Genomic DNA, 55,788 nt, shown 5'->3' on the forward strand with positions numbered 1-55,788 from the left:
TCACCAGCCGCGTTCGGCGAGCCGGTGCGGGACGGGGATGTCGTCGACGTTGATCCCGACCATCGCCTCACCCAGCCCACGGGAGACCTTCGCCAGCACGTCCGGGTCGTCGAAGAACGTGGTCGCCTTCACGATCGCCGCGGCCCGCTCCGCCGGGTTACCCGACTTGAAGATCCCCGACCCGACGAACACACCCTCCGCACCGAGCTGCATCATCATCGCCGCATCCGCCGGGGTGGCGATGCCACCGGCGGTGAACATCGTGACCGGCAACTTCCCGGCCTTGGCGACCTCGACGACCAGATCGTACGGGGCCTGCAACTCCTTCGCCGCCACATACAGCTCGTCCTCGCTCAGCGAGGTCAACCGGCGGATCTCCCCACCGATCGTCCGCATGTGCGTGGTCGCGTTCGACACGTCACCGGTACCGGCCTCACCCTTGGACCGGATCATCGCCGCACCCTCGGTGATCCGCCGCAGCGCCTCACCCAGATTGGTGGCACCACACACGAACGGGACGGTGAACTGCCACTTGTCGATGTGATTGGCGTAGTCGGCCGGGGTCAGCACCTCCGACTCGTCGACGTAGTCGACCCCGAGGGACTGCAGGATCTGCGCCTCCACGAAGTGCCCGATCCGGGCCTTGGCCATCACCGGGATCGACACCGCGGAGATGATGCCGTCGATCATGTCCGGATCACTCATCCGGGACACCCCACCCTGCGCCCGGATGTCCGCGGGCACCCGCTCGAGCGCCATCACCGCGACCGCACCGGCGTCCTCGGCGATCTTCGCCTGATCGGGGGTGACGACGTCCATGATGACCCCGCCCTTCAACATCTCGGCCATGCCACGCTTGACGCGCGCCGTACCGACGGCGGAATTGTTCACGACTGTCTCCTCTGATGACGATGGGTATGCGGCTTCTGTTGCGCAGCCGCCAGCAGTTCGATGTCCGAGCCGCCGAGCGTCTCCACGGACTCGATGCGCTTCTCGGCCTCCGCGACCGACTCGTCCGCGGAACCGATCGGGGGAGCAGCGGACAGTGATTCGTCGTCGCGACCGCCCTTGCCGAGCAACTTCCGTACCTCGTAGCTGATCAGGATGACGATCAACGTCAGACCGCTCATGAGGAACTGGGAACGGGTGGTCGGCAGGAACGCCATCGCGAGGATGACGGTGGCCATCAGGGCGATGGTGGCGTAGCTCAGCCACGGGAACAACCACATCCGCAGTTGCAGTGCGGCCGGGTCTTCGCGCTCGAGTCGACGCCGGAGCACCACCTGGGAGATGGCGATGAGGAGGTAGACGAAGAGCGCGACGGCGCCGTACGAGTTGACGAGGAAGCCGAAGACGACGTCGCCCCACACGTAGGTGCAGGCGACGGAGACGTATCCGACGGTGGTGCCGAGCAGGATCGCACGACGGGGCACGCCGTTGCGGGACAGCGTCGTGAAGAACTTCGGGGCGTCGCCGTTGCGGGTGAGCGCGAACAGCATTCGGGACGTGGTGTACAGCGCCGAGTTCAGGCAGGACAGGACCGCGGTGAGGACGATGAAGTTCATGATCGTCGCGACACCGGGAATTCCGAGGACCTCGAGCACCGCGGCGTACGGACTCACCCCGACGCTCTCGGTGTTCCACGGCTGGATCGTGACGACCACGAGAATCGAACCGACGTAGAACGTCACGATCCGCACCACGATCGACCGCATGGCGTGGGCGACAGCACGCTTCGGCTCCTCCGACTCGGCGGCCGCGATCGTCACGATCTCAGCTCCGGTGTAGAAGGCGACGCAGGGGACGACCGCGGCGAGCACCGCGCCCCAGCCGAGCGGGGTGAAGCCGCCGTGGTTCACGAGGTTGCCGAGCCCGGGCGTCGAATCGGGCCACAGTCCGGTGATCCAGAGGGCGCCCATCCCGAGGAACAGAACGATCGCCACGACCTTGATCGACGAGAACCAGTACTCGAACTCGCCGTAGGAGCGGGCAGACACCATGTTGGTGGCCGTGAGCAGGAGCATCAGCCCCAGACTGAGGAGCCACAGCGGGATCATCGGCAGCCAGAGCTGCAGGATCCGGCCACCGGCGATCGCCTCGACGGCGACCACGATCACGAAGAAGTACCAGTACATCCACCCCGTCGCGAACCCGGCGCGACGCCCCAGGGCCTGGCGGGCGTAGACGTAGAACGATCCGACCACCGGCCGGGCCACCGCCATCTCCGCGAGCATCCGCATGATCAGCAACGTGATGATGCCGGCGATGAGGAAGGAGATGATCGCGCCGGGGCCGGCCCCGCCGATGACGACACCGCTGCCCACGAAGAGACCGGCGCCGATCACCCCGCCCAGGGCGATGAGGTTCATGTGCCTGCGTTTCAGGCCCTTGCCGAGACCTGAACTGTCGGTGTGTCCGGGAACGGTACTGTCCACATTTCCTCCAGAAGGCGCTGCCGGGACCCTCGACCGACACGACCTCGTCGGTCGTACGTCGATGCGGGCACCCACCGGTTCAGCGACCCAATCGTATGTGTGATCCACATCACTTATTTCAGTGTTCACCTCACACTACGACTGGCGCCAGAACTCGCCCAGAGCCAGTTGCCACGCAAGCGATGGGACCAGTTCGACCGCGGAACCGCCGATCGAGAACGCCCCTGAACTGGGCGGACAGCGATCGCCACCGGGAGGTGCGTGTTCACACAGCCCGGCGGCACGGGTTCCCGGCACATCTGGATCCCCCGGCGCCGGCGCTCATCCACGAGGCCGTGCAACGCCCTTACCCTGTGACCAGTGGTAACGAACTGGTCCTCAGACGTGCCGTCGAACTGGCACTGTGCTGCCCACCGGACCCTCCATACAGTGTTGTGCATCACATCAACAGTTCAGTTCGCGGTGGATCGTCTCCCGTATCTCCGCCGGCACTGTTCTCCGTTCCAACCGCCCGACGATCCGGCCCCGGATCGCGATGGCGACCTGACGATTCCGGTCAGCGCACAGTGGAGGAAAACGTGACTTCAACACCACCCCCGGTCCAATCCCAGGACTCCGGCCTCGGAAAGGGCCTGAAGAAACGGCACATGAACCTCATCGCCCTGGGCGGCGTGATCGGTGCCGGATTGTTCGTCGGCAGCGGCGTCGTCATCGAGAGCGCAGGCCCGGCGGCGATCGTGTCGTTTCTCATCGCGGGGGTCATCACACTCCTGATCATGCGGATGCTGGCCGAGATGGCGGTGGCCCGGCCGGTGGTCGGATCGTTCTACGTGTACGCCAGGGAAGCGCTCGGCAATCGCGCCGGCTTCTCCGTCGGCTGGATGTACTGGTACTTCTTCGTCATCGTCGTCGCCGTCGAAGCCATCGCCGGCGGCCGAATACTCCAGCTCTACCTCCCGTCCGCGCCGCTGTGGATCCTCAGCCTCGGCCTTCTCGTCATCCTGACCTGCACCAATCTCGTGTCAGCGCGGTCGTTCGGCGAATTCGAATACTGGTTCTCGTCGATCAAGGTGATCGCGATCGTCCTCTTCCTCGGGTTGGGCGCACTGTGGATAACCGGACTGTGGCCGGACGCGACCCCCGGAGTGGCGAACCTCGTCAGCCACGGCGGATTCGCTCCGCTCGGCTGGGGCGCGGTGCTCGCCGCGGTCGTCCCCTGCGTGGCCTTCTTCACCGGCGCCGAGATCGTGACCATCGCGGCCGCCGAGTCCGCGGAACCCAAGAAAGCGGTCGCCCGGGCGATGCGTTCCATCGTGGTCCGGATCATCACCTTCTACGTCGGTTCCATCTTCGTGGTCGTCGCGGTGGTGCCGTGGAGCACGGAGGCCGTCGGCGTCAGCCCCTACGCGGCAGCCCTCTCCGCCCTTCACATTCCCGGTGTCGCCACGATCATGAACGTCGTCATCCTCACCGCGGTGCTGTCCTGCCTGAACTCCGCGCTGTACACCTCCTCGCGGATGCTCTTCGCGCTCACCCGCAACGGCGACGCCCCGCACATGTTCACCCGCCTGTCCGGCGGCGGCGTGCCCCGGCGCGCCATCCTCGCCGGAACGGTGATCGGTTACGCGTCGGTGATCGCGGCGTTCGTCTCCCCGGACCTCGTGTTCTCGTTCCTGGTCAACTCGTACGGCGCCGTGGCGCTCTTCGTCTACCTCATGATCGCGATCTCCCAGGTCGCGCTCCGCAAGAAGCTGGAGGCTCGAGATCCCGAGGCCCTCAGCCTGAAGATGTGGCTGTTCCCCTGGCTCAGCTACGCGACCATCGTTCTGATGGGAGCCGTGATCGCCGCCATGGCCGTGCTCCCCACCACCCGTTCGCAGTTCTGGCTGAGTGTGGTGACTCTCGCCTTCATCCTGGTCGGGTACGAGTTCCGCCGACGCAGCCGGACCAACGCCGAACGCCTCGACACCGTCACACCGCCCGCGGCCTCGCCCGCCGACGGATCCGACGCGGAACAACTCGTCGGAGTCGTCACCCGCGAGCAGCCCTGACGCACCCGCCGTACCGAAGGACAGGGACCGCACCAGCGGTCCCTGTCCTTCTCTGTGCGTCCGATGCGACATCGGCTTTTCCGGCACGACCCGCCGGGAATCGGGGCACACTTGCAGAAGACCTCGGCGGAGGAGGGCACCGTGTTCCACCGCGGAGACGACGCCGTCACCGAAGAACACTCGCTGGACGAGTCCCTGCTCGTCGAGCCCGAATCCCGGAGCCGGCCGTGGCGGGAATTCCTCGTCTCGACCCCGGGACGACTGTCCGTGCTGGGGATCGCCCTCGTGACCGCCGCGCTGGCGACCGGGGCGATCACGTCGGCGGCGATCGGTGCCCGGCAACAGCGCATCGAGACCCTGCGAACGCACACCGAACCCCTCACCTACGCGGCCGAACGGCTCTACAGTTCGCTGTCCATCGCCGACGCCGCGGCCGCCACATCCTTCATCTCGGGCGGTGTCGAGCCGATCGCCGTCCGCAATCGGTACAACCAGGCGATCGGGGACGCATCGAACGCGCTGGTCACCGCGTCGAACGGCGTAGCCTCGACAGACGCCGCGGCCCTCGCGCTGCTGTCCGAAATATCGCGGGACCTCGCCGACTACACCAGCCTGATCGCCACGGCCCGCGCCAACAATCGGTCGGGCAACCCGGTCGGCGTCGCCTATCTCAGCGACGCCTCCACGATGATGCAGGACACGATCCTGCCCGCAGCCGAGAGCCTCTACTCGGAGCAGTCGAGGACCGTCGCCGACACCCAGGTCCTCACCGCGCGGCTCCCGAGAGCCGCATCCGCCGTCGCCGTCGCCCTGCTCGTCGCGCTCGTCCTCGCGCAGGTGTACCTGGCGCGCAAGAGCAAACGCCGCGTCAATCCCGGCCTCGTCCTCGCCTCCCTCCTCGCCGCCACCCTCCTGATCTGGCTGGCCGCCGCCACCCTGGTCTCCACCGCGGCCACGGACCGGGCGAGAACCGAAGGGGCGCAACCACTCGGCACGATCACCCAGGCGCGGATCCTCGCCCAGCAGGCCCGGGCGGACGAGACCCTCGCGCTGCTGCAGCGCGGCTCCGACGAACAGTCCGAGGTCGACTACGCCCGGCGGTCGGCCGAACTCGCCGACATCCTCGGGGGGCTGCAGGACGGCGATTACGGTCCGGCGACGACACCGCCGATCGACGCCGCCGTCACCGCACTCGGCGACTGGCGGCGCGCGCACACCATGCTGCAGGAGAAGCTCGACATGGGGGACTACCCGGGTGCGAAGGCCATCGCGATCGGCCCGGCGGACTCGGCGTCCCCTGCCACGTTCGCGGCGCTCGACCAGTCGTTGCAGGACGGCATCGACCGATTCCGCAGCGAGGAACTCGACGGGATGGCCGACGCATATCGCTCGTTGTCGCTCCTCGCGGTGGGTAGCATGGTGATCGGCGTCCTCTGCGGGTTCGCCGTCGGTGGGGGGATCTGGCCCAGACTGAACGAGTACCACTGATGACGCGGGTGATTCGACCGAGACGGCGGACGCGCCAACGCGCCCTCCTCCTCTCCGCTGCCGCGGTCGCCGTCCTCGCCGCCGGATGCGCCACCCCGCAACCCCTCACGCCCACCGTCAGCGGCGACTACGCACAGGTGCCGTTGACGAGTGGGGCCGAGATCCTTCTGCCCACCGGCGACGTGCCCGAGGAGCCACCCGCACCCGACTCCTGCGGTGCCCTCGCGAGTCTCCGCCCCGCCGCACCGGACGTCCGGGCGCCGGGAAGCTCCCTGGCCGAGATCACCGCCCGCGGCCGGCTGATCGTCGGAATCGATCAGAACACCAACCTCTTCAGTTTCCGGGATCCGACCACCGGGATGCTGATGGGATTCGACGTCGACGTCGCGGGAGAGATGGCGCGGGACCTGTTCGGTGACCCCTCCCGGGTCGAATTCCGCCTGCTCACGTCCGGCGACCGTTTCGACGCCCTCCAGAACGAGGACGTGGATCTCGTGGTCAAGAGCACGTCGATCACGTGCGAACGGTCCGAGCGTGTCGCCTTCTCCACCGTGTACTTCCAGGCCTATCAACGTCTGCTGGTGCCGAAGGGGTCCGGTATCTCCGGCCCGGAGGATCTGGCGGGCAAGCGCGTCTGCACCGCCGGCGACACCACCTCACTGGACACCGTTCGCCGCGTGCAGCCCGAGGCCACGATCGTGGCGGTACCCGACTGGGACGACTGCCTCGTGGTCCTCCAGCAACGGCAGGCCGACGCCGCGAGCACCGACGACTCCATCCTCGCCGGGCTCGCCGCCCAGGACCCGAATCTGGAGATCGTCGGCCCGCCGCTCGAATCGGAGCCGTACGGCATCGGGGTCAACAAGAACCACGACGATCTGGTGCGTTTCGTGAACGGCACGCTGGATCGGATGCGCGCGGACGGAACCTGGACGAGGCTCTACGACAACTGGCTGACGGTTCTCGGTCCTTCCGCCGGACCACCCGCCCCCACGTACCGGGACTGAGGTGACACCGAGTGAGCGACGAAACCAGGCGAACACCGATGGACGACCCGCAATCCACCAGGGGTGTGCGGTTCGATCCGTTCGCGGACGACGACGATGACGACGTCCCCTCCTCACGCACGGTGCCGGACGCCGCCCACACCTCCGACCTGTCGATGCTCCTGACCAATCCCGTTCTGGCGGAGCACAAACGTTACTGCGACCGATGCAAGCGTCCCGTCGGACGTTCCACCGCCGCGCGGCCGGGCGACACGGAGGGGGTGTGCACCCACTGCGGCACCGTCTTCTCGTTCGCCCCGCAACTCGAGGCGGGTGAACTGGTCGCGGGCCAGTACGAGGTCCTGGGGTGCCTCGCCCACGGCGGTGTCGGCTGGATCTACCTCGCGCTCGACCACAATGTCAGCGACCGCTGGGTGGTGCTCAAGGGCCTGCTGCACTCGGGCGATCCCGTGGCTCAGGAGGTGGCTCTCGCCGAGCGCCGGTTCCTCGCCGAGGTGACGCATCCGAGCATCGTGAAGATCTACAACTTCGTCGAACACCCCGGGATGGACGGCAATCCCATCGGGTACATCGTCATGGAGTACGTCCGGGGCAGAACCCTGCGCGACCTGCTCACCGAACTGAAGGAGGACGCCGGGCCCGACGACCCGAAGCCGATGCTGCCGGTGGAGCACGCCATCCGCTACCTCCTCGAGGTCACGCCCGCGCTCGGATACCTGCACTCGATGGGGTTGGTGTACAACGACCTCAAACCCGAGAACATCATGATCGGCGACGACTACGACCAGCTCAAGCTCATCGACATGGGCGCGGTCGCCAGGATCGGGGATCACGGATACATCTACGGCACACAGGGTTACCAAGCCCCCGAGATCGCCACCACCGGTCCGACCGTCGCCTCCGACATCTACACCGTCGGGCGGACGCTGGCCGTGCTGACCCTCGACATGCCCACCGTCGGCGGCTGTTACGTCGACGGCCTGCCGACACCCGAGGAGGCGCCGCTGCTGGCGGAGTACGAGTTCTACCACCGGCTGCTGCTCCGGGCCATCCACCCCGATCCGGCCCGCCGGTTCGCGTCGGCCGAGGAGATGTCGACGCAGCTCGAGGGTGTCCTGCGCGAGGTGCGGGCCCAGCAGACCGGCCACCCGCAGCCGGGGTTGTCCCACCGGTTCAGCCCGCAGCGCACGACGTTCGGGACCGACCTCACGATCAGCCGCACCGACGTCTACGTCGACGGGCACCGCCGGGACGAGCGGATCAGTGCGATGAGTATCGTTCGAGCACTGCCGATTCCGTTGGTGGACCCGGACGACCCGGCCGCCCCGTTGCTCTCCGTCGTCCACAGCCGACCGAGGGAGCTCCTCGATTCACTGCGCAGGGCGAAGGAGTCGGCGGACGACGGCGTGGCGTCCACGAGCATCGAGATCCCGCTCGCCGAGGTACGCGCGCACCTCGACCTGGGGCAGCCCCGTGATGCCGCCACCATTCTCGAATCCCTCGACCACCAGCGTGAGGACACGTGGCGCGTCGACTGGCACACCGGACTGTGTGCGCTGGTGGGCGGCGACTTCGAGGCGGCGTTCACCCGGTTCGATTCCGTCCTGACCGCGCTACCGGGCGAGGAGGCCCCGAAGCTCGCCCTCGCGGCGACGGCCGAGATGTGGTGCGAATACCGCTCCGGCGAGGACATCGGGCGGTGGCGGCGGACCGCCGAAAAGTACTACTGCACAGTGTGGCGCACGGATCACGGCGCGGTGAGTGCGGCGTTCGGGCTGTCGCGGCAACTGGAGCACCGCGACGACCGGGCGGCCGCGGTGGAGGCCCTCGACGAGGTGCCACCGACATCCCGGCACTATGCCGAGGCCCGGTTGACGAGTGTGCTGATGCTCGTCCACGATCGGCCGCTCGCCGAGGTGAGCGAACGGGATCTGCAGGAGGCCGCCCGGCGAGTCGAACTGCTCGCCCACGACGAGCGCCGCGCACTCCAGACCCGGGTGCTCGTCCTCGGCGTGGCCGTCGACTGGCTGCACGCCGGCGGCATTCCCGAGACGACGCGGATCCTCAGCGTGCCGTTCACCGAACGCGGTCTGCGCACCGGGGCGGAGTCGGCGCTCCGGGCCCTCGCCCGCAAGGCCCCCGAGCGCAGGCATCGGTACACCCTGGTGGATCTCGCCAACCTGATCCGCCCGACCACGTGGCTGTGACTCCCGGACTCGGGTCACCGCACCCCGAATCCGGTGTGCTCGCGTCCCCACCGGGCATTCCACGCCATCACCTGCATGCGGTCGCTCAAAGCATCACGGCTGCGGACCGTTTCGGCCAGCTGGCCCATGAGTTCGATGATGCGGCGGCGGGCGTCCTCCAGTTCCGTTGCCAGGCGCTCCTCCTCCCTCGACCTCGCGGTGCGGTTTCTGCGCGCGACCATGGTGTTCATCTCTACTCCGATCGTGACGACGTGGCGTTCGGCTCCTCGCACCGACAACTCTGGGCCGTCTGGTACGGGTCCAGAAGATCCAGAATGACAATGAGACAGGGGACCAATCTGGACCTATGACGTAGCGCACAAGTGGTTCTGACGTCGGAGACGATTCGGTCGTAGGGTTCGAGTGCTCGCCGAAATCTCGACCGGAGGTACCCATGCGCATCCACACCGACGCACTCACGATCGCGGGCCGGGACTTCTCGTCCCGCCTCCTCATGGGCACAGGCGGTGCGGCCAACCTCTCGGTACTGGAAGAGGCACTCGTCGCCTCGGGCACCGAACTGACGACGGTGGCGATGCGCCGAGTGGACGCCGCAGGGAGAACCGGGCTGCTCGAACTGCTGGATCGACTGGGTATCGCGTTGTTGCCGAACACAGCCGGCTGCCGGGGCGCCACGGAGGCGGTGCTGACTGCGCGCCTGGCTCGTGAGGCCCTGGGCACCAACTGGGTCAAGCTCGAAGTGATCGCCGACGAACGCACGCTCCTGCCCGACGGGATCGAACTCGTCGCGGCCGCAGAACAACTCGTGGACGACGGATTCGTCGTGCTGCCGTACACCAACGACGACCCCGTGCTCGCGCAGCGCCTGGTCGACGCCGGGTGCGCCGCCGTGATGCCACTCGGGTCGCCGATCGGCACCGGACTCGGTATCTCGAACCCCCGCAACATCGAGATGATCGTCGCGCGCACCGACGTCCCGGTCATTCTCGACGCCGGGATCGGCACCGCCAGCGACGCAGCACTGGCGATGGAACTCGGCTGCGACGCCGTACTGCTCGCCACGGCGGTGACGAGGGCGTCGGACCCTCCGCTGATGGCCGCGGCGATGGCCGCAGCGGTCACGGCCGGGCACCTCGCCCGGAATGCCGGACGGATACCGAAACGGTTCTGGGCGCAGGCGTCGTCACCGGTCGCGGTGTAATCGGCGCCCCGCGAACACCGACTCGGCTAGCGTGAGCCACCATGCGGGTACACCACCTCAATTGCGGCTCGTTCTCCTCGGCGCTCATCGGGCGGTTGGTGTGCCATGTGCTGGCGTGTGAAACCGACGCGGGCATTGTGCTGGTCGACTCCGGCTTCGGGCTGGCGGACGTCGCCGATCCCACCGGACGCGTCGGCCGGTACGCGAACCTGATGGGCGCCCGGTTCCGGGAGTCGGAGACGGCGGTCCGCCGGCTCGAGAAGCTGGGCCTGAATTCTGCGGACGTGACCCACATCGTCGCGACCCATCTCGACTTCGACCACATCGGCGGCGTCGCCGACTTCCCGAACGCCACTCTGCACACCACCGCCGCGGAACGAACGGCGTCAGAAGGACGTTCGTCGTTCCGGGAGAAGGTCCGCTACCGTCCCGCCCAGCTCACCCCCGAACCCACGCTGCACACCTATTCGGGGCCGGGCGAATCCGTGCTCGGGTTCTCCGACACCTACCCGATCGCCGGTGTCGGCGACCGCATCGTGCTCGTCCCGATGCCCGGCCACACCCGCGGTCACGCGGCGGTGGCCGTCGACACCGGCGAGAAGGGCTGGCTGCTACACGCGGGCGACGCGTTCTACCACCGCAGCACCGTCGCCGCCCCCGGACAGGTGTCGCCGGGAACCGAGGGTCGCGCCCTACGGGTGATGGAAGAGCTGATCGCGGTGGATCGTTCGAAGATCCGCGGCAATCATCGCCGGCTCCGGGAACTGAACAATCAGGTGGCGCCGCGGGTGCGCGTCTTCTCCGCCCACGACCCGACACTGTTCGAGGAACTGGCCGGAGAGCGGGGCTAGGCCTTCGGCCCGTGCGTGGTTGACGAGTCCCTGCACTCGTCAACCACGCACGAGCGCTACTTTGCCCATTCCAGCAGGTCGTCGGCGGACCACGTGTTCACGACCCGGTCGGCCTCGACGCCGCACCGCATCGCCCGCTCGCATCCGTACCCCTGCCAGGCGAGTTGCCCGGGGGCGTGCGCGTCGGTGTCGATCGAGAACAGGCACCCCAAATCGATGGCCAGATCGATGAGACGGCTCGGCGGGTCGCGGCGTTCGGGACGGCTGTTGATCTCGACGGCCGTGCCGTGGTCGCGGCAGGCGGTGAACACCTGCTCCGCGTCGAACGTCGACTCCGGCCTGGTCCCGCGCCCGCCTTCGACGAGGCGGCCGGTGCAGTGTCCCAGCACGTCCACCAGCGGATTCTCCACCGCCCGGACCATCCTGCGGGTCATCGCCCCGTGCTCCGCCCGCAACTTGGAGTGCACGCTGGCGACGACGATGTCGAGTTCGTCGAGCAGATCCGGATCCTGGTCGAGTGAACCGTCGTCGAGGATGTCGACCTCGATGCCGGTGAGGATGCGGAACGGTGCCAGTTCCTCGTTCAGCGCGGCGATCACCTCCAGCTGAGAACGCAGCCGCTCCGCCGACAGCCCGTTCGCGACCGTCAGGCGTGGGGAATGGTCTGTGAGAGCGCAGTATTCGTGACCCAGAGCGGCCGCGCTGCGCATCATCTCGTCGATGGGGCTGCCGCCGTCCGACCAGTCCGAGTGCGTGTGCAGGTCGCCTTTCAGCGCCTCCCGCAGCGCGCCGCCGCCGATCGGCTCCGCGTTCTCCCGTAGTTCCGCAAGATAGACGGGCACACCGTCGAGCGACTCACGGATCACGGTCGCCGTCTTGGGTCCGATGCCCGGCAGATCCTTCCAGCTGTCGGTGCGCCGGCGGACGTCCCGTTGCTCCTCGGACAGTTCGGCCACCACGTCGGCGGCACGCCGGTACGCCTTCACGCGGTGCGTCTCCGCACGCGACCGTTCGAGCCAGAACGCTGTTTCTCGCAGGGCCTGCACCGGGTCCATCGGGCTGTCGGCGTCCATGCCTCCAGTGTTGCGCCCACCCCGACGTCACCGCAACGCTTCGCGCGCCCCGTCCCGGACCGCGGTGGTGAGCGCCGCGAGGATCGGCGAATCCAGCTTCCACCGCTGCCAGTACAGCGGGACGTCGACCGGGCGGGACGGGTCGAGTTCGACGAGCCCGTGGTCGTCGCCGGTGTGTAATTCCGGCAGCAGTCCCCAGCCCAGTCCGTGGCGGACGGCGTCGGAGAACGCCGAAGACCCGGGAACGAAGTGCCGCGGCGGCTGGAGCCGGCGCCGCGTGAACCCGCGCAGGAACCGGGCCTGCAGTTCGTCCTTGCGGTCGAAGTCGAGCATCGGTGCCACCGCGAGGGCGTCCGCCGTCGGACCGTCGGGGAGCCAGCGGTCGGCGTAGTCGCGGCTGCAGAGCGCGCGGTACCGCATCGACCCCAGCTTCTCGACGGTGCAGCCCTGCACCGCCTCCGGGACGGACGTCACCGCGGCCATCACGGTGCCCTCCTTCAGCAGGGTGGTCGAGTGGAATTCGTCTTCCCGATGCAGATCGAACAGCGCCCGATGCTCCGGCGCCAGGCGGGCGAGGGCCGGAATCATCCACGTGGACAGCGAATCCGCGTTGACGACCAGCGACAGCGTGCTCGTCGTCGCCTCCTCGGGGTTGAGGGACGACATGGCCTCGCGCTCGAGGTGGGCCATCTGGCGGGCGAGCGTGAGCACGACGTGTCCGGACTCGGTGGCCCGGACCGGCTTGGCCCGCTGCACCAGGACGCGCCCGACCTGCTGCTCGAGTGCCTTGATCCGCTGGCTCACCGCGGAAGGCGTGATGTGCAGTACCCGGGCCGCGGCGTCGAAGGTGCCTTCGTCGATCACGGCCGCGAACGTGCGGAGAGAAGCAAGGTCCAGATCCATATGAAGCGATGCTAATGGCAATGAAGGATAATTAGCTGGATTGATGATCGCGGGGTTCGTAGCGTGGTTCTCATGCACTTCACCCCTGCCCTGCTCACGGCGGCCGCCGGCTTCGGTACCGGCCTGTCGCTGATCGTCGCGATCGGCGCGCAGAACGCGTTCGTCCTGCGACAGGGGATCGCGCGCAGGCACGTCCTGCCGGTGGTCGTGCTGTGCGCGGTGTCGGACGCCGTGCTCATCGCGGTCGGGATCAGCGGGATCGGCGCCGTACTCGCGCACGCTCCGGCTGCCATCACCCTGATCCGCTGGGCGGGTGCGGCATTCCTCGTCTCCTACGCGGTGCTCGCCGCTCGCCGCGCCCTCCGCCCCGGAACGCTCGACGCCACGCAGGAAATAGGATCGGCGACCCTCGCGACGTCGATCCTCACCTGCCTCGCACTCACGTGGCTCAACCCGCACGTGTACCTCGACACGGTGCTGATGCTCGGCTCGGTGGCCAACAACCAGGGCGAGTCGGGCCGATGGCTGTTCGGTCTCGGTGCCGCCACCTCGAGCGTCGTCTGGTTCCTCGCGCTCGGCTACGGCGCCCAGTTCCTGCACCGGGTGTTCGCCCGCCCCGGAGCGTGGCGCGTGCTCGACGCCGGGATCGCCGCGCTGATGCTCACCCTCGGCATCACCCTCGTCGCCAGTTAGTCGCCAGCTTGTCAACATTTTGTTGACAACGGAACTCTTGTCAACCAATACTTGACACATGCCGGATGCCGCGCTCACCCAACTGCTGTCGGACGCGATCGCCAAGGCGGACCCCGAGATCGACCCCGGACTGGACCACGACCCCGCCGCTTACCTGGCCCTCGTCCAGCTCACCTCGCAGGCACGGGAGTCGGTCGACGAACTGCTCGTCTCCGCGATCGCCGCCGCGCGCTCCGCCGGACACAGCTGGGACACGGTCGGCGCCGCACTCGGCATGTCGCGGCAGGCGGCGCAACAACGCTTCGGCAAACGGATCGGCGACGCCCCCGACACGGACCCGGACGGCCGGACCCGCCGGCTCACCCCGCTCACCGCGTTCAACGAGATGCGCATCCTCAACCACGCCGGCTCGTACGGCTGGCACTCCGTCGGATTCGGAACCCTGTTCCACACCGTTCGCAAGTCCGAGGAACAGTGGGAGCACACCCGCGTGTCGGCGCTGGCGAGCCGTCAGAAACTCGAAGCCGACGGCTGGCAGAAGGTCGGGACGTTGTGGTTCCCCTGGGCGTACTTCAAGCGCCCGTTGGGCATTCCCGCCCTCCCGGAACCGGTGAGCGGCGACTACCTGATGGAACCGTGATGGACGTCGTCGCGCGATTCGCGGCCGCCCGCATCGCGCGGCTCGCCACGGTCGGGGCGGACGGGGTGCCGCACCTCGTCCCGCTCGTCTTCGCACTCGACTCCGACACGATCTACTCCTGCGTCGACCACAAACCGAAGCGCACCACGGCCTTGCGACGCCTCACGAACATCGCGGCCAACCCCGCGGTCACCCTGCTCGTGGACCACTACGACGAGAATTGGGACCACCTGTGGTGGGTGCGGGTCGACGGTCGGGCCGAGGTGCTCGCCCCCGACTCCCCGGCGGGCGGCGCCGCGATCGACGTTCTTGCCGCGAAGTACCCGCAGTACGTCGACCGCCGACCGGACGGACCGGTGATCGCGATACACGACCTGACGTGGCACCACTGGAGTGCCCTGTGAGTACTTGTTAACCGCCCGACGTTAATAAGTACTCACGGGCGTTAGCCTCGACAGCATGCCCACAGCCCTGATCACCGGCGCGAGCCGTGGCCTCGGAGCCGCCATCGCCCGCGAACTCGCACCGACCCACGACCTCCTCCTCGGCGCCCGGTCGGCCGGGTCGCTGACCGACATCCTCGACGAACTGCAGGGCGCCACGCCCTGGCCGGTCGAGCTGACGGACTACGACGCGCTGGCGGCGGCGTGCGCCCCGATCGAGCGGCTCGACGTGCTCGTCCACAACGCCGGCGTCGCCGATCTCGCGACCGTCGCGGAGTCGGCCGTCGACCAGTGGCGGCACACGCTCGAGGCGAACGTCATCGCGGTGGCCGAACTGACACGGCTGCTGCTGCCCGCTCTCCGCGCCGCGGGTGGGCACGTCGTCCTGATCAACTCGGGCGCCGGGCTCCGCGCGAACGCCGGCTGGGCGTCGTATGCGGCGAGCAAATTCGCCCTGCGGGCGTTCGGTGACGCACTGCGCCTCGAGGAGCCGTTACTGCGCGTCACGTCAATTCACCCCGGCCGGATCGACACCGATATGCAGCGCGCGATCGTGGCCGGCGAGGGCGACGAGTACCGGCCGGAGAAGTATCTGAAGCCGTCGACCGTCGCAAAAGCCGTGCGCAACGCGGTGGAGACACCGGGTGATGCGCACCCCACAGAAATCGTGCTGAGGGTCCGCTGACAGCGAAGAAACCTGCGTGAGATAGATCACAGATTGATCTCACAGAAAGGCTTTAAGCTGCTCACAATTAGTCGCCCTACAGTTCTTCTCATCAGCAGAGGTCGCAAACGTGAGTCAGGTTCAACGAGCTGACTCCCAGGAGGTATCCCCACGATGAACACCGACCAGCGTACGTACAGCGACACCGTCGTCGCCGTCGACGGCGACGTCTTCGCGACGATGTTCACTCTCGATCTCGGTGACGGCGAGGTCGATCGCGAAGCAGTCGAGCGGATTCACGGCGGCGACTTCGACGAGTGGATCGAGGCGGCAGCGCGGTCCGGTCTGTTCACGCCCCAGGCGGTCGCGGGCCTCGTTCAGACGTGGCAGGACAACCCGAAGTCGTTGTTCGACGCCCTGCTCGTCGATGCCGACGAGATGACCCACAAGCGCTACGCGATCATCTGGGACGCGCTCGACGACGCCGACACGTTCGAGAACGTCGAGTACGCCTGACGCTCAGAACGGCCACGCGGGCACGGGCGGCAAGCCCTCCCGCGTGGGGCGCCCGATAACCCACGCCAGCAGTTCGGTGCGCGGAAGTTCCGGCACCCCGACGTCCGGATGCCTGGCCGCCAGCTCGGGCAGCTCCGATTCCAGCGTGTGCTCCACGAAGGCCGCCGGCCAGTCGGCCGCCGAGTAGCCGAGCCCCAGGTCGACGTGGTGGATCTCGAGCTCACGCCACCGCAGCACCGGCACCTGCCGCGCAGGCACCCGCTGACGCCAGTTCACCGGCGTCTCGTACAGATCTTCGGTGATCCGCCGCAGCGACTCGAGCACCCGCCGTCCCGCGAAGCGGAAATCGGCCACCAGTAGTTCGGCCGGACGCCCGGCCCCCTCCTCGATCGCCGCGGCCCGCGCGGCCGGACCGCCCGGATACATCTCGGGCGCGGCCTCCCCGGTGATCACCCCGACCGCGAACCGGTTGAGCGCGTCCGCATTCCTCGCGAGGTGCGTGACGACGTGCCCCCGGCTCCACCCCGGCAGCAACGACGGCTCCCGCGCCTGGTCGTCGGTCAATCCCTCCAGCGTCGCCTCCGCCGCCCGGTGCGATTCGGCAACCGTGTCGAGCAGTTCGGCATACGACAGTGCGGCACTCGGCGACGTCATGCTGACGATGCTAGGCGATGCCACCCACAGCCACCTCACGACGAATCCCCAGGATCCCGATAACGGAACGGTGACGATCGGCATCCGGCGGGTGCAAATCGGACAATCGTACTGATACTGAGATCGACTGTCGGACAACGTGGTTGAAGGGTGGTGTGTGATGTACAACGAATCCGCTACGTGGGGGATACCGAGCGAGACCTTTCTGGTGGTCTACGTCGCCGCCGCCGTGCTCGCGGTCGGGCTGGCGGTGTTCCTCCGGTCCCGGGGCACCGCATCCACCCCGACCTCCGGTGTCCGCCTCGATCCGGTGCAGGCCGGGATGCTGACCAGCGACGATCGCGCCATCGCCGCATCCCTGACGCTGCTACGGGGAGCTGACCTCATCTCCGCCGACGGGACGGTCCTGCGGGCGTGGGGAGTCGCCGACAACGCCCTCGGATCGTTCACGCGGGCCGTCTACGAGGAACTCGCCTCCGGGCGCAGCGCCCTCGGCAACCTGCGGCTCCCGGGCCGGTTGCAGGCCCCGCTAGACCACCTGCGGTCCACCCTGGTCGCGCAGGGGCTGCTCACGGGTCCCGCGCAGAAGGCGTGGAACCGCCGCGCGAGCCTCCCGATCCTCGTCGTCGTGGCCGTCGGCGTCGCACGCCTCGTCGCCGGGTTCGCCGGCGGCAAGCCGATCGGCTTCCTGCTGGTCGCGGTGGTTCTGCTCTCGGCCGCGCGGGAGCTCGTTCGCCGGACCGGTCGCAGGACGCCCCAGGGCACGGCGGAGCTGCAGCGCCTGCGCCGCGACCACTCGTACCTGTCGCCGCGGATGCGCCCGTCGCTCACCGCATACGGTCCGACGCCGATCGCGCTGTCGACGGCACTCTTCGGGATGGGGGCCGTCGGCCTGTTTTCCCCGGGGTTCGCGAGCGCGGCCGGTATCACCGACAGCGGCAGCGGGGACGGCGGCAGCAGCGGTGGAGGCGACAGCTCCTGCGGCGGCGGCGGAGGGTGCGGCGGCGGTGGGGGGTGCGGGGGATGACCACCCTGATCGAGCCGGGCCTCGGCATCGGCTGGCGGCCGGAGATCTGCGGGATCATCGACCGGCTCGACGGCCTGCGGTTCTGCGAGGTGATCGCCGAATCGCTGCCCGCCCGCCGGCGCGGAGTCGGGTTTCCGGACGAACTTCGGTCGCTGGGCGTTCCCGTCGTCCCGCACGGCATCTCGCTGTCGCTGGGTGGCGCGGACGGCGTCGAGCAGCACCGGATCGACCATCTCGCTCGGTGCGCCGACGCGCTCGGTGCGCCGCTCGTCAGCGAGCACGTCGCGTTCGTGCGGGCGGGCGGAATCGAGGCCGGGCACCTGCTGCCGGTGCCGCGCTCGGCGGAAGCCCTGGACGTGCTGGTGCGCAACATCCGGCGCACGCAGGAGTGCCTGCCGGTGCCCCTTGCCGTGGAGAACATCGCGGCCCTGTTCGACTGGCCGGACGACGACTACTCCGAGGGCGAGTTCCTGGCCGAACTCGTCGAACGCACCGGCGTGTACCTGCTGCTGGACGTCGCCAACGTCTACGCGAACGCCCGCAACCGCGGCCGCGACGCCGGTGAGGAACTCCGGCGGCTTCCCCTCGAACGTGTGGCGTACGGCCACGTCGCCGGGGGATCCGAACGGGACGGCGCGTACCACGACACCCACACCGACCCGGTGCCCGGCGAGGTGCTGGACCTGGTCCGGCAGTGGGCATCCGCGGGTGCCCCCGCGATGATGCTCGAGCGCGACGGGAACTACCCGCCCGCCCGGGAGTTGTTCGCCGAGCTGGATGCGATCGCGGATGCGGCCGGCGTCGACCGGGTCACCGGGGACGCCGTGTGGAGTCTGCCGTGACGAGGCTGGCGGAGCGGCAGGCGGCACTGGTCCGGGCTCTCGTCGCGGCGGGGGAGCTGCCCGCGGGATTCGACCGCGACGCGCTCGACACCGCATCGAAGGCCTTGCTCCGCAAGCGATCCTGGGAAGTCGGCGGTCACCTTCCCCACGTCCGCGCGGCCCTCGGCGACCGATTCTTCGCGCTGTTCGCCGCCTGGGCCGACGGCAGGCCGAAGGTGAGCACCCACGCGGACGCGGTGGCGTTCACCGCGCACCTCGAGTCGACCGGTCACCTGCCCGAGCCGAGTCGCCGTCGTCGCCGCCTGTACCGCCCGCGACGAACGTGAGCAGCAACTCGTTCACCTCTTCCGGTCTTTCCTGCTGGACGAAGTGCCCGGCGCCCTCGACGAGATGGAGTCCGCGCAAGTCGCGGACGGTGTCGCGCATCCGGTCGAGGGCCTGCGCACCACTCATCGTGAGGACGGGATCGTGCGCACCGGCCACGAACAGCGTCGGCACCTCGATGTCGGCTCCGGCGAGATCCCTGGAGCGTTCCCAATTGGCGTCGTACGCCCGGTACCAGTTCAGTCCGCCGGTGAATCCCGTCCGGGTGAAGACCTCCACGTAGTGGTCGAACTCGTCCTCCGTCAACCACGACCACGGTAGGGGTGGGGCTTCGGGCAACACGTCCAGGTAACCGTTGCCCTCCGAGGGGTGCTGCCAGATGTCCAGATAGCGGTAGGCGCCCGACAACGCATAGAACAGCCGCTGCAGGAAACCTCGGGGATCGGCGTCGAGTTCGCGGTCGGCGACACCGGGTTCCTGGAAGTAGTGGATGTGCAGGAAGTGCTTGCGCGCCATCGACGCATACAGCTCCGACGGTCGCAGCGGGAACCGGTCGGGTGCGTAGGGGACGGCCAGTAGCACCAGCCCGGACACGCGTGCGCGGTGACGCAGTGCGACGGTCCAGGCGACCGGCGCGCCGAAGTCGTGGCCGACGAACACGGCACGCTCGTGACCGAGACTGTCGAGCAGGCCGATCAGCGCGTCCGACACCCGCTCGTTCGTGTAATCGTCGATGTCGCGGGGCACGTCCGTGCCGCCGTAGCCGGGCATGTCCGGGGCGATCGCCCGGTACCCGGAAGCCGCGAGAGCCCGCATCTGATGGCGGTAGCTGTAGCCGAGCCCCGGGAATCCGTGGCACAGGACGACGGGCGGACCGTCACCCAGTTCGGAAATCTGCCAACGGAATCCGTCGACCGTGACCACCCGCTCCGTCGACGACGCCATGCTCCGCATCCCTCCACCGGCTGGAACGTGTTTCAGCACTGTAGCGTAGCGACGACGCCATTAGAATGCACCTGACTCGCAGTGGCGACCGTCGACCGGCGGGGAAGTGGAGTGATGCGCAATGGTGGAGGCACGCTCCCGCCATGAGTTCGTCGCACTCCAGCTCCGGCAGCGCATCATGCAGCGGCAGTACGCGGTGGGTGAGTCGCTGCCCAGCGAGAGCATGCTGTGCGCGGAGTTCGAGGTCTCGCGCGGTCCCGTGCGCCAGGCCCTGGCGACGTTGAAGAACGAGGGGCTCATCCAGCTGTCCCAGGGCAAACCGGCCGTGGTGCGCAGTCACGACATCACGCAGACCCTGGACACCTTCACCCCCTTCTCGCAGTGGGCGCGCCGCACCGGCCGCGTGGCGGGCAGCCGCACGCTCGAGATCTCACGTCGCCGGGTGTCCGAACCTGCCGCCAGCGCATTGGGATCGGCCCCGGACGACTTCGTCGTCGAGGTGCTCCGCGTCCGGCTGCTGGACGGCGAACCGACGATGATCGAGCGGAGCACGTTCACCGACCGTGTCGGCTCCCTGCTGTTCGATTTCGACATCGACACCGGATCGATCACCGATTACCTCACCTCCCGCGGCGTCCGCTTCGAATCGATGGAGCACGTGCTCGACGCCGTCGCCGCGACCGGGGTCGACGCCGAGAATCTCGGCATCGACCCCGGCAGCCCGTTGCTTCGGGAACGTCGGACGTCGCGGGATCAGAACGGCGACACGTTCGAGTACGCGGACGATCGGTACCGCCCCGACCTCGTCGCCTTCAGTATCGTGAACGCCCGCACCATCGACCCCAGGCTTCCGTCGGACGACGGCAACGGAGCCTGATCGGAAATCAGGTGTTGCGCAGTTCGGCGAGCAGACCGGGCAGGTCCGCGACGCTGTCGAGAACGTGGGTGGCCCCGGCCTCGGACAGCTGGGTGGCGTCGTGGGCGCCGGTGAGCACGCCCACGGAGGCAAGGGCTCCGGCGCGGAGGCCGGTGGTGACGTCCGACGTGGTGTCGCCGAGCACCACCATGGACTGCACGGACGGGGCGCCGGTGCGCATCAACGCGGTCAGCGCCAGGTCCGGGAAGGGGCGGCCGCGGACACCGTCTCCGGGGCACAACACGGCGTCGGCGACGTCCTGCCAGCCGAGCGCGCGGATGATCGCCATCTGCGTCTCGTGCGCGAACCCGGTGGTGAGCGCCGTCTTGATGCCCTGCTCCCGCAGGGAGCCGAAGAGTTCCTCGGCGCCGGGGATCGCGCTGCACCGCCCGTCGTCGACGAGTTGCGAGTAGCAGCGTTCGAATTCCTTGTTCGCGGCCTGCGCCTGCTCCTCGTTTCCGCCGCTGAGATGGCGGAAGACGACGATCTTGGACTGGCCCATGGTGTCGGAGACGTAGTCGAGCATCCGCCTGCGGTCCTCGTCGGTCTTCGACAGTCCGGCATGCGCGTCCGCGGCGAGGAAGGACTGCTGTACCAGCCCGCTGTCCTCCACGGTGGTGCCTGCCATGTCGAAGACGACGAGGCTGATGTCCCGGTGACGTGTTCCCATTGTCTGGTTCCTCTCGGTGTTCGGTGAATGTGGTTGTGCTGCTATGCCATTACGGGCAGGGTGTCGCGGCCGAAGACGGAGTCGATGCGGTCCTTCGCCAGACCCATGCTGGTGGTCATGCCGATCCCGGTGGTCACGGTGACGATGTGCACGCCGTCGATCGGCTCCTCGATCAGGAACTCGGAATCGGGGGCCGAGCTGTACACACCCTGCCAGCGTTCGGTGACGGTGACGTCCGAGACGCCGAAGAGGGCGGCGGCCTCACGGATCAGCACCTCGAACCCCTTCTCCGACTGGAACGGCTCCGCCGAGATCTCACGGATGTGGGTGTCGCCCAGCAGGATCGATCCGTCGGGCTGCGGTGTGTACATCTGGTGGAGGTCGAGGTCGACGTAGTCGGGGTACTCGTCACGCAGCCTCGCCGCGAGTGCCGCCGTCGCGGGAAGATTCTCGAAACCGCTGTACCGCACGAGCGACCAGCCCGTGAACAGCGGTGCGGGCAACGGCGCGGACAACGGAATCCTCGCGCGCATCATGTGGAGCCGGCACCGCAGGAGCCCCCCGCGCTCGGCCGGCCCCGGGAACAGGCGGTCGATGTCGTAGTTGACGGTGACGAACACCGTCGCCGCCTGCAGATCGCCCCGCGAGGTATGAACGACGCCGGTCTCGAATCCGGTTGCGGCGGTGCGCCAGAAGAAGTCGACACCCGACGCGTCGAGCCACTGCGCAATGGCGGGGGCCGCTTCCCGCGGGTTCACCTGGAGGTCGTCGGCCATGTACATGCCCCCGACGACGCGGTCGCCGACGATGGGTAACGCGCCGAGGATCCGGTCTCGGGACAGCAGTTCCACTTCGGCCGGTCCGCGTACGGCCGCGAACTCGGTCATGACTGCCAGCTCGTCGTCATGTCGTGCCACACAGTATGTTCCGGATTCGGCGGACCAGAACCCGGCCTTGCGTGCCAGGTCGAGCCAGTGCTCCCGGCCCGCTCGGGCGTAGTCGCGGGCGACGCCCGACTGGGCGGTGATGCAGGCGTGGCCGAAGTTCTGGACGGACGCGCCCGCAACGCGGTCGGCGTGGTCGATCACCGCCACGGACAGGCCTCGGTTGCGCGCGTGATACGCGTGCGCGAGGCCGACGATTCCGGCACCGACGACCACCACGTCGTAGCGTCGTTGAGTTGTCATGCGACTCACTGTGGACCCGCCCAGGACAACATGTCAATACAAGTACAAGAAATTTGCCGCAGGTATATATAAGTCGCTTTCCGTTAACCGTCCGTTGTGCGACCCGGCGGGCGCGTCGGGTGGTCGCGGTCGGGGGTTGCTGCGAAAATTGCCGCCCGAGTCCACCCACCTGCAGAGGGGCTGATCGATGAGTAGTGGTTCCGGCCCGAGAGCCGTTCCCGTCCACGAACCGGCGTCGTCCCACGACCGCTTCGGTCCCCTGATCGAGCGCCGTGACGACGTCGACTTCCCCTTCTACAACGGGACGCCGACCACGCTGTCGGTGCGGCAGTGGGTCCTGGCGTGGGCCTCGGTCGCAGTCGGCTTCGCAGCCTTGGTCCTCATCCCGCAGACCGACAACGTCGTTGCGCTGATTCCGCGCATCCTGTTCGTCGGTATCCCGCTCGTCGTGCTGGCGATGGTGACGCGCGAGCACTGGACAGCGTTGTTCCGGAAGGTGCACGGCCGTGACGTCCTCACGATGATCGGCTTCGCCGTGCTCAACCTCGTTGTCACGTCGGTGCTGGCGTTGATCGTGCGCGCCCTGTTCGGGGTGGCGTCCAACGAGGCCATCGACGGTGCGGGCGAGGGCGGTGCGCTCGACACGGCCGCGTTCTACGTGGGAACCGGGATCCAATTGGTCGGCGAAGAAGTCTTCACCATCGTCCCGTTTCTCGCGCTGATGTATTTCCTGTTCGCCAAGGCGAAACTGTCCCGCAAGACCGCGATCATCCTGGCCTGGCTCCTCAGTGCGGTGTGGTTCGGCGCCGCCCACCTGCAAACCTACGACTGGAACTTCGCGCAGGCCTTCATCGTGATCGGCGGGGCCCGGCTGGTGCTCACCCTCGCCTACATCCGGACCAAGAACCTGTGGGTCTCGACGGGCGCGCACATCATCAACGACTGGACGCTCTTCACCCAGGCGATCGTGATCAACGCCGCCCTCGTCACCCTGTAGCCGAGTACTCCGCGGCCGACCCTCAGTTGGGAATGGGGATGACGATGGGTGGCAGACCCGGTATCTGCACCTGAATCTGCTGTGGCGGTGCGGGCGCCGGCGCGGGGGGAGGCGGGTAGTTCACCGGCGGTTCGGGTGCGGGCGGCGGGGGAGGTGGCGGCGGTGGGGGCGGGGGCGGAGCCGCAGCGGGCGGAGGCGCAGGTTCCGGGGCGGGAGCCGGCGCGGGACGGGGAGCGGCTTGCTGCACCACCGCGGGCGGCGAATCCACTACCGGCGCCTGGGCTTCCACGGGTGCCACCGGATTCGGGCGCTCCGCCGGCTGCTGCGGGCCGGAACCGATCGGCATCGGCGTCAGTCCACCGGTCATCAGATCCACCACGGTCACTTCGGTCATCGCCAGGTTGGAGGGCTGCACGACGTACAACCTGTCCTGTTGGAAACCCGGCCACGGATCGCCCTGCACGTCCGCGTTCTCGTTCACCACCGGAGACAGCAATGGGCTTCCGCGCACACATCGGACGCGGGGAACGCCGTGGTCGTCGATCAACACGATGGTCCCCGCCTCGAGGACGGACTGGAATGCGCTCGCATGCCCGTCGTCGAAGCCGTGATTGGTGACGCGGGTGTCCGCACGGAGCAGCACAGGTGTCAGGGTCCGGACGTAATTCCGCACGTCGTCGACCTGGAACACGCTCGACCAGGCCTGCAGCATCGCGGGATCCTGCTCGAGGTCGTCGACGAGGCGTTGCCGATCGCAGAGCACCCGGTCGGGGCTTCCGCCGTAGAGACCGGCACGGTCGCCGATCACCCGGATCCCGGCGGCGCGGGGTTCGCTCGGCAGGTCGGTACCGGGCGGACCGAACGGGACCGTCGTCGGCGTCTGCGGTGGAAGCAGCACTTCCGTCCACGGAAGCTGCCCGCTGTCGGTGGCCCGGTCCAGGCCGACCGGATCGGGGTGGCCCCCGGAACCCGAGGAGCACGCCACGAGCACCGTGGCGGTCAGCGCCCCGGCGACCGACAGCCAGCTACGCGGTGCGCGCCCGGGGCGCGTACCGGCTCGAACGACTGCTCTGCGTCGGGCACGCCGTGCGGCCTGCCCGGCGACGTCGGTGGCCACCACGCCATGGTAAGCACAGTCGCTGATCAGCCGGGCCGAATTGCGGTGCGGTTGCCGGGCCCGGCCGTCGGTCAGCTCGTGATCATGTCTTCCTGCGACCAAAATGCGCGCATGGACGTGATCTTGCCGTCGTCGTCGAACGTCATGACGTCGATCGGCGCGATCTCGAGCTTCTGCTCACCCAGGTCGGTGACGAGGGAGAAGTGAAACGCGGCCGAGTTGCCGGCGATCTTCAGCGTCAGGAGCTCGCCGGTCTGCTTCAGCGGTTCGATCACCCCGTAGAACTCCCGCAGCGATTCCACCGTGGTTCGCGGCTCGGTTCCCACCGGATCCTCCACGGTGGCGCCCTCGGCGTACAGTGCGACGACGTCGTCGGCGGTCCCGGTGGCCACCGCCTCGATGTACCTCTCGACGGTCTTGCGGATGTCTTCTGCGGACGGTGCCATGATGCGAACTCCTCAGTCGAATAGAACGTGTTCTAGTGGTGAGAGTAACGCAGCACCGGCCCGGTGGGGAGCCCCTTCTCCCAGGCAGCGGGACATGTTCGCACAGGGGCCCGCCCCTGCCGACGTCGGAAGCCGGCAGGGGCGGGAGGGAACGATCCTCAGGTTCGCGGCGCGGACGCCTCCTCCAACTTCTCCAGCCGGGGAGCGCTCGTCCCCATTACCGGGGCAGCGGACACGGAGGACACCTCTTCCAGCGACTTCCCCTTCGTCTCCGGCGACATGAAGAAGCAGATCACGAACGCGACCGCCGTCAGCACCGCACCGAAGAGCATCGTGGTGCCGGTTCCCAGCGCCGAGATGCTCAGCGGCAGCAGGTACGTGCCCGTCGCGGCGCCGAACCGGCTCACCGCGGTGGCGATTCCCACCGCAGTCGCCCGGAACTCGGTGGGGAAGAGTTCGTTGGGGTAGATCCACACCAGGATGCTCGGACCGCCGGAGATGAACGCGTACGCGCAGAAGGCGGCGACGATGAACCAGAGGGGACCGTCCGCCCACAACCACAGCCCTGCCAGCGGAATCACCATCAGGGCCAACGGGACCACGGCGATCGGACGCCGGCCCCACTTCTCGACCAGGAACAGTGCGGGGATGGATCCGGCGACGATGAGCCCGATGATGACGGTTTCGACGATGAGCCCCGCGGAACCGTCACCGGAGATCGAGAAGCCCGACAGGATCGTGGGCAGGAAGGTCAGCAACGCGTAGAGCGGGGTGACGACCGCCAGATACAAAGCGCTGCACATGATCAGCCGGGCCAGGTACTGGCCGCGGAAGTAGATCCGGATGTCGGCCTTCGGCTTGTCCGCCGTGTCCTCGACGGTGACCTTGCTCAGGTCGAGTTTCTCCCCGTAGATCTTCTCGACCACGGCCTCGGCGTCGGCCACCCGGCCGTTCTTCAGGAGCCAGCGCGGCGACTCCGGGATTCCGCGGCGCACCAGGATCACGATCAGACCCAGCACCGCACTGGACGCGAGGAGCAGGCGCCAATGGTCGTTGCCACCGGAGATGCCGACGACGAGCGCACCGACCACGTACGCGGAAACCGCGCCCGCCGACCACGCGACAGCCGACATCCCGACCATGGCGCCGCGCTTCTTGGTGGGGGTGAACTCGGTGAGCAGCGAGGTGGCGATGGGGTAGTCGGCACCGATGGCCGCACCGATGACGAAGCGCAGAACGATGAGCTGCCACGGCAATTGAACGAACACCGACAGTGCACACGCGACGACCAGCACCACCAGGTCGAGGGCGTACATCTTCTCCCGGCCGATCCGGTCGGTGAGGAAGCCGAACACTGTGGCGCCGAAGAAAATACCGATCAGCGAGGCCGCGCCGATCAACCCTGCCTCGGCTGTCGTCGGGTGAAGTTGCTCGGTCACCCCGAGCAGGGCCACGCCGATGATGCTCATGACGTACCCGTCCAGGAATGGTCCGCCACAGCACGCGATCAGGAGCTTGGTGTGGAACCCGCGTTTGGCGGGTCTGTCCATCACGTCGAAGGAACTCATGTCGTCTCCACTACGTAGATTGGTGCCGTCACCCTGGGGGTGGCGGTCGAGTCGGCCGCACTCGGCCGGTACCGCTAAGGGGTTGTCTTGTTCAGCGCCGAGTAGGCGAGCTGCTCGAGCAGCAGCGAAGCATGGTGCGGGGAGTCGGCGCTGACGTTCAGCACCTGCTTGGTGATGCTCAGCGCCAGCGGCGAATACGCCGCGAGTTCGTGCGCGATGCTCAGCGCCTGCTTCACGTGCTCCGCGGAAGGGGCGATCTCACTGACGACGCCCCAGCGTTCGGCGTCGGTGTGATCGAAGCGCCGTCCGCGCAGGACGAGGTCGCGGGCACGGCCCGCCCCGACGATGCGGGTGATGCGGGTGACCCCACCGGAACTGGGGAGGATCCCGATTCCGATCTCCGGGAACCCGAAGACCGCGGACGGATCGGCGACGCGGATGTCGGTGGCGAGAGCCAGTTCGAGCCCGCCGCCGAGGCAGTAGCCGGTGATCGCGGACACGGTGGGTTGCGGGAGAGCCGCGAGCGCCTCGTACACCGACCCGGAGGTCCGGTAGTACTCGGCGATCGCCTCCGGCGTCATCTCCCGCAGTTCGGTGACGTCCGCGCCGGCCGAGAACACCGAGTCGCCCCCGGTGAGGACCACCGCACGACTGGACTTCACCTCGGGTGACCCCAGTGCGCCGAGCAGTTCGGCTTCCATGTGCGTGGACAGCGCGTTCCGCTTCTGTTCGCGCCTCAGGGTGACGACGGCGACGTCGCCGTCGCGGCGCACATCGACGGTCCCGGCGTTCTCGGTCGACATCGTGCTACTTCTCCCCGGCCTCGTAGCGGAAGGACAGCAGGTTGTCGAGACCCCGCTTGTTGGCCTCGTTCGCGATGACCAGGCGCTGGATCTCCGACGTGCCCTCCCAGATGCGGTCGACGCGCAGTTCGCGCCACAGCCGCTCGACGGGGTAGTCGCGGATGTAGCCGCGCCCACCGAAGATCTGGACGGCCCGGTCGACCACCCGGTTCGACGCCTCGGAGGCGGCCAGCTTCACGGTCGCGGCCTTGGCATGCAGCGTCTTTCGCAGGTCGGCATCATCAGGATCGGCCTGGTCGAATTCCCACGCCACCTGGTGGGTGAGTGCCCGGTTGGTGGTGATGTCCACGACGGAGTCGGCGATCATGCCCTGGATCAGCTGACGATTGATCAGCGGCTCGCCGCCCTGCACCCGCTCCCGCGCCCAGTCGACGGCCAGGGTCAGCGCCCGCTCGGCGGCACCGATCGTGCGTGCGCCGATCATCAGCCGCTCCTCCGTGAACCAGTCGCGGGTGAGGTCGTGGCCCTGCCCGATGCCGCCGAGCACGGCGTCGGCTCCGACGCGCACGTTCTCGAACGTGAACTCGGGGTGCTCGTAGACGAAGGTGTGCGTGTAGCGGGGGATGTGCTTGATCTTCACACCCGGGGTGTCGACGTCGATCAGGAAGATCGTTGCGGCGTGCTCGGGTTCGACGTTGGCCAGCACGATGAGGTAATCGGCGACGTCACCGACCGTGACGAACCACTTCTCGCCGTTGATGATGTACCCGCCGTTGCCGTCGGGGGTCGCGGTGGTGCTCGCCGCGGAGAAGTCCGAGCCCGCGTTGGCCTCGGAGATCGCGACGGCGTCGCGACGGTCGCCCCGGGCACCGGGAATCAGGTAGCGCTCCCGCTGTTCGGGGGTCGCGTGGGTCAGCGGGTTCGCGGGCCGCCACACCGTGTCCCACAGCGCGTTGGTGAGCTTGCCGAGTTCGTCCTGCACGACGGCCTGCTCGAGCACCGTCAGTCCGGCACCGCCGTATTCGACGGGGGTGTTGATCGCCTGCAGTCCCGATGTGAGGACGGCCGCCTTGATGGTGGCGTGGGATTCGTCGGAAATTCCGTTGTTTCTTTCGCACTCGTCCTCGAACTGCATGATCGTGTCGGTCAGGGCGCGTGCGCGCTCCTTGAGGTCGGCGAGGCGGGGGCTGTATGCGAATTCCATGATGAAAGAACTTCCTTGTGTCAGTTGATGTTCGATGAGCTGAGGACGATGCGTGCGTCGAGCCCGAGGGCGTGCTTCGGAGTGACGAACAGTGGGTTGATCTCGAGTTCCGCGATCTCGGGGTGTGCGGTGGCCACAGCCGTGACGGCGGCGATGGCGTCCGCGGCCGCGTCGAGGTTGATCGGGAGCCTGCCGCGAACCCCTCGGAGGAGAGCGGACGCCCGCAGATTGTCGAGCAGACCACGGGCGGTCTCCGCATCGACGGGCGCCAGCGCGAAGGCGACGTCGGCGAGGACCTCGGTGAAGATACCGCCGAGACCCACCATCGCCACGGGACCGAACCGCGGGTCGGTCTGGACGCCCACGATGAGTTCGACTCCCTCACTGAGGTCCGCCATTCCCTCCACGCAGTAGGCGGGCGCGGCGAGCGAGTCGTCCATCCGCGTGAACGCGTCGGTGAGTTGCTGCGCGGTTTCCAAACCCAGTGCGACCCCGCCGGAGTCGGACTTGTGCAGCAACCCCATCGCCTTCAGAACCACGGGGTATCCCACGGTGTCTGCCGCTGACACCGCCTCGGCGCACGTCCGCACCAGTTGCGCTTCCGGGAACTCGACGCCCGCACCGCGGAAGAGTTCGCGGGCGTCCCAGTAGGCGTCGCTGGTGACCGGCTCGGCCGGCTCACTCTCCCCGCCCGCAGGATGCTGCGGCGCAGCGGTTTCCGCGATGACCCCGAGCGCACCCGCGGCATCCTCCACCGCCCGGAAGACCGGGACTCCGCTGTCGGCCAGGACCCGGGCCGCGGCGCTGTCGGGATGCATCGTGTGTACGACGACCGGCTTGCCGTGGGTGCGCGCCGTCTCGGCCATCGCACGGGCGGTGTCGACCTCCGCTCGCGCGAGGTTCTCGCCGTAACTTCCGTAGCCGCCGAAGTATCCGGTGAGCAGGACGGAGTCGACGGCCGGACTCTGCAGGATGGTGTCGAGGACCGAGACGAACGAGGTGATGTCCTGTTCCCCGGCGCCGGCGAGGTCGACGGGGTTCGTCACCCCGGCGGACGGCGGCAACAGGGCGCGCAGTGCGCTGCTGACGTCGGCCGCGAACTCGGGCACCGCGAGGCCGGCAGCCTCCACGACGTCGGACGCGACACCTGCGTGCCCGCCGCCGTCCGCGATGACGCCGACCCGGCGCACCTCTGCGGGTCCGTACCCGAGGAGTGTGGCCGCCACGTCCGCGAGCTGCCGTGGACTCGACACCCGGTACACCCCGGCGGCCCGGCAGGCCGCGTCGATCACCGCGCTGTCGGACGTCAGCGATCCCGTGTGCGACTGCGCCCCGCGGATGGAGGCCTCGCTGCCACCCACCGTCAGCAATAAGACCGGCTTCCCGGCCCGGGATGCCTGGGCGGCGGCGTCGACGAATGCCCGCCCGTCACCGAAGTCCTCGCAGTACACGGCGATGAGATCGGTGTCATCGTGCTCCACGCAGGAGCGGATGAGGTCGGCGGCGCCGAGGTCTGCCTGGTTCCCGAGCGAGGCGAACCGGGAGAACCCGTGCCCGCGGGCCTCGAGGAATTGGCTGAGTTCGAGTGCCATGTTGCCGCTCTGGGAGAGCAGCGCGACCCGTCCGGCCGGAAGCGGGTTCGAGGCCAGCGTCAGCGCGGTGCTCGAGTCCAGCACACCCAGGCAGTTCGGCCCGAGCAGGACGGCTCCGGCCGCTCGCACCCGCTCCACGACCCGATCCTGCACAGCCTTTCCGGCAGCACCGAGTTCGGCGAAACCGGCGGTGACACCGACGATCGCGGTGGCGCCCGCCGCGAGGGCGTCGTCCACGGACTCCTCGAAACCCTGTGCCGGAACGGTGATGACGACGAGATCGACTCGTTCGTCGAGTTCCGACAGGCTGCGGAGCGAGGGGTGTCCCAGGATGCGCTCACCGCGCCGGTTGACGAGGTGGACCGACCGGCTGCCCTTCATGCGGAGGGCCTGAACGCTGATCCAGTTGCCGTACTTCGTCTCGTCGTTGCTGGCACCGAGGACGGCGACCGACCGGGGGTCGAACAGTGCCGTGAGGTCGCGGTCGGTGATCGCGCTCATCGCGTCTCCTCGACCTTCGGAGCGGGATGGCCCGTACCCCAGGCGTCGGCGCCGCCGTCGATCACCAGCGTGGTGCCGGTGACGTAACTGCCAGCGGGGGAGGCGAGGAATGTGACCACTCCGGAGACGTCCTCGGCCGTACCCAGGCGACCGAGCGGAACCGCGGACGTCCACTGCGCGCGGGCCTCTTCGGTGTAGTTGCCCTCCATGCCCTCCGTCGCGATGGTGCCGGGGGCGATGCAGATCGACCGGATTCCGTACCGGCTCCACTCCAGCGACAGTCCGGACGCGAGGTTCTCGAGGGCGGCGCGGGCGGAGGTGGCATGGACCATCGATGCGATTCCGCGACGCGGGGAGAACGCCATGAAGAAGATGCATCCCGTCCGCTGCGGAATCATCGCGCGAACGGCGACCTCCCGGGTGACCGCCCAGGTGGCGTCGACGGCGAGGCGGTGCACGGCGCGCCATCCCTTGCTGGTGATGTCCTCGGCCGGCGCCGCGAACTGGCCGCCGGCGTTGTTGACGAGGATGTCGATCCGGCCGAACGTGTCGAGCGCCCGGTCGACCAGGTCGGTCACCTGCTCTTCCTCGCGAATGTCGGCGGGCACTGCGAGCACCCGGGCGCCCAGCGCCTCGATCTCGGCGGCGGTCTTTTCGAGGGGCTCGGACCGGCGGCCGCTGATGACGACGTCGGCTCCACACCTCGCCATGTCCAGTGCGATCGCGCGTCCGATCCCGGTGCCTCCACCGGTGATCAGTGCCACCCGCCCGCGATGGACGTCGGGGCGCAGCACCTGCCCGGCGCCTCCACCTGGGTTCTCACATTCCATCGAGCGTTCGCCTCTCGTCGCTGCCGTTCCGACCCGGGGGTCTGACTGATGCATCAGTTATACCGTGATGCAGCCCACACATGTCAAGGTTTTTGTGGAAACTGATTCACGGACCGAATGCTTCCGCTGCTCGTGAAGTGGCTTGACCTGCTATTATGGAGGACGATGTCCGGATTCGGCGCCTTTCGCTCAGAGGATGCTTCGTCTGACTGATGCGTCAGTTTGAGGCGTATGATTTGATGGATCAGTCAGATGACTATCGAAGGAGGGACAGTGACCGCTCAACTCACCGAGGACGCGCGCCGAACGGCGATACTCGACGCCGCGGCTCAGCTGATCGCCGAGCGCGGATACCACTCGGTCCGTATCTCCGACATCGCACAGGTCGTCGGCACCAGCACCGGAGCGGTGCACTACTACTTCCCCGGCAAGAGCGACGTCCTGACGGCGGCCCTCCGCCACGCCATCGACAACGCATTCGACCGGCAGAGCCGCGAACTCAAAGCGATCGACAACGCCCACGAGCGGCTGCTCCGCCTGATCGACATGCAGTTGCCCCGCGTCGGGCCGCTGCGCGACGAGTGGTCCATCTGGCTGCAGTTCTGGGCCGAGGCCACGCTGCGACCCGAACTCCGCCCGTTCCACAACACCTACTACGCGCGCTGGCACGAAACCGTCGTCAAGATCGTCCGGCGCGGACAACGCCAGGAGATCTTCCGCACCGACGTCGACCCGGAGACCATCGCGCAGCGGCTGACCGCGCTCACCGACGGAACCGCCATCCAGGTGCTCACCGGCGCACCGAACATGACCGTCGCCGCCATGAAAGAGGTTCTCGTGCAGTTCGTTCACGACGAACTCGTCGCGCCGCGGACATGGTGACCCGACCACCGCGGACCGCTCGACGCGTTCGAGTCCATGGGCGATAGCACCACCCGCGGCCGCAGTGCCGTCGCCTGGGGATGTGGTGCGGCCTCCGCGGTCGCCTACGGACTCACCCCGACGTTCGCCGCGATCGGCTACGCCGGTGGAGTGTCGCCGGCCGTCCTCGTCTGCCTCCGCAGCCTCGTCGGTGCCGCACTCCTGCTACTCCTGGCCTGGTCCACCGGAAGACTGACGGGCGTGACCTGGAAGTCCGCTGTCGGGCTGTGCGTCGTCTGCGGCCCGCTGTTCGGTATCCAGCTTCTGTGTTTCTTTGCGGCAGTGCGGGTTACCGGTGCCCAGATCGCGGTCGTGATCGTCCACATCTACCCGCTGTTCGTGATGGCACTGGTCTGGGTGCTCACCCGGAACAGGATCCACCGCGGTCAGTTGGTGCTGGCCCTCGCGATGTCCGGCGGCATCGCGCTCGTCGCAGGCGCGGGCGGCTCCGCCGTCGCCCTGAACGGGGCGATACTCGCCCTCCTCAGCGCCGCCGGGTACGCCGTGTATCTGGTGGTCGGGGAACGATGGGTGCACCAGGTCAGCCCCGTTGCCGCCGGCGGACTGGCGTCACTCGGCGCCGGAATCGCCACCGGCACGATCGCCGTCGTCGACGGACAGTCGTGGACGTTCGCGCCCAGCGGGTGGGGGTCCATTCTGTTCCAGGGGCTCCTGCTGATGCCCATCGGGATCGGCTGCTCCTTCATCGCGGTGCGCGCGCTCGGCTCGGCCTCGGTCAGCCTCCTCGGACTGCTCGAACCGGTGGTCGGGGTGCTGGCCGCACAGATTCTGCTGGGCGAGCAACTGTCGCCGGTGCAGTGGGCGGGGATGGCCGTCGTCCTGATCGCGTCCGCAGCACTGCCGTGGATGCGGGAGAAGCGTCCCCGTCACGTCGATCGGTCACCGGCCCTCCACGACGCCGAGAGCCGATAGCGACTACTGGTCCGGAGCGAGACCCACGGCCCTCTGCATCGCCTCGAAAGCGTTGTCGGCGTCGGTATTGGGCCCGACGATCAGGATGTCGAGGCGACGTCCGTCGGTACCGAAGACGTACATGATGTCGGTCGGCTGATCCGGATCCGGGCCGGACACCTCGATGCCGTCCCGCCGGTCGATGCCGCGTTGCGAGATGCTCAGCGAGTTCCAATCGAAGGCGACGCGTTCGGTCGTTCCCACTCGATCCGTCAACGCGCTGATCAGGTCGTGCAGTTCGGTGGTCAGATTGGTGGTTCGGGGCCACCACGCCCCGTCGACGCCCTCCGACACCTCGCCGCGAGCGCGCAGGAGCAGCCTCGGGGTCCGGGTGGGTGCGTCGAAGGGCTGCCCACCGTCGGCCGGCCGAGAAAGTCCCAGCCCACGACCGGAATGCGTGATGTTGTCGTCGTGCGTCATCGTTCACGTCCCTTCGCGCTCGCAGTGCGGTCGAAGCCATCCCTGATGCCCGACATCAGCAACTCGTCGGCGGTCAGGGCACTGTTGGGGTTGGCGGCCGTATGCATCGTCGAGTCGGCATAGCGGGCATCGGCCTCGGGAGGCACCACCAGGAGCGTCAACCTCGTCCGCTTCAGACCGCTCACGTACAGGGTGTTGAGCGGCTGGTACTCGTAACCGTCGAGATGCACCGATCGTCCCGCGACCATGACCCGGCGCGGCGCAGGAAGCCAGGCCTTGAGGTCGTACACGACTCGATCGACCACACCCATCCGAACCGCCACCAGCGCAACCAGATCCGCAATCTCCACGGTCAGGTCACGGGACCGGGGCCACCAGGCGCCGTCCACCGTGCCGGCACCGGGCGCCTCCGGCTTCAACCGAAGCCGCGGCGACTGCGCCGGGCCGCCACGAGTATGGGCGCCGTGAAGACGACCGGGAAAGTTGCGATCCTGTTGTAGCGTCATGACGACGCTCCCGCCTCGGCCGCAAAGCGGCCGATATCTCTGTCGGCGGCGACGCGATCTCGGGCGTTCGCGTACGAAGTGCCGCCGATACCCTCACCCTACGCGCAGGGGGTACGGCGATCGGCTACGCCGACCACTCGACCAACGGCGGACGCACCGCCGCGCACAGCGGATTTCCCCGGGCGTCGGTGAGCCCGAGACGCGCCGTGATGCGGCCGGCAGCCGACGCCGCGTCCGCAGTCGCCGGATCCACCGCGTCCCACATCAACTTCGCCCGGCGGAACATGTCGAATCGGCCGTCGGCATCGAGCGTCCCCCACGACAGGTAGACGAACCGCGCGCCCGGCCGGCCCTGCACGTACGGTCCGGTGATGTCGAGACCCGTCGGCGTCGGAGTCGCCGTGCAGTCGAGAACCCAGCGCGCCGTGGTCGCGTCTCCCGGATGCAGACCGAGTAGGTCGCCGTGTGCACCACGGCGTTGCACCGCCACGTGGATGTTGTCGTAGCCGGGGAAATTGGCTCCCGGCGGGCACGACGATCCGGGAAGGTCGGTTGCCTCGATCACGAGTTGCACCCATGTATCAAACCACCCGTGAGTACTTGTTAACCGCCGGTGGTTAACAAGTACTCACGGGCGCGTCAGCGCACTATGTTGACCATCTTGCCGGGAACGACGATCACCTTGCGGGGCTCCTGGCCGTCGAGGAGCGCCACGATCTTGTCGTCCGCCAGCGCGATCTTCTCGATCTCCTCGCGCGGGGCGTCGGCGGCGACGGTCACGCGGCTGCGGACCTTGCCGTTGACCTGGATCGGGTACTCGACGGTGTCTTCCACCAGCCACTTCTCCTCGGCCACCGGGAACGGTCCGTGGGCCAGGGACTTCTCGTGCCCGAGCCGCGACCACAACTCCTCCGCGAGGTGCGGGGCCAGCGGTGCCAGCATCAGCACCAGCGGCTCCACCACCGAGCGGGGGGCACCGCCGGGGTACGCCTTGGTGAGGTGGTTGGTGTACTCGATCAGCTTGGCCGCGGCCGTGTTGTCGCGCAGCGCCGTGTAGTCCTCGCTCACACCGGCGATCGCCTTGTTCAGCGCGCGCAGCGTGTCCTCCGTCGGGGCGTCGTCGGTGACGCGCACTGCACCGGACTCCTCGTCGACGACCACACGCCACGCACGCTGCAGGAAGCGCTGCGCACCGACGACGTCCTTGGTCGCCCACGGGCGGGACGTGTCCAGCGGACCCATCGACATCTCGTACACGCGGAGCGTGTCGGCGCCGTACTCCTCGCAGATCTCGTCCGGCGACACGGAGTTCTTGAGGCTCTTGCCCATCTTCCCGTACTCGCGGTTGACCTCGATGCCCTGGTGGAAGAACTTGCCGTCCTTCTCCTCCACCTCGTCCGCGGGTACGTACACGCCGCGCGCATCGGTGTACGCGTACGCCTGGATGTAGCCCTGGTTGTACAGGCGGCGGTACGGCTCGCTCGAGCTGACGTAGCCGAGGTCGAACAGCACCTTGTGCCAGAACCGCGAGTACAGCAGGTGCAGCACCGCATGCTCGACACCGCCGACGTACAGGTCGACGCCGCCGGGATCGTTGGGTCCGTGGATCTCCGGGCGCGGACCCGTCCAGTACCGCTCGTTCTCCTTGTCGCAGAACACGTCCGGGTTGGTGGGGTCGATGTACCGCAGCTGGTACCAGGAGCTGCCGGCCCACTGCGGCATCACGTTGGTGTCGCGGCGGTACGTCTGCAGTCCGTCACCGAGGTCGAGTTCGACGTTGACCCAGTCGACGGCCTTGGCCAGCGGGGGAGAGGGCTCCGAGGACGCGTCGTCCGGATCGAACGACACGGGTGCGTAGTCCTCGACCTCCGGGAGCTCCACCGGCAGAGACGATTCCGGCAGGGCGTGCGCGTTGCCCTCGGCGTCGTACACGATCGGGAACGGCTCGCCCCAGTACCGCTGGCGGGCGAACAGCCAGTCGCGCAGTTTGTACTGGATGGTGCCCTTGCCGGTGCCGTCCGCTTCCAGACGGTCGGTGATCGCCTTCTTGGCGTCGGCGACGCTCATCCCGTCCAGGAAATCGGAGTTCACGATTGTGCCGTCGCCGGTGTACGCGTCCTTGGTGAGGTCGCCGCCGGAGATGACCTCGACGATGTCGAGACCGAACTCGGTCGCGAACTCGTAGTCGCGGTGGTCGTGACCCGGGACAGCCATGATGGCGCCCGTGCCGTAGCCGGTGAGGACGTAGTCGGCGATGAACACCGGCAGCTCGAGCCCGTTCACCGGGTTCACCGCGTAGGTGCCGAGGAAGACGCCCGTCTTCTCCTTGTATTCCTGACGCTCGAGATCCGACTTGGCCGCGATCGACTTCCGGTACGCCGCAACCGCTTCGGCGGGTGTTGCGGCACCACCGGTCCAGCGCGAATCGACACCCTCGGGCCACTGGGCCGCGACGATGTCGTCCACCAGTTCGTGTTCCGGCGCCAGCGTCACGTACGTCGCGCCGAACAGCGTGTCCGGACGCGTCGTAAACACCTCGATCTCATGACCGTCCGCCTGGAACTTCACCTGCGCACCGTGCGAGCGCCCGATCCAGTTGCGCTGCATGGTCTTGACCTTCTCGGGCCAGTCCAGGTACTCCAGGTCGTCCACCAGACGGTCCGAGTACGCGGTGATGCGCATCATCCACTGCTGCAGGTGCTTACGGAACACGGGGAAGTTGCCGCGGTCGCTGCGACCGTCCGCGGTGACCTCTTCGTTCGCCAGCACCGTGCCCAGACCGGGGCACCAGTTGACCATCGAATCGGAGTGGTAGACGAGGCGGTAGGAGTCGAGGACGGCCTCCTTCTCGGACACGGACAGCGACGCCCAGTCCCGTCCGTCCTCCAGCGACCGCACGCCCGACACGAACTCGGCCTCGAGCTCCGAGATCCGCCGGGCCTTGCCCGCCTCCTTGTCGAACCACGCGTCGTGGATCTGCAGGAAGATCCACTGCGTCCAGTGGTAGAAGTCGGTGTCGGTGGTCGCGAATGTGCGGCGTTCGTCGTGGCCGAGCCCGAGGCGGCGCAGCTGCCGCTTCATGTTGACGATGTTGGCCTCGGTGGTGGTCCGCGGGTGCGTACCCGTCTGCACCGCGTACTGCTCGGCAGGCAGACCGAACGCGTCGTAGCCGAGGGTGTGCAGCACGTTGTGGCCCTGCATGCGGTGATAGCGGGCGAACACGTCGGTGGCGATGTAGCCGAGCGGGTGACCCACGTGCAGACCCGTCCCCGACGGGTACGGGAACATGTCCTGCACGAACAACTTGTCCGCGGGAACGTCGCCGGCGAGGGGACCGACCGGGTTGGGCGCGTTGAACGTGCCCTCCTCGCTCCACCGGTCCTGCCAGCGCTGCTCGATCTGGCCGGCGAGCTCCGCGGTGTAGCGGTGCTGCGGGGTCGCGTCGGACGGGTTGGCGGGCTGCACGTGCTCGGTCACTGTGGTCGCTATCTACTTGGCTGACATTCTGAATTAGGGGGATACCGTCAACCAGGGTAGAGCCTCACCCCACCCGGGCTCACCTGCGCGTCCGGGTCCGCCGTATCCTGGTCTCGTGTTGATTGCCTCCGCCGTGCTGTTCGTGCTCGCCGTCGCTGTCTCCGGTGTCGCCGTTGCAGGCCTCGCCGAGCGCCTCCCGCGCAACCGGTGGGCGGGCGTCCGCACCCCCGAGACGATGCGCGACGATCAGACGTTTGCGCTGGCCAACAAGGTCGCAGGGCCCACCCTGCTCGCCGCGGCCGGGCTCCTCGTCATCGGCGGAATCGCCGCAATCCTGATCGGCGGAGTCTTCGGAATCGGTGCCGTCCTCGTCAGCGTCGTGGCCGCCGCTCTCACCGCGGCGACGGGCGGATCACTCGGTGCCCGTGCCGCCGCGGCGGTGCCCGCCGCCGACACCGGCGGGTGCGGCAGTTCCTGCGGTGCGTGCTCGCTGAAGGGCGCCTGCCAGCCGTCCTGACCGGCTGCCGACGGCCCGTCCATTGAAGTCCTCGCGCGTCGTCGACCCCGCAGGTGCAGTGTTCGGTCTCCTGCTGCCGGTCGTCGCCGCCCTGTTCGGGGTGATCCTGACGAAGGTCTGGGAACCGCGGCTTCCGGTGGAGATCGCCACCCACTGGACCACCACCTCGCCCGATGGCTTCTCCACCCCGATGTCCAGTTCCTGGACCTTTGCCCTGGTGACAGTCCTGTTTGGTGGCGGATGTGCCGCGATCGCCGCACTGGCCCAGGCGATGCTGATGATGCGCCGCACGATGCTCGTCGTCGGACTGTCCGTGGTCGGTCTGATCCTGACCGTGCAGGTGGTGCTGCTCTACGTCCAACTCGACGTCACCGACGTCTCGAATACCGAACTCCCGTTGTGGTCGCTCGGCGTCGGCGTCGTGATCGGCGCGGTCGTCGGCCTGCTCGGCGCCGCCCTGCTGCGGGACTACCGGCCCCGGGTGTCCGCCACCAGTCCTCCCGACCCCCGGTTGCCGCGCGCCGAAGACCCGGCGACGGTCGCGGACACGGTCGGTTTCGGCACCGTCGGCTCGCTGGTGCTGCTCCTGCTGCTCGGTGTCGCGCCCGCTGTCGCCGTCTGCCTGCTCGTCGACGGGTGGTGGCCGCTCGCGGTGTTCTTTCCCGTCGGGCTGCTGATCGTGAGCCTGCTCCGCTTCCGGGTGATCGTCGATCCGTCCGGCATCCGGGTGGTGAACATGGGCATGACCGCCCTGCAGTACGGCATCGACGAGATCGAGGGCGCCCGCGTCGACGTGATCAAGCCGTTCGACGACTTCGGCGGCTGGGGACTCAAGGTGAAGGGCCGACGGAACTACGGCGTCGTGACGAGGACCGGTCCCGCCGTGATCGTCACGGCCGCGTGCGGCGACCGGCTGACCGTCACCAGCGCACGGGCCGAAGAGCTGGCCGGTGCGCTCAACACGTTCGCCGACAGGCGGCTCCGCCACCCGTGAGTGGCCCGGGAGTGCAGGGACTCGCTAACCACTCACGGGCGGGACGCCTGGTGCACCGCGTCGAGCACGCGGTCGAGGTAGCCGAGGGCGGCCCGGACCGCGGCGTCCTCGTCGCGGGCGACGATCGCGTCGATGACGGCACGGTGGTCGTCGGTGGTCAGCGACGGGGGGTGGACGCCTTCGGTGAAGTCGTAGGTGGCGCGGGTGGGTTCGAGGATCCCGGCGAACAGGTCGAACAGCACCGGATTGTGCGCGGCCTCCACGACCCCGAGGTGGAACGCGAGGTCGGCGTCCGCGAATCGGGACGGCTGATCCGTCGTTCGCTGCCGCTCGTCCAGTAGCGCGGACAGGGACCGCAGGTCGTCGTCGGTGCGGCGACGGCATGCCAGGCGGACGGCCTCCGTCTCGAGGGCCCGCCGGACCTCGAAGACGTTCAGCATCTCGGCGACCGCGACCTGCCGCCCGAGCAGCCCGCCGATGTCGGTGCGGGCCCGCACGAACGTCCCGGACCCGCGCCGGATCTCGAGGATGCCCGTCGACGTCAGGGTCTTGATGGCCTCGCGCACGGTGTTGCGCCCGACCCCGAGCAGCGTCATCAGCTCGGGTTCCGTCGGGATGCGCTCGCCCACCGTCCAGTCGCCCTGGGCGATCCGGCCACGCATCCAGTCCAGGGACTGCTGATACGCGGATTCGCGCCGAACCACTGTCATGTACTCATCCTCACACCTCGCCGGCTCGCGACTCACGACCGGCCCGCCTAAACTACGTAGGACGTCCCATGTATTCGGACAGCCCGAGGAGGCGACCCCACACGTCCACGTCAACCGCTCATGCCGACACCGTCCCGACCTCCACCGCCCGCACCACCAGCCGCCACTTCCACGGCCTGAACTACCTCCTCGTCGTGCTGCTCCTCGGCGCCAACATCCCCACGGCGCTGTACTCGCTCTACCGCCACGAGTTCGGATTCACCCCGCTGGTCCAGACGCTGATCTTCGCCGTCTACGTCGCCGGACTGCTTCCCTCGCTGCTGTTCTTCGGCCCGCTGTCCGACGCACTCGGACGCCGTTTCGTGTTGCTGGCCGCCATCTCCTTCAGCCTGCTGGGCGCCGTGGTCCTCGCGTTCGCCGACTCGACCATCTGGCTGTTCTTCGGCCGAATCGCCCAGGGCATCGCCGTCGGTGCGTGTTCGGCTGCCGGGTCCGCCGCCCTCATCGAGCACGAACCGGCCCGGAACCTCCGCCGCGCGGGTCTCGCCGCCACCCTCACCACCGCGCTCGGTGCGTCGCTGGGCCCGCTGTTCGGCGGGGCCGTCGCGCAGTATCTCCCGCACGCCCTGGTCCTGCCGTACGTGCTGTTCGCGCTGGCACTGCTGCCCGCGCTGATCATGGTCCTGCTGCTCCCCGCACCCACCGGCGGGCAGTCCCACCCCACCCAGTTGTTCCAGGTCCCGCACGTCCCCGCACCCATCCGCCAGGTGTTCTGGCTGTCCTCCCTCGGTGTCGCACTGGCGTGGGGCGCCGTGGGCCTGTTCCAGTCGGTGGTCCCGACGTGGATCATCGGCCTGCTCGGCGTGGACAACCTCGTGGTCGCCGGCGGTGCCGCCGCACTGGTCATGATCTGCTCGGTGACAGCGCAACTCGTGGCCAACCGGCTCGGAACCGTGCTCTGCCGAACCCTGGGCATCGGTGCCGTCGGTGCAGGCATGATCGGGTTGCTCGTCGTCGACTTCGTGCCATCCCTCGCCCTGCTGTGCGTCGTGACCGTCATCGTCGGTGTGGGGCACGGACTCTCGTTCGCCGGAGCGATGCGCGCGGTGGGTGCCGCCGCCGCGGAGCACGCCCCCGACGCCCAGGGCGGGACGCTCGCCGCGTTCTTCACCGTCGGCTACGTCGGTCTCGCCGTGCCGTCCATCTGCGCGGGCATCGCCATCACCGTCCAGGGCATGCACGTCGCCATCATCGAACTCGCGATCATCGGCGCCGTCCTGTGCGGCGTCCTCGCGGTGCTGAGCGTCCGCACGAAGGGTCGTGACCACGCCGTTCTACCCTTGACGCAGTGAAATTTCTCAGCCGGTTCCACCTCGACGGGTTCGTCCTCGGCATCGTCGCCGTGGCGATCCTGGGGAGTGTTTTCCCCGTGTCGGGGACCGGTCAGACCGTGCTCGAGTGGGCCACCCGGATCGCGATCGGCGTCCTGTTCCTGCTGTACGGCGCGCGGCTGTCGCCGCAGGAGGCGCTGAAGGGACTGAAGCACTGGCGGCTGCATTCCGTCGTGTTCGCCGCGACGTTCGTGCTCTTCCCGCTGATCCAGAAGTATTCGAGGCGCAGCCGCGAGGAGTCGGCCAGTACTGTGGCATGAGGGATGTGAAATGCCGATGCCCGAGCCACTTCGTCACTGCGAGTTCCGCTTCTACGAGGAGCTGAACGACTTTCTGCCGCCGGTACGGCGCAAGCACACGTTCGAGCACGAATTCGACGGCACCCCGTCGGTGAAGGACCGGATCGAGGCGCTGGGCGTCCCGCACACCGAGGTGGATCTGATCCTCGTCGACGAAGTGTCGGTCGATTTCGCGCACCTGCTGCGCGGCGGCGAACGGGTCGCCGTGTACCCGATGTTCGAGCGACTCGAGCTGACCGGAGTCACGAAACTGCGTCCCCGACCGCTGCGGGACCCGACGTTCGTGCTCGACGTGCATCTCGGCCGACTCGCTCGCTACCTCCGCCTGCTGGGATTCGACACCCGCTACCGCAACGACTTCGCCGACCCGGAACTGGTGGACATCTCTCTGTCCGAGCATCGCATCGTCCTGACCCGGGACACCGGCCTACTCAAGAGGTCGGCGCTCACCCACGGTGCGTTCCTGCACGAAACGGACCCACGCCGGCAGTTGCGGGAAGTGCTGGACCGCTTCGACCTTCGGTCGCGAATCTCACCGTTCACGCGGTGCGCGCGGTGCAACGGACTTCTCGCGCCGGTTCCCCGTGCCGAGGCGCTCGCCGAGGCACCACCGGGCGTCGCCGGCAACGAACACGAGTTCAGCCGGTGCCGCGACTGTGCGCAGCTGTACTGGCCGGGCAGCCATCTTCCGAAGCTGCGCCGACGCCTGTCGGAGGTCGGGGTGACGCTCGAGGTGGATTCTCAGGATGCGTGACGCAGTTGCTCGGCGAACTCCGCCGAGCACACGCAGTCGCCGAATTCGTCGCAGTCGATGATCAGTGCGTGCCGGGCCTCGGACAACTCGACGCACGACTCGTCCGTGCACTCTGCTCCGTAGAGCGCGTGCACGATCAGTGTTCCGTGACAGGTGTCGATCACGTGTGCTGTCCTCCTCACTTCTCGTTCCCCTCTGTTGATACCACCCGTCCCCGACAGTCCAGGGACGTGCGCGGGGTGTGTCGGTTAGTTGCGCTCGACGTCGATCGGGTGGGTGGCGAGCAGGGCGAGGGGGAGCGGCTGCCGGCGCAGCACCTGCGCCCACACGTCGACCCGGGCGGGAGCGACCACGTCCGACGCCAGCGCCGAGATCACGATCCAGTCGTCGCGCTGGAGTTCGGAGTCGAGCTGGCCGTACGTCCAGCCGGAGTAGCCGGCGAAGATCCGGACACCCTCCACCAGCGGGGCGATGACCTCGGGGTCGGAGTCGAGATCCACCATCACCACGCGGCCGTGGACCCGGCGCAGACCCGCGACACCGTCGGCCTGCGCACCGGTGCGCAGTGTCGCCAGGCACAGTGCGGCGTCCCGTTTGACGGGGCCGCCGACGTACAGCGCGGACGGGCGCGCGGCGAGCGGCGCCCACTGTGGCAGCACGTCGTGCACCGCGGTTTCGCTGGGACGGTTGATGACCACGCCGAGGCTGCCGGCGTCGTTGTGCTCGATCACATAGATCACGGTGCGACGGAATGCGGGTTCGACGAGATCTGTGGACGAGACCAACAGGCTGCCGGGCCGGACCACCGGTTCCGTCGACGCCGTTCGATCTTCGGGTTCTTCTGCGTGCGCCACCTGAACATCATCCCACCGCGGCGGACGCGATGTGACGGAGGACGCGACCTGCGTCCGGTTCGCCGCTTTACGCCGCGGGCAGCCCCGCCGTCTCGGCCAGAACCGCGAGGTGGTGCTCGAACAGTGCCCCCGGTGTGGTGAACGTGTCGGCTCCGTACTGCCCGAACACCTCGAAGTTCACCGCCCCGAACAGAGCCGACCAGACCAGCACGCCGCGGGCGAGCAGAGGGTCGGGGGTGGTGAGTCCGAGTTCGGCGCGGATGCGGTCGAGGTCTGCCGCGAGTTGGTCGTCGATGGGCGCCGCCGCGGCCGCCTCGAGCTTGCCCGCCCGGAACGCGGTGTCGAAGATTCCGACGAGGGCGTAGATCACCCGCGTCCCCGGAGTCGTGGTCTCCTCGCCGGGCGCGTGGTAGCCGGGAACCGGGCTGCCGAACAGCAATCCGTAGCGGGCGGGTTCGCGGAGCGCCCACTCGCGCACCGCTCGGCCGAGTGCCAGGAACTGTTCCCGCGGTTCGGCGGCGGACGCGACGGCTGCCTCCGCGGCATCGCCGAGTTCGTTGTATCCGTCGACGACGAGCAGCGTCAGCAGTTCGTCGCGGCTCTTGACGTACCGGTAGACGGCGGAGGACACGACGCCGAGGTCCCGCGCGACGGCCCGCAGCGACAGTGCCGCGGCGCCGACCGCGGCCAGCTGTTCGCGTCCGATCCTCGTGATGTCCTGCAACGTCTGTTCGCGGGCGCGCTCCCGTGGTGTTCCTGGCATGGGGTCCAGGGTGGCAATTTCAGAGAGCGGTGTCAACAAAGGAGAGCAGTGCTCTTGACAATGAGGTCGAGAGGGAGCATTCTCAAATCAGACAGAGAGCAGTGCTCTCGAATCTCCGAAATCGACTCACACAGCAGGAGCGGACATGTCGAACATCGAGATCGTCACCGGAGCAGGACCCGTCGGCTGGACCGTCGCCCTGCAGCTCGCCGAGCAAGGGCGCCAGGTGCGGGTCCTCACGCGGTCGGGCAGCGGCCCGGACCATCCCCTGATCGAGCGGCGGAAGGTCGACGTCTCCGACGCCGACGCACTGCGTGAGGCATTCGACGGAGCAGTCGCCGTCTACCACTGCATCCACGCCGCCTACAGCGCGGACGCGTGGGAGCGCGAACTCCCCGCCGCCGAGCAGACCGTGCTCGAGGCCGCAGGCCGCGTCGGCGCCGTCGTAGTGTTCCCCGAGAGCCTCTACTCCTACGACACGTCGCACCAGCCGATGACCGAGCACACGCCGCGGTCGGCCGACTCCGGCAAACGCGGCATCCGGACCCGGTTGCTGAAGGCCCGCGCCGAGTCCTCGACCCCCACCGTGAGCGTCGTCGCGTCCGACTTCTTCGGACCGCAGGTACTGAACGCGCACGCCGGCGAGCGCATGGTGCCCGTCGTCCTCGCGGGCAAGACGATGCGCGTCCTCGGTTCCGCCGACCTGCCCCACTCGTTCACGTACGTTCCCGACTTCGCGGCCGCGATGATCGTCGCCGCCCACGACCCCGCGCTGTGGAACTCGGTGCTGCACGCACCGACGGTCCCGGCCGTCACCCAGCGGCAGATGGTCGAGGCCTATGCGAAGGCCGCCGGGGTTCCCGCCCCGAAGGTGAGCACCCTGCCCGGCTGGGTGATCCGCGGCGGCGGACTCGTGCACCAGGGGAGCCGCGAACTGGCCGAAATGCTGTACCAGTTCGAGGAGCCGTTCGTGATGGACTCGTCCGAGAGCGAGGCCCGGCTCGGGCTGACCCCGACCCCGCTGGACCGTGCCGCCGAGGAGACCGTCCGGTGGTGGCAGGACAGGTCGATCGCGGCCGCCGGATAGGGTCCTGTGAATGGCGAAACAGCTCGGCAACCGGCGCGAGGCGTGGCGCAGAACGGCGTACACCCTCCGGCGGTCGCCCGGGCTGGCCCGTCTCGCGACGGTGCGATTCGCCAGTCAGCTGGGCGACGGCATGTTCCAGACGGCACTCGGCGGCGCAATTCTGTTCAACCCGGAGCGCGCAACGGATCCCGTCACGATTGCCGCCGGTTTCGCGGTACTGCTGCTCCCGTACTCGGTGATCGGACCGTACGCGGGCGCGCTCCTCGACCGCTGGGACCGCCGCGCCGTGCTGCTGTGGGCGAATGTTCTGCGCGGACTGCTGATTCTGCTGACCGCCGTGTTGCTGGAGACCGGGACCGGTGAGTCCGCGCTGCTCCTCCTCGCCCTCGCCGCCATCGGCGTGAGCCGGTTCGTTCTCGCGGGAGTCTCGGCGGCGCTGCCGCGAGTGGTGCACCGGTCCTGGCTCGTGGCCACCAATTCGGTGCTCGCCACCGCCGGCTCCGTCGTCGCCGCACTCGGAGCCGCGACGTCCGTCGCCATCATCTCCCTCGTGGGCGCCGGCGACCGCGGCTCGGGAATCGCCGTCGCGGCAGCCGCCTGCGGTTCCGCGGTGGCCGCGTTCGCGGCGTCGCGCTTCCACCATCGGCTGCTCGGCCCGCACGCCGACGAGAAACCCGAATACGGTGCGGTCCGCGCCGTCGCGGCCGGACTGCGCAACGGGGCGGTCGCCGTGTGGCAGTCACCGGGCGTCACGACGGCGATGATCGGAATAGGCACGCACCGGATCGTTTTCGGTGTCAACACGCTGATCATGGTTCTGGTGCTCCGCGACACCGCCACCGTCAGCGCCCTGCCCGGAGGTCTGGCCGGTTTCGGTGTCGCGGTCGGCGCCACCGCCGCGGGCATGCTGCTGGCGGCGATCTCGACGCCGTTCCTGATTCCGCGCGTCGGACGGTCCCGCACCATCGTCGGCGGCCTGATCCTCGCCCTCGTCGTGCAGTGCACACTCGTCGCGACGCTCACGCAGGCGTCGCTGCTGTGCGGTGCGCTCCTCCTCGGATTCGCCGGGCAGTCCATCAAACTCACCGGTGACGCGGCAATGCAGATCGAGATCGAGGACGACCGCCGCGGACAGGTGTTCGCCCTGCAGGACACGGTGTTCAACGTGGCCTTCATCGCGTCGATCGCCGTAGCCTCCCTCGTGATCGCCCCCGACGGCCGGTCACTCGGGCTGGTGCTGGCGGGTGGTGCGGTCTACGGACTCGGACTGCTCGGCGTCCTGTTCAACTCCCGACGCGAATCCGCCTGACAACCGAGCTATTTCGACCCCGGCATCGGCACGTTCTGCAGCCGCACCTGACCGCGGGCCACCTCCTTGCCGGTGTCGGTCGCGGTGATCACCACCGACCACAACTGCTGCACCCGACCCTGCTGGATGGGCACCGCGACCACGTCGACCCGTCCCTCGGTGCGGGCCCGCAGGAAGTCGGTTCCGTTGTGCACACCCACCGCGAACTCACCCCGGTCGGCGACGGCAGTGCTCGCACCGATGCTCGCGGCCGATTCGACCGCCGTCGTGTAGACGCCGCCGTGCACGACTCCCCACGGTGTGTGGTGGTCGGCGGACAGGTCGATGTGGCCGACGACCTTGGTCCCCGACACCTCGTCGAGTTCCAGGCCGGCAGCGGCGACGAAGGCGCTCGCCGCCTCCCGGGTCAGATCGGTCATGATGCGTTCTCCTCGTCGAACACTCGGTTAGTTTGAAATCCCAACCCACTGTGCCCGGCTTCGGCACCGACGTCAATGGTCCGGTAGTACCGGTTCCACCTACGCCCGATGAAATTCACCTGTGCGACAGTGAGACCGCACTGTGACCGGACGGGCCGGGCTCGTGCGCCGAGGATGCCGTCGCCGGGTGTTATCTTCAACCCGAACGTGCAGGTCGGTCCACCATTACTCCGACCACCGATCTGGAGGGGTCCCGTGGTCGAGAAGTCATGGTCTGTGGCCGGAGTGCCGCTGTGCGTCGCGGCCGTCGTGGCCGCGACGATCGGCTTCACCGCCGCCCCCGCCGCGGCCGAGACCACTCCGTGGCTGCCGGTGAATGCCTGCGGCGAGACCGGGTTCAACCCGGCAAAGGAGCCTCCGAGTCCGGGCGGCGGCCCACTGCTGCCGCCCCTTCCCCCGACCGTGAGCATCCCGATCCCGTACCCCGACTTCGTGCCGGTGCCGGTCCCCGGACCGACCGCCGACCAGACGCGTGTCGCCCAGGACCTTCCCGCCGACCCATGTGCGGACCCGTGCCCCGACCTCACCGATCCGGTCGACGAACCGGAGACCGAGCCCGGGTCCTCGGGTTCTGCAGGCTCTTCCGGTTCCGCGGGGTCGTCGGGTTCTGCGGGGTCGTCGGGCTCGAGTGCGCTGACCATCCCGAAGATCTCGATCGATCCGCGTCCCGAGACCATTCCCATCCCCGTTCCCGGCGGCCCCGGACCCGAACCGCAGCCGGCGCCTCCCGTCGAGATCAACCCCGCCGAACGTGGTTCCCTCACCGCACCCGTGGCGAAGCCGGAGGTCGGCGACGTCCGGTTGGTGTCGCAGCTGACGGGCCGCGGTTCGGAGAACCGCACGGACAAGCGCTGGCAGGTCGACGGCACCGACCTCGGCATCACCTGGGAAACGAAACCCGGTGAGGTCGCGGTCGCGTTCGGCGACACGTTCGGCAAGGACTGGGCTCCGCCCGGCGCGTTCGGCGAGGACTGGCGGAGCAACGTTCTCGGCCACAGCACCGACACCGACCTGTCCGACGGCATGACCATCGACAGCATGGTCCAGGACAGCCGGTGCCATGCCGCCGAGATCATCGACAGCAGGCACATCAACAACTTCGAGACCACCACCATCCCCACGTCGGGGTTTGCGATCGGTGACCGTCAGTACCTGAGCTACATGTCGGTGAAGCGCTGGAGCATGGTCCCCGGCATGTGGTACACGAACTACGGCGGCATCGCGTACTCCGACGACAACGGGCAGACCTGGACCAAGGACCAGCACGCCAAGTGGGACAACATCTTCGGCGCCCGCTTCCAGGTGTCCGCGATGGTGCCGCAGGGCGACTACGTGTACATGTTCGGCACCCCCAACGGGCGGATCGGCACCATCGGCCTGGCCCGGGTGCCGGTCGAACAGGTCCTCAACACCACGTCGTACCAGTACTGGTCGGACGGCATTTGGACCCCCGTGTCCCAGCACCTCGCGACCCCCATCGTCGGTGGGGTGGCCAGCGAACTGTCCGTCCGCTACGACGCGACCGCGGGCACCTGGCTGATGAGCTACCTCGAGCCCGTCGGCGGCTCGATCATCCTGCGGCAGTCGTCGAGCCCGCAGGGTGTGTGGTCGGACGGCGCGACGCTCGTCGACACGGCCGACTACCCGATGGCGTACGGCGGCTTCATGCATCCGTGGTCGACGGACAAGGATCTGTATTTCACGATCTCGGAGTGGGACAGCTACAACGTCTACCTGATGCACGCGTCCCTGCACCCGTGAGTACTTGTCAACCGCCCGTGGTTAACAAGTACGCACGGCATGGAGGGCGACCTCGGTGGCCTTGACGACGAAGAACACGTCCAGCCCCGGCACCAGATCGAGTTCCGCGACGGACGCCGCCGTCACATCGGCGCTGAGTTCGAACCTGCCTCCGGCTTCGGCGGCGCGCACCCGGACCGTCGGCCCACGCACCTCGATCTCCGAGATGGACACCCGGAAGACGTTGCGCGGACTGCCTTCCGGAGAGCGCCGGTGGACGGCCACCGAATGGGGAGCGAACACCGCGACCGCCGGCGCACCCGGCACGAAATCGGCGTCGGGCAGACCGTGCAGCCGAACACCGGTCTCGGTCTCGAAGCCGTCCTGCGCCCCGAACACGGGAACGAGGTTGAGCCCGGCGATCCGCGCGGCGAACGCACTGCGGGGGCGGGTCAGCACGTCTCGCACCGAACCGAATTCGACCACCTGACCGCCCTCGACGACGATCACCCGGTCGGCCAGCGCCAGCGCGTCGAGGATGTCGTGGGTGACCACGACCGCGGTCCGGTCGCCCTCCCGCAGCACCCGTCGGAGCAGGACGCGCAGGGCGGGCGCCGCGGCCACGTCGAGGGCTGACATGGGTTCGTCGAGCAGGAGGGCCTGGGGTTCGGCCGCGAGGGCCCGCGCCACCGCGACCCGCTGCGCCTGCCCCCCGGACAGCTCGTGCGGACGGCGGTCGGCAAACTGCGTCGCATCCACTGCGTCCAGCCATTTCTCGGCGATCGCCCGCGCCTCCCGACGTCCCCGGCCGGCACTGCGCGGGGCGAATGCCACGTTGGCGGCCACCGTCAGATGCGGGAACAACAGCGCCTGCTGTGCGAGCAGCGCGATGCCGCGCCGGTGTGGGGGCACGGCGACGCCCCGGGCGGTGTCGGTGAGCACGCGACCGTTCAGTTCGACGCGTCCGAAGTCTGGGCGAACCAGGCCGGCGACCACCGAGAGTGCCGTCGACTTGCCGGCACCGTTCGGCCCGAGCACCGCCAGCACCTCGCCCTCGCCGAGGTCGAATCCCACGTCGACGCCACGCGCATCCACCCGCGCCTCGACGCTCAGGCCGGTCATACGGCAGCCCTCGACGCCCAGCCCCGCGAACCCACCACGATGAGCACCGCGACCACGACGAGCACCAGCGACAACGCCACGGCCGCATCGGCATCGGTCTCACGCTGCAGGTAGATCTCGAGCGGCAGGGTTCTCGTGACGCCCTGCAGACTGCCCGCGAACGTCAGTGTCGCCCCGAACTCGCCGAGCGCCCGCGCGAACGACAACACGGCCCCGGACACCAGCCCGGGCAGCACCAGCGGCAGCGTCACCCGCCGGAAGACGGTGGTGGGGCTCGCACCGAGCGTCGCGGCGGCGTGCTCGTACCGGCTGCCTGCGGTGCGGAGCGAACCCTCGAGGCTCACCACCAGGAACGGCAGCGCGACGAACGTCTGCGCGAGCACCACGGCCGTGGTGGTGAACGCGATGTGGATGCCCGCGACCTCGAGGTGCTGCCCGATGAGGCCCTTCCGACCGAACGTGTACAGCAGGGCGATACCCCCGACCACCGGTGGAAGCACGAGCGGCAGGAGAACCAGCGACCGCAGCACGTGCAGTCCGCGAAAACTGCTGCGCGACAGCACGGCCGCCATCGGAACCCCCAGCAGGACGCACAGCACGGTGCTCAGGGCTGCGGTCCGCAGGCTCAGTTCCAGCGCTGCGAGCGAGGATTCGGACGTGACCAGCTGGAAGAACCGCGACCAGTCGACGCTCGCGAGCATCGCGAACAGTGGCAGGACGACGAACAGTCCGCCCAGTGCCGCCGGAACGAAGATCCAGCCCGGAAGCCCGGACGGGACTCTGACGCGCGCCGCCCGGATCACGGCTGGGCGAACCCTGCCTTCGCCAGCACTGCCTGGCCGTCGGGTCCCGTGACGAGGTCGACGAAGCCCTGCGCCGCGTCCGGCGCCCTCGAAGCGGACAGCGTCGCAATGGGATAGGTGTTCACAGCCTGCGCGGCCTCGGGGAACGCCACGGCCGTCAGCTTCTCACCCGCGCTCGCCGCGTCCGTGACGTACACCAGTCCGGCGTCGGCCTGACCGGCCGTCACCTTGTTCAGCACGTCGGTGACCGACGACTCCTCGCTGACCGGGCTGCGGTCGACACCCGACGCGGACTCGACCTTCTGCGTCGCGGAACCGCACGGAACCTGCGGGGCACACGTGACCACCAGCGTCCCCTCACGGTTCAGATCCGCGAAGGACGTGATGCCCTTGGGGTTTCCGGGTGCCGTCACGATGGTCAGCGTGTTGGCGGCGAAGTCGACGGGACTGCCCTCGACGAGTCCGGCGTCGACCACCTTCGTCATGTTGGTGGTGTCGGCGGACGCGAACACGTCGGCCGCGGCGCCCTGGTCGAGTTGAGCGGCGAGGTCGGAGGATCCGGCGAAGCTGAACTCGACGTGCGATCCGGGGTTCGCGGTCTCGTACATCTGGCCGAGTTCCGTGAACGTGCCCTTCAGCGACGCGGCGGCGAACACCGTGATGCCGCCACCCGGCGCGGACGCGGACGCCGACTCGGCCGAACCCGAGGCTCCGCTGTCGTCGTTCGAACCGCAACCGGTGAGAAGACCGAGTGCGGCCGCAGCAGCCCCCGTCGTGGCCCGCCGCCAGGACTTCCTCATGAAAATCCTCCAGGTGTTTCGACGATCACCGTGGTCGACTTGACGACGGCTACCGCGACCTTGCCGGGCTCGAGCCCGAGGTCGCGGACGGCTTCGCTGCTCATCAGGGAGACGACGCGGAAAGGCCCGCACTGCATCTCGACCTGGGCCATCACCTTGTCCATCACCACCGCGGTCACGATGCCGGTGAATCGGTTACGCGCCGAGGAGTCCGATCCGAGCAGATCGGGCGACTTCGAGGCGTTGGCGCGCGCGAACTCGGCGAGCGCGGGGCCGTCGACGACCTTGCGGCCCGACTCGTCCTTCTCCGCCGCGAGACTGCCGTTGTCGATCCACCGCCGGACCGTGTCGTCGCTGACGCCGAGCAGTTCTGCTGCCTGTCGTATCCGGATACCCGTCATCCGAGAATTGTCCGCGCATGCGTCATGACCGACATCCTATGTCGGCAAATACGGACCGATCAAGTGGGTCTTTCCGCAGATGCGGATCAGTACACGTCGCGCACGTAGCGCTTGTCGGTCGCGAGCTGCTTCATGTAGAGCTCGGTGTCCTCTTCGTCCAGGCGCCCATGGGTGCGGACGACCTCACGGACCGTCTCGTCGACGTCCTTCGCCATGCGGCTGGCGTCGCCGCAGACGTACAGCGACGCACCCTCCTGCATCCAGCCCCACAGCTTGGCGCCGTGCTCGCGAATGCGGTCCTGCACATAGATCTTCTGCCGCTGGTCCCGGGAGAACGCCGCATCGAGGTGGGTGAGAAATCCGTCGCGGTGCATAGCTTCCATCTCCTCGCGGTAGTAGAAGTCGGTAGCCTCGTGCTGCTCACCGAAGAACATCCAGTTCTTGCCCGTGTGACCCAATTCCCGGCGTTCGTGCAGGAATCCGCGGAACGGAGCGATGCCGGTGCCGGGACCGACCATGATCATCGGTGCATCGGCCGCCTGCGGGGGACGGAAGTGCGCCGACTTCTGCACGAAGATCGGCACGTCGGCCTCGTCGCAGTGATCGGCGAGGAACGTCGAGCAGACCCCGGAGCGGTTCTTGCCCTCGTGGTTGTAGCGCACCGCGGAGACGGTCAGCTGCACCTCACCCGGATCGACCTTGGGGCTCGACGAGATCGAGTACAACCGCGGCTGCAGGCGCTTGAGAACGCTCAGCCACTCGTCGGCGTCGGCGTCGACCCCGTACTCCGCCAGCACGTCCATCGACTGCCGCCCCCACAACCACTGCTGGAGCGCGATCTTGTTCTGCGGGCGCAGCAGCCGCGCCAGCTCGGTGTCCTGGGTGCGGCTCTGCACGAACCGCAGCAGCTCGGGGGTCACCTTCGTGATCTCGAGCTTCGTGCGCAGCGCCTCGCGCAGCGTCATCTCCGGCAGGTCCGGCAACGTGACGGGCGTGTCCGGGATCGACCGGGTGACCTTCAGCCACTCGTCGACGACGGCGTCGCTGTTGGTCGGCCAGACACCGAGAGCGTCGCCCGCCTCATAGGTGAACTCCAGATCGCTCACTTCGAAACCGAACTGCCGCACGTCCTTCGACGATCCGGCCGCGCTGAGCGGAATGTTCTTCGTCAGCCGCGTGATCAACGGCGTCTTCCGCGTGAACGTCGCCGCCTTCTTCGCCGCGGGCCGGGCAGGCGCGGGTGCGGACGCCACCACGGTCGCACCGTCGGCCGCCGCACGCTCCCGGACCAGCTTCTGGACCTGGGTCAGCCACTGACGTGCCTGCTCCTCGTAGTCGGGTTCGCAGTCGACCCGCTCGGTGAGACGCTTCGCCTCCAGCTGCTCCAGCCGGGCGTCGATCCGCTTGCCGTGCCCGCAGAAGTCGTCGTAGTTGGAATCGCCGAAAGCCAGCACGGCGTACCGGGTCTGCGACAGCTTCGGGGCCTCGTCGCTGCTGAGCGCGGACCAGAAGTTGCTGCCGTTGTCGGGGGCGTCGCCGTCCCCGAACGTGCTGGTGATGATCAGGAGGTCGCGGACGTCGGCGAGGCCCGCGACGTCGTAGTCGTCCATGCTCATCAGGCGGGTGCCGTGCCCGGCCGCTTCGAGTTGTTCGGCACATTCGGCGGCGAACTCCTCGGCGTTGCCGGTCTGCGACGCCCACACCACCACCACGGGGTGCTGTACCGATTCAGTATTCGCGTCCGGCACCACGACGCTCTGCGGAACGTCGGAACGGGAGAACAGCCCCGCCATCAGACCGTCCAGCCACACTCGCTTGGACCCGGAGATCGGTGCGCTTCGCGGAAGGACCGGAACGCCCTGGATCTCGGTGGACTGCAGCCCCGACAGCAGCCCGGCGAGGTACATGCGTTCGTGTTCGTCGAAGGTGGGGGAGGCGGAGTCGTCCAGGCCCAGGATGCGACTCATCTCCGCGGCGGGCGAACCCTGCGCGAGCGTGAGCGCCCCGCCGGATTCCGGCGCCTCCGGCGTCGACACCGGGGCCACCCGGGTCAGGGAGACGGCGCACGCCTTGAACTCCGGCTGGAAGGACGTGGGATCGACGGCGTCGTTGGTGACGGCGTTGATGCTGAGGTACTCGCCGAAGGAATCGTTCCAGTGGAACGGGGCGAAACACCCGCCGGCGAGGACGCGGTCGCTGACGACGGCGGGAAGGACCGCGCGACCGCGCCGGGACGCCACCTCCACCTTGTCGCCGTCGGCGATCGAAAGCTTCTGCGCATCAGCGGGATTGATCTCGACGAACGGGCCGGAGTTCAGCTTGTTGAGCTTGGCCACCTTGCCCGTCTTCGTCATCGTGTGCCACTGGTGCTGCAGGCGACCGGTGTTGAGGACGAAGGGGTAGTCGTCGTCGGGCATCTCGGCGGGCAGCATGTGCGGGCGCGGGAAGAATGCGGCCTTGCCGCTCGCGGTGGCGAACGCCAGGCGGGGGAGTGAACCGTCGGGAGCCGACAGCAGGTTCTGGCTCACGCCGTCGTTGACGTAGCGGAGGGGGTTGCGATCGGTGCGGTTGCCGGGCGGGCTCGGCCACTGCACCGGTGTCTCCCGCAGGCGGTCGTAGGTGATGCCGCGAAGGTCGTAGCCGGTCTTGGGATTCCAGGTGCGCTTGATCTCCTCGAACACGTCCTCCGAGGAGTCGTAGGTGAACGCGTCCGCGTATCCCATCTCGCAGGCGACGCGGGCGATGATCTGCCAGTCGGGCAGTGCCTGACCCACCGGGTCGACGGCCTGCTGCAACAGGGTGAGGTTGCGCTCGGAGTTGATCATCACCGAATCCGACTCCGCCCACAGCGCACCGGGCAGCAGGATGTCGGCGTAACCGTTGGTCTCGGTGTCGAGGAAGACGTCCTGCGTGATCACGAGCTCGGCGGCCTCGAGGCCCTCGATCACCGTCCGCCGGTTCGCCACGGTGGCAACGGGATTGGTGCAGATGATCCAGCAGGCCTTGATGTCACCCGCCACCATCCGCTCGAACATGTCGACGGTTCCGGTGCCGACCTCCGTGCGGATACTGCCCTCCGGCAGCTCCCACAGATCCTCGATGAACGCCCGGTCGTCGGCGGCGAGCACCGACCGCTGCCCCGGCAGGCCGGGACCCATGTACCCCATCTCGCGGCCACCCATCGCATTGGGCTGACCGGTGAGGGAGAACGGGCCGCTGCCCGGACGGCAGATCGCACCGGTGGCCAGGTGCAGGTTGCAGATCGCGTTGGTGTTCCACGTGCCGTGCGTGCTCTGGTTGAGCCCCATCGTCCAGCAGCTCATCCAGTTCTCGGCCTCACCGATCCACTGGGCGGCCTGACGGATGTCGGATTCTGGGATGCCGGTGATCTCCGCGACCTTCTCGGGGGTGTACTCCTCGAGGAACTCCGGCATCACCTCCCAGCCCTCGGTGAACTCGGCGATGAACTCGGGATCGGTGTGGCCGTTCGTCACGAGCAGGTGCAGCAGGCCGTTGAGCAGTGCGAGGTCGGTGCCCGGCGCGATCTGCATGAACAGGTTGGACTTGTCGGCCGTCGCGTTGCGGCGCGGGTCGACCACGATCAGCTTGGCGCCGGCCTTGACGCGGTCCATCATCCGCAGGAACAGGATGGGGTGACAATCCGCCATATTGGC

55 protein-coding genes and 1 pseudogene (1 of these 56 only partly in view) are annotated in these 55,788 nt (G+C 68.3%); 26 read left to right on the top strand and 30 right to left on the bottom strand.

Annotation, left to right across the window (positions count from 1 at the left end; all coding sequences use genetic code 11):
• A complete protein-coding gene (gene pdxS / locus ACNJ7E_RS25470) occupies positions 1-891 on the bottom strand; it encodes a pyridoxal 5'-phosphate synthase lyase subunit PdxS (protein WP_011596201.1) in 891 nt (296 codons plus the stop codon).
• On the bottom strand, positions 888-2,435 hold the full coding sequence (locus ACNJ7E_RS25475; RefSeq protein WP_418341241.1) for an amino acid permease: 1,548 nt from the start codon (positions 2,433-2,435) through the stop codon (positions 888-890). Before ACNJ7E_RS25475 ends, pdxS begins: the two co-directional genes overlap by 4 nt.
• A 647-nt stretch (positions 2,436-3,082) precedes the next feature.
• Here ACNJ7E_RS25475 and ACNJ7E_RS25480 point away from each other — a divergent pair.
• The 4 genes from ACNJ7E_RS25480 (at position 3,083) to ACNJ7E_RS25495 (ending at position 9,188) form a co-directional block, all read left to right on the top strand.
• Positions 3,083-4,486, top strand: a complete 1,404-nt coding sequence (locus ACNJ7E_RS25480; protein ID WP_280783132.1) for an amino acid permease — start codon at positions 3,083-3,085, stop codon at positions 4,484-4,486.
• A gap of 141 nt (positions 4,487-4,627) precedes the next feature.
• The gene (locus tag ACNJ7E_RS25485) at positions 4,628-5,974 is read left to right on the top strand and encodes a hypothetical protein (protein ID WP_418341289.1); all 1,347 of its coding nucleotides are present in this window, start codon (positions 4,628-4,630) and stop codon (positions 5,972-5,974) included.
• A complete protein-coding gene (locus tag ACNJ7E_RS25490; protein WP_418341242.1) occupies positions 5,974-6,981 on the top strand; it encodes a glutamate ABC transporter substrate-binding protein in 1,008 nt (335 codons plus the stop codon). The genes ACNJ7E_RS25485 and ACNJ7E_RS25490 overlap by 1 nt, the downstream gene beginning before the upstream one ends.
• 38 nt (positions 6,982-7,019) lie before the next feature.
• Positions 7,020-9,188, top strand: coding sequence for a serine/threonine-protein kinase (locus ACNJ7E_RS25495; RefSeq protein WP_280783133.1), 2,169 nt, complete (start codon positions 7,020-7,022; stop codon positions 9,186-9,188).
• Between the two features lie 14 nt (positions 9,189-9,202).
• Here ACNJ7E_RS25495 and ACNJ7E_RS25500 read toward each other — a convergent pair whose 3' ends face one another.
• On the bottom strand, positions 9,203-9,418 hold the full coding sequence (locus tag ACNJ7E_RS25500) for a hypothetical protein (protein WP_105423030.1): 216 nt from the start codon (positions 9,416-9,418) through the stop codon (positions 9,203-9,205).
• Between the two features lie 203 nt (positions 9,419-9,621).
• Here ACNJ7E_RS25500 and ACNJ7E_RS25505 point away from each other — a divergent pair, with 203 nt between their 5' ends.
• Both ACNJ7E_RS25505 and ACNJ7E_RS25510 read left to right on the top strand, forming a co-directional pair.
• Complete coding sequence (locus ACNJ7E_RS25505) at positions 9,622-10,389, top strand: thiazole synthase (protein ID WP_105423032.1); 768 nt, start codon at positions 9,622-9,624, stop codon at positions 10,387-10,389.
• Between the two features lie 41 nt (positions 10,390-10,430).
• A complete protein-coding gene (locus tag ACNJ7E_RS25510) occupies positions 10,431-11,240 on the top strand; it encodes an MBL fold metallo-hydrolase (RefSeq protein ID WP_418341243.1) in 810 nt (269 codons plus the stop codon).
• 56 nt (positions 11,241-11,296) lie between these two features.
• Here ACNJ7E_RS25510 and ACNJ7E_RS25515 read toward each other — a convergent pair whose 3' ends face one another.
• Both ACNJ7E_RS25515 and ACNJ7E_RS25520 read right to left on the bottom strand, forming a co-directional pair.
• Positions 11,297-12,295, bottom strand: a complete 999-nt coding sequence (locus tag ACNJ7E_RS25515) for a PHP domain-containing protein (protein WP_418341290.1) — start codon at positions 12,293-12,295, stop codon at positions 11,297-11,299.
• Between the two features lie 45 nt (positions 12,296-12,340).
• Positions 12,341-13,216 (bottom strand): LysR family transcriptional regulator ArgP, encoded by an 876-nt coding sequence (locus tag ACNJ7E_RS25520; RefSeq protein ID WP_016884739.1) that lies wholly within the window; start codon positions 13,214-13,216, stop codon positions 12,341-12,343.
• A gap of 72 nt (positions 13,217-13,288) precedes the next feature.
• On the opposite strand from ACNJ7E_RS25520, the gene ACNJ7E_RS25525 reads away from it, so the two are divergent.
• The 5 genes from ACNJ7E_RS25525 (at position 13,289) to ACNJ7E_RS25545 (ending at position 16,172) form a co-directional block, all read left to right on the top strand.
• The gene (locus tag ACNJ7E_RS25525; RefSeq protein ID WP_280783012.1) at positions 13,289-13,909 is read left to right on the top strand and encodes a LysE/ArgO family amino acid transporter; all 621 of its coding nucleotides are present in this window, start codon (positions 13,289-13,291) and stop codon (positions 13,907-13,909) included.
• 58 nt (positions 13,910-13,967) lie between these two features.
• Entirely contained in the window at positions 13,968-14,549 is a 582-nt protein-coding gene (locus ACNJ7E_RS25530; protein ID WP_418341244.1) for a hypothetical protein, read from the top strand.
• Entirely contained in the window at positions 14,549-14,953 is a 405-nt protein-coding gene (locus ACNJ7E_RS25535; protein ID WP_280783014.1) for a TIGR03668 family PPOX class F420-dependent oxidoreductase, read from the top strand. The genes ACNJ7E_RS25530 and ACNJ7E_RS25535 overlap by 1 nt, the downstream gene beginning before the upstream one ends.
• A 55-nt stretch (positions 14,954-15,008) precedes the next feature.
• Complete coding sequence (locus ACNJ7E_RS25540; protein WP_280783015.1) at positions 15,009-15,677, top strand: SDR family oxidoreductase; 669 nt, start codon at positions 15,009-15,011, stop codon at positions 15,675-15,677.
• Between the two features lie 153 nt (positions 15,678-15,830).
• Entirely contained in the window at positions 15,831-16,172 is a 342-nt protein-coding gene (locus ACNJ7E_RS25545; RefSeq protein ID WP_280783016.1) for a hypothetical protein, read from the top strand.
• Positions 16,173-16,175: 3 nt separating this feature from the next.
• Here ACNJ7E_RS25545 and ACNJ7E_RS25550 read toward each other — a convergent pair whose 3' ends face one another.
• Positions 16,176-16,826, bottom strand: coding sequence for a maleylpyruvate isomerase family mycothiol-dependent enzyme (locus tag ACNJ7E_RS25550; RefSeq protein WP_280783017.1), 651 nt, complete (start codon positions 16,824-16,826; stop codon positions 16,176-16,178).
• A gap of 160 nt (positions 16,827-16,986) precedes the next feature.
• Here ACNJ7E_RS25550 and ACNJ7E_RS25555 point away from each other — a divergent pair, with 160 nt between their 5' ends.
• From ACNJ7E_RS25555 to ACNJ7E_RS25565, 3 genes are read left to right on the top strand one after another with little or no spacing between them, the layout of a single operon-like run.
• Positions 16,987-17,853, top strand: a complete 867-nt coding sequence (locus ACNJ7E_RS25555; RefSeq protein WP_280783018.1) for a TIGR04222 domain-containing membrane protein — start codon at positions 16,987-16,989, stop codon at positions 17,851-17,853.
• A complete protein-coding gene (locus ACNJ7E_RS25560; RefSeq protein WP_283334657.1) occupies positions 17,850-18,695 on the top strand; it encodes an MbnB/TglH/ChrH family RiPP precursor modification enzyme in 846 nt (281 codons plus the stop codon). The genes ACNJ7E_RS25555 and ACNJ7E_RS25560 overlap by 4 nt, the downstream gene beginning before the upstream one ends.
• Positions 18,692-19,021 (top strand): SCO6045 C-terminal-like domain-containing protein, encoded by a 330-nt coding sequence (locus ACNJ7E_RS25565; RefSeq protein ID WP_283334658.1) that lies wholly within the window; start codon positions 18,692-18,694, stop codon positions 19,019-19,021. Before ACNJ7E_RS25560 ends, ACNJ7E_RS25565 begins: the two co-directional genes overlap by 4 nt.
• On the opposite strand, the gene ACNJ7E_RS25570 is transcribed toward ACNJ7E_RS25565, so the two are convergent.
• Complete coding sequence (locus ACNJ7E_RS25570) at positions 18,939-19,964, bottom strand: alpha/beta fold hydrolase (protein ID WP_280783021.1); 1,026 nt, start codon at positions 19,962-19,964, stop codon at positions 18,939-18,941. The genes ACNJ7E_RS25565 and ACNJ7E_RS25570 overlap by 83 nt on opposite strands.
• Before the next feature lie 121 nt (positions 19,965-20,085).
• Between ACNJ7E_RS25570 and ACNJ7E_RS25575 the strand changes: the two genes are divergently transcribed.
• On the top strand, positions 20,086-20,841 hold the full coding sequence (locus ACNJ7E_RS25575; RefSeq protein ID WP_280783022.1) for a GntR family transcriptional regulator: 756 nt from the start codon (positions 20,086-20,088) through the stop codon (positions 20,839-20,841).
• Between the two features lie 7 nt (positions 20,842-20,848).
• Here ACNJ7E_RS25575 and ACNJ7E_RS25580 read toward each other — a convergent pair whose 3' ends face one another.
• On the bottom strand, positions 20,849-21,550 hold the full coding sequence (locus ACNJ7E_RS25580; RefSeq protein ID WP_418341245.1) for a phosphonatase-like hydrolase: 702 nt from the start codon (positions 21,548-21,550) through the stop codon (positions 20,849-20,851).
• Positions 21,551-21,591: 41 nt separating this feature from the next.
• On the bottom strand, positions 21,592-22,737 hold the full coding sequence (locus ACNJ7E_RS25585) for a TIGR03364 family FAD-dependent oxidoreductase (RefSeq protein WP_418341246.1): 1,146 nt from the start codon (positions 22,735-22,737) through the stop codon (positions 21,592-21,594).
• 187 nt (positions 22,738-22,924) lie between these two features.
• On the opposite strand from ACNJ7E_RS25585, the gene ACNJ7E_RS25590 reads away from it, so the two are divergent.
• The gene (locus ACNJ7E_RS25590) at positions 22,925-23,734 is read left to right on the top strand and encodes a CPBP family intramembrane glutamic endopeptidase (RefSeq protein WP_283334662.1); all 810 of its coding nucleotides are present in this window, start codon (positions 22,925-22,927) and stop codon (positions 23,732-23,734) included.
• A gap of 22 nt (positions 23,735-23,756) precedes the next feature.
• Here the strand turns inward: ACNJ7E_RS25590 and ACNJ7E_RS25595 are convergent, their stop codons facing one another.
• The 7 genes from ACNJ7E_RS25595 to ACNJ7E_RS25625 form a co-directional block, all read right to left on the bottom strand.
• Complete coding sequence (locus tag ACNJ7E_RS25595; protein ID WP_317570543.1) at positions 23,757-24,854, bottom strand: DUF6777 domain-containing protein; 1,098 nt, start codon at positions 24,852-24,854, stop codon at positions 23,757-23,759.
• A gap of 68 nt (positions 24,855-24,922) precedes the next feature.
• Positions 24,923-25,297, bottom strand: coding sequence for a nuclear transport factor 2 family protein (locus ACNJ7E_RS25600; RefSeq protein ID WP_005262400.1), 375 nt, complete (start codon positions 25,295-25,297; stop codon positions 24,923-24,925).
• A gap of 158 nt (positions 25,298-25,455) precedes the next feature.
• Positions 25,456-26,865 carry an MFS transporter gene (locus ACNJ7E_RS25605; protein WP_280783027.1) on the bottom strand — a complete coding sequence of 470 codons (1,410 nt, stop codon included), beginning with the start codon at positions 26,863-26,865 and terminating at the stop codon, positions 25,456-25,458.
• Between the two features lie 74 nt (positions 26,866-26,939).
• Positions 26,940-27,668 (bottom strand): enoyl-CoA hydratase/isomerase family protein, encoded by a 729-nt coding sequence (locus tag ACNJ7E_RS25610; protein ID WP_418341247.1) that lies wholly within the window; start codon positions 27,666-27,668, stop codon positions 26,940-26,942.
• Positions 27,669-27,672: 4 nt separating this feature from the next.
• Positions 27,673-28,872 carry an acyl-CoA dehydrogenase family protein gene (locus tag ACNJ7E_RS25615; RefSeq protein ID WP_418341248.1) on the bottom strand — a complete coding sequence of 400 codons (1,200 nt, stop codon included), beginning with the start codon at positions 28,870-28,872 and terminating at the stop codon, positions 27,673-27,675.
• Positions 28,873-28,892: 20 nt separating this feature from the next.
• The gene (locus ACNJ7E_RS25620) at positions 28,893-30,965 is read right to left on the bottom strand and encodes an acetate--CoA ligase family protein (protein ID WP_418341249.1); all 2,073 of its coding nucleotides are present in this window, start codon (positions 30,963-30,965) and stop codon (positions 28,893-28,895) included.
• Complete coding sequence (locus ACNJ7E_RS25625) at positions 30,962-31,795, bottom strand: SDR family oxidoreductase (protein WP_418341250.1); 834 nt, start codon at positions 31,793-31,795, stop codon at positions 30,962-30,964. The genes ACNJ7E_RS25620 and ACNJ7E_RS25625 overlap by 4 nt, the downstream gene beginning before the upstream one ends.
• A 252-nt stretch (positions 31,796-32,047) precedes the next feature.
• Between ACNJ7E_RS25625 and ACNJ7E_RS25630 the strand changes: the two genes are divergently transcribed.
• Positions 32,048-32,677: a TetR/AcrR family transcriptional regulator gene (locus ACNJ7E_RS25630; RefSeq protein WP_005249163.1), complete on the top strand. Its 630-nt coding sequence runs from the start codon at positions 32,048-32,050 to the stop codon at positions 32,675-32,677.
• Between the two features lie 36 nt (positions 32,678-32,713).
• On the top strand, positions 32,714-33,649 hold the full coding sequence (locus ACNJ7E_RS25635; protein WP_280783031.1) for a DMT family transporter: 936 nt from the start codon (positions 32,714-32,716) through the stop codon (positions 33,647-33,649).
• 3 nt (positions 33,650-33,652) lie between these two features.
• Here ACNJ7E_RS25635 and ACNJ7E_RS25640 read toward each other — a convergent pair whose 3' ends face one another.
• The 4 genes from ACNJ7E_RS25640 to leuS all read right to left on the bottom strand — a co-directional run bounded on the left by ACNJ7E_RS25640 (position 33,653) and on the right by leuS (position 38,091).
• Complete coding sequence (locus ACNJ7E_RS25640; RefSeq protein ID WP_280783032.1) at positions 33,653-34,108, bottom strand: DUF5994 family protein; 456 nt, start codon at positions 34,106-34,108, stop codon at positions 33,653-33,655.
• Positions 34,105-34,614, bottom strand: coding sequence for a DUF5994 family protein (locus ACNJ7E_RS25645; RefSeq protein WP_280783033.1), 510 nt, complete (start codon positions 34,612-34,614; stop codon positions 34,105-34,107). Before ACNJ7E_RS25645 ends, ACNJ7E_RS25640 begins: the two co-directional genes overlap by 4 nt.
• A gap of 124 nt (positions 34,615-34,738) precedes the next feature.
• Positions 34,739-35,188, bottom strand: coding sequence for a DUF5990 family protein (locus ACNJ7E_RS25650; RefSeq protein ID WP_418341251.1), 450 nt, complete (start codon positions 35,186-35,188; stop codon positions 34,739-34,741).
• 65 nt (positions 35,189-35,253) lie between these two features.
• Positions 35,254-38,091 carry a leucine--tRNA ligase gene (gene leuS / locus ACNJ7E_RS25655; protein WP_418341252.1) on the bottom strand — a complete coding sequence of 946 codons (2,838 nt, stop codon included), beginning with the start codon at positions 38,089-38,091 and terminating at the stop codon, positions 35,254-35,256.
• Between the two features lie 115 nt (positions 38,092-38,206).
• On the opposite strand from leuS, the gene ACNJ7E_RS25660 reads away from it, so the two are divergent.
• Complete coding sequence (locus ACNJ7E_RS25660; protein WP_280783036.1) at positions 38,207-38,608, top strand: SdpI family protein; 402 nt, start codon at positions 38,207-38,209, stop codon at positions 38,606-38,608.
• A gap of 22 nt (positions 38,609-38,630) precedes the next feature.
• Positions 38,631-39,602, top strand: coding sequence for a DUF1648 domain-containing protein (locus ACNJ7E_RS25665; RefSeq protein WP_418341253.1), 972 nt, complete (start codon positions 38,631-38,633; stop codon positions 39,600-39,602).
• Between the two features lie 32 nt (positions 39,603-39,634).
• Here the strand turns inward: ACNJ7E_RS25665 and ACNJ7E_RS25670 are convergent, their stop codons facing one another.
• Complete coding sequence (locus tag ACNJ7E_RS25670; RefSeq protein WP_418341254.1) at positions 39,635-40,312, bottom strand: FadR/GntR family transcriptional regulator; 678 nt, start codon at positions 40,310-40,312, stop codon at positions 39,635-39,637.
• 68 nt (positions 40,313-40,380) lie between these two features.
• Here ACNJ7E_RS25670 and ACNJ7E_RS25675 point away from each other — a divergent pair, with 68 nt between their 5' ends.
• From ACNJ7E_RS25675 to ACNJ7E_RS25685, 3 genes and pseudogenes are all read left to right on the top strand, one after another.
• Positions 40,381-41,664: an MFS transporter gene (locus ACNJ7E_RS25675; protein ID WP_280783039.1), complete on the top strand. Its 1,284-nt coding sequence runs from the start codon at positions 40,381-40,383 to the stop codon at positions 41,662-41,664.
• Positions 41,661-41,912: pseudogene (locus tag ACNJ7E_RS25680) on the top strand (bile acid:sodium symporter); the annotation flags it as partial. The gene ACNJ7E_RS25675 and the pseudogene ACNJ7E_RS25680, both read left to right, overlap by 4 nt.
• A 61-nt stretch (positions 41,913-41,973) precedes the next feature.
• Positions 41,974-42,756 carry a Mut7-C RNAse domain-containing protein gene (locus ACNJ7E_RS25685; protein WP_280783040.1) on the top strand — a complete coding sequence of 261 codons (783 nt, stop codon included), beginning with the start codon at positions 41,974-41,976 and terminating at the stop codon, positions 42,754-42,756.
• Here the strand turns inward: ACNJ7E_RS25685 and ACNJ7E_RS25690 are convergent.
• The 3 genes from ACNJ7E_RS25690 to ACNJ7E_RS25700 form a co-directional block, all read right to left on the bottom strand.
• Positions 42,744-42,920 carry a hypothetical protein gene (locus ACNJ7E_RS25690; protein ID WP_280783041.1) on the bottom strand — a complete coding sequence of 59 codons (177 nt, stop codon included), beginning with the start codon at positions 42,918-42,920 and terminating at the stop codon, positions 42,744-42,746. The genes ACNJ7E_RS25685 and ACNJ7E_RS25690 overlap by 13 nt on opposite strands.
• 84 nt (positions 42,921-43,004) lie before the next feature.
• Positions 43,005-43,610: a YqgE/AlgH family protein gene (locus ACNJ7E_RS25695; protein ID WP_009476712.1), complete on the bottom strand. Its 606-nt coding sequence runs from the start codon at positions 43,608-43,610 to the stop codon at positions 43,005-43,007.
• 67 nt (positions 43,611-43,677) lie between these two features.
• Complete coding sequence (locus ACNJ7E_RS25700; RefSeq protein WP_280783042.1) at positions 43,678-44,373, bottom strand: TetR/AcrR family transcriptional regulator; 696 nt, start codon at positions 44,371-44,373, stop codon at positions 43,678-43,680.
• Positions 44,374-44,518: 145 nt separating this feature from the next.
• Here ACNJ7E_RS25700 and ACNJ7E_RS25705 point away from each other — a divergent pair, with 145 nt between their 5' ends.
• Positions 44,519-45,460, top strand: a complete 942-nt coding sequence (locus tag ACNJ7E_RS25705) for an NAD-dependent epimerase/dehydratase family protein (protein WP_418341255.1) — start codon at positions 44,519-44,521, stop codon at positions 45,458-45,460.
• 10 nt (positions 45,461-45,470) lie between these two features.
• Positions 45,471-46,769 carry an MFS transporter gene (locus tag ACNJ7E_RS25710; protein WP_418341256.1) on the top strand — a complete coding sequence of 433 codons (1,299 nt, stop codon included), beginning with the start codon at positions 45,471-45,473 and terminating at the stop codon, positions 46,767-46,769.
• 8 nt (positions 46,770-46,777) lie between these two features.
• On the opposite strand, the gene ACNJ7E_RS25715 is transcribed toward ACNJ7E_RS25710, so the two are convergent.
• Positions 46,778-47,188, bottom strand: a complete 411-nt coding sequence (locus tag ACNJ7E_RS25715) for a PaaI family thioesterase (RefSeq protein WP_009476716.1) — start codon at positions 47,186-47,188, stop codon at positions 46,778-46,780.
• Positions 47,189-47,464: 276 nt separating this feature from the next.
• On the opposite strand from ACNJ7E_RS25715, the gene ACNJ7E_RS25720 reads away from it, so the two are divergent.
• The gene (locus ACNJ7E_RS25720) at positions 47,465-49,009 is read left to right on the top strand and encodes a glycoside hydrolase family 183 protein (RefSeq protein ID WP_418341291.1); all 1,545 of its coding nucleotides are present in this window, start codon (positions 47,465-47,467) and stop codon (positions 49,007-49,009) included.
• A 21-nt stretch (positions 49,010-49,030) separates the two neighbouring features.
• Here the strand turns inward: ACNJ7E_RS25720 and ACNJ7E_RS25725 are convergent, their stop codons facing one another.
• The 5 genes from ACNJ7E_RS25725 to ACNJ7E_RS25745 form a co-directional block, all read right to left on the bottom strand.
• Positions 49,031-50,110 (bottom strand): sulfate/molybdate ABC transporter ATP-binding protein, encoded by a 1,080-nt coding sequence (locus tag ACNJ7E_RS25725; RefSeq protein WP_280783045.1) that lies wholly within the window; start codon positions 50,108-50,110, stop codon positions 49,031-49,033.
• Complete coding sequence (locus tag ACNJ7E_RS25730) at positions 50,107-50,913, bottom strand: ABC transporter permease (RefSeq protein ID WP_016884725.1); 807 nt, start codon at positions 50,911-50,913, stop codon at positions 50,107-50,109. Before ACNJ7E_RS25730 ends, ACNJ7E_RS25725 begins: the two co-directional genes overlap by 4 nt.
• On the bottom strand, positions 50,910-51,713 hold the full coding sequence (gene modA, locus ACNJ7E_RS25735; RefSeq protein ID WP_418341257.1) for a molybdate ABC transporter substrate-binding protein: 804 nt from the start codon (positions 51,711-51,713) through the stop codon (positions 50,910-50,912). Before modA ends, ACNJ7E_RS25730 begins: the two co-directional genes overlap by 4 nt.
• A complete protein-coding gene (locus tag ACNJ7E_RS25740; RefSeq protein WP_418341258.1) occupies positions 51,710-52,114 on the bottom strand; it encodes a TOBE domain-containing protein in 405 nt (134 codons plus the stop codon). Before ACNJ7E_RS25740 ends, modA begins: the two co-directional genes overlap by 4 nt.
• 86 nt (positions 52,115-52,200) lie before the next feature.
• Positions 52,201-55,788: the 3' portion of a bifunctional nitrate reductase/sulfite reductase flavoprotein subunit alpha gene (locus tag ACNJ7E_RS25745; protein WP_418341259.1), read on the bottom strand. The gene runs 549 nt beyond the window's last position; the window shows 3,588 of its 4,137 coding nt (coding positions 550-4,137); the start codon falls outside the window, past its right edge; the stop codon is at positions 52,201-52,203.

The organism is Rhodococcus mengyinensis (assembly GCF_048381435.1).
GTDB classification, from domain to species: domain Bacteria; phylum Actinomycetota; class Actinomycetes; order Mycobacteriales; family Mycobacteriaceae; genus Rhodococcus_F; species Rhodococcus_F opacus_D.

Bases quoted from the DNA above. Each gene is read 5' to 3' on its own strand.
- ACNJ7E_RS25480 (WP_280783132.1), top strand. From the start codon at position 3,083: ATGAACCTCATCGCCCTGGGCGGCGTGATCGGTGCCGGATTGTTCGTC.
- ACNJ7E_RS25490 (WP_418341242.1), top strand. From the start codon at position 5,974: ATGACGCGGGTGATTCGACCGAGACGGCGGACGCGCCAACGCGCCCTC.
- ACNJ7E_RS25495 (WP_280783133.1), top strand. From the start codon at position 7,020: ATGGACGACCCGCAATCCACCAGGGGTGTGCGGTTCGATCCGTTCGCG.
- ACNJ7E_RS25500 (WP_105423030.1), bottom strand. From the start codon at position 9,418: ATGAACACCATGGTCGCGCGCAGAAACCGCACCGCGAGGTCGAGGGAG.
- ACNJ7E_RS25505 (WP_105423032.1), top strand. From the start codon at position 9,622: ATGCGCATCCACACCGACGCACTCACGATCGCGGGCCGGGACTTCTCG.
- ACNJ7E_RS25510 (WP_418341243.1), top strand. From the start codon at position 10,431: ATGCGGGTACACCACCTCAATTGCGGCTCGTTCTCCTCGGCGCTCATC.
- ACNJ7E_RS25515 (WP_418341290.1), bottom strand. From the start codon at position 12,295: ATGGACCCGGTGCAGGCCCTGCGAGAAACAGCGTTCTGGCTCGAACGG.
- ACNJ7E_RS25520 (WP_016884739.1), bottom strand. From the start codon at position 13,216: ATGGATCTGGACCTTGCTTCTCTCCGCACGTTCGCGGCCGTGATCGAC.
- ACNJ7E_RS25525 (WP_280783012.1), top strand. From the start codon at position 13,289: ATGCACTTCACCCCTGCCCTGCTCACGGCGGCCGCCGGCTTCGGTACC.
- ACNJ7E_RS25530 (WP_418341244.1), top strand. From the start codon at position 13,968: ATGCCGGATGCCGCGCTCACCCAACTGCTGTCGGACGCGATCGCCAAG.
- ACNJ7E_RS25535 (WP_280783014.1), top strand. From the start codon at position 14,549: ATGGACGTCGTCGCGCGATTCGCGGCCGCCCGCATCGCGCGGCTCGCC.
- ACNJ7E_RS25540 (WP_280783015.1), top strand. From the start codon at position 15,009: ATGCCCACAGCCCTGATCACCGGCGCGAGCCGTGGCCTCGGAGCCGCC.
- ACNJ7E_RS25545 (WP_280783016.1), top strand. From the start codon at position 15,831: ATGAACACCGACCAGCGTACGTACAGCGACACCGTCGTCGCCGTCGAC.
- ACNJ7E_RS25550 (WP_280783017.1), bottom strand. From the start codon at position 16,826: ATGACGTCGCCGAGTGCCGCACTGTCGTATGCCGAACTGCTCGACACG.
- ACNJ7E_RS25555 (WP_280783018.1), top strand. From the start codon at position 16,987: ATGTACAACGAATCCGCTACGTGGGGGATACCGAGCGAGACCTTTCTG.
- ACNJ7E_RS25560 (WP_283334657.1), top strand. From the start codon at position 17,850: ATGACCACCCTGATCGAGCCGGGCCTCGGCATCGGCTGGCGGCCGGAG.
- ACNJ7E_RS25570 (WP_280783021.1), bottom strand. From the start codon at position 19,964: ATGGCGTCGTCGACGGAGCGGGTGGTCACGGTCGACGGATTCCGTTGG.
- ACNJ7E_RS25575 (WP_280783022.1), top strand. From the start codon at position 20,086: ATGGTGGAGGCACGCTCCCGCCATGAGTTCGTCGCACTCCAGCTCCGG.
- ACNJ7E_RS25580 (WP_418341245.1), bottom strand. From the start codon at position 21,550: ATGGGAACACGTCACCGGGACATCAGCCTCGTCGTCTTCGACATGGCA.
- ACNJ7E_RS25585 (WP_418341246.1), bottom strand. From the start codon at position 22,737: ATGACAACTCAACGACGCTACGACGTGGTGGTCGTCGGTGCCGGAATC.
- ACNJ7E_RS25590 (WP_283334662.1), top strand. From the start codon at position 22,925: ATGAGTAGTGGTTCCGGCCCGAGAGCCGTTCCCGTCCACGAACCGGCG.
- ACNJ7E_RS25600 (WP_005262400.1), bottom strand. From the start codon at position 25,297: ATGGCACCGTCCGCAGAAGACATCCGCAAGACCGTCGAGAGGTACATC.
- ACNJ7E_RS25605 (WP_280783027.1), bottom strand. From the start codon at position 26,865: ATGAGTTCCTTCGACGTGATGGACAGACCCGCCAAACGCGGGTTCCAC.
- ACNJ7E_RS25610 (WP_418341247.1), bottom strand. From the start codon at position 27,668: ATGTCGACCGAGAACGCCGGGACCGTCGATGTGCGCCGCGACGGCGAC.
- ACNJ7E_RS25615 (WP_418341248.1), bottom strand. From the start codon at position 28,872: ATGGAATTCGCATACAGCCCCCGCCTCGCCGACCTCAAGGAGCGCGCA.
- ACNJ7E_RS25620 (WP_418341249.1), bottom strand. From the start codon at position 30,965: ATGAGCGCGATCACCGACCGCGACCTCACGGCACTGTTCGACCCCCGG.
- ACNJ7E_RS25625 (WP_418341250.1), bottom strand. From the start codon at position 31,795: ATGGAATGTGAGAACCCAGGTGGAGGCGCCGGGCAGGTGCTGCGCCCC.
- ACNJ7E_RS25630 (WP_005249163.1), top strand. From the start codon at position 32,048: ATGACTATCGAAGGAGGGACAGTGACCGCTCAACTCACCGAGGACGCG.
- ACNJ7E_RS25635 (WP_280783031.1), top strand. From the start codon at position 32,714: ATGGGCGATAGCACCACCCGCGGCCGCAGTGCCGTCGCCTGGGGATGT.
- ACNJ7E_RS25640 (WP_280783032.1), bottom strand. From the start codon at position 34,108: ATGACGCACGACGACAACATCACGCATTCCGGTCGTGGGCTGGGACTT.
- ACNJ7E_RS25645 (WP_280783033.1), bottom strand. From the start codon at position 34,614: ATGACGCTACAACAGGATCGCAACTTTCCCGGTCGTCTTCACGGCGCC.
- ACNJ7E_RS25670 (WP_418341254.1), bottom strand. From the start codon at position 40,312: ATGACAGTGGTTCGGCGCGAATCCGCGTATCAGCAGTCCCTGGACTGG.
- ACNJ7E_RS25675 (WP_280783039.1), top strand. From the start codon at position 40,381: ATGTATTCGGACAGCCCGAGGAGGCGACCCCACACGTCCACGTCAACC.
- ACNJ7E_RS25685 (WP_280783040.1), top strand. From the start codon at position 41,974: ATGCCGATGCCCGAGCCACTTCGTCACTGCGAGTTCCGCTTCTACGAG.
- ACNJ7E_RS25700 (WP_280783042.1), bottom strand. From the start codon at position 44,373: ATGCCAGGAACACCACGGGAGCGCGCCCGCGAACAGACGTTGCAGGAC.
- ACNJ7E_RS25705 (WP_418341255.1), top strand. From the start codon at position 44,519: ATGTCGAACATCGAGATCGTCACCGGAGCAGGACCCGTCGGCTGGACC.
- ACNJ7E_RS25710 (WP_418341256.1), top strand. From the start codon at position 45,471: ATGGCGAAACAGCTCGGCAACCGGCGCGAGGCGTGGCGCAGAACGGCG.
- ACNJ7E_RS25715 (WP_009476716.1), bottom strand. From the start codon at position 47,188: ATGACCGATCTGACCCGGGAGGCGGCGAGCGCCTTCGTCGCCGCTGCC.
- ACNJ7E_RS25725 (WP_280783045.1), bottom strand. From the start codon at position 50,110: ATGACCGGCCTGAGCGTCGAGGCGCGGGTGGATGCGCGTGGCGTCGAC.
- modA (WP_418341257.1), bottom strand. From the start codon at position 51,713: ATGAGGAAGTCCTGGCGGCGGGCCACGACGGGGGCTGCTGCGGCCGCA.
- ACNJ7E_RS25740 (WP_418341258.1), bottom strand. From the start codon at position 52,114: ATGACGGGTATCCGGATACGACAGGCAGCAGAACTGCTCGGCGTCAGC.